59 protein-coding genes, 1 tRNA gene and 1 pseudogene (2 of these 61 only partly in view) are annotated in these 54,551 nt (G+C 67.5%); 31 read left to right on the top strand and 30 right to left on the bottom strand.

The window, feature by feature from the left end; all coding sequences use genetic code 11:
• From cobS to ACLF3G_RS12135, 3 genes are all read left to right on the top strand, one after another.
• On the top strand, positions 1–527 hold the 3' portion of the coding sequence (gene cobS, locus ACLF3G_RS12125) for a cobaltochelatase subunit CobS (protein WP_430669694.1). 484 nt of this gene lie to the left of the window's left edge; only the last 527 of its 1,011 coding nucleotides appear in the window; the start codon falls outside the window, past its left edge; it ends in the stop codon at positions 525–527.
• Positions 528–533: 6 nt separating this feature from the next.
• Positions 534–2,402 (top strand): cobaltochelatase subunit CobT, encoded by a 1,869-nt coding sequence (gene cobT, locus ACLF3G_RS12130; protein WP_430669625.1) that lies wholly within the window; start codon positions 534–536, stop codon positions 2,400–2,402.
• 116 nt (positions 2,403–2,518) lie between these two features.
• Positions 2,519–3,343 carry an esterase-like activity of phytase family protein gene (locus ACLF3G_RS12135; protein WP_430669626.1) on the top strand — a complete coding sequence of 275 codons (825 nt, stop codon included), beginning with the start codon at positions 2,519–2,521 and terminating at the stop codon, positions 3,341–3,343.
• Here ACLF3G_RS12135 and ACLF3G_RS12140 read toward each other — a convergent pair whose 3' ends face one another.
• The 4 genes from ACLF3G_RS12140 to ACLF3G_RS12155 all read right to left on the bottom strand — a co-directional run bounded on the left by ACLF3G_RS12140 (position 3,344) and on the right by ACLF3G_RS12155 (position 6,785).
• On the bottom strand, positions 3,344–4,141 hold the full coding sequence (locus tag ACLF3G_RS12140; RefSeq protein ID WP_430669627.1) for a sensor histidine kinase: 798 nt from the start codon (positions 4,139–4,141) through the stop codon (positions 3,344–3,346).
• Between the two features lie 67 nt (positions 4,142–4,208).
• Positions 4,209–4,505 (bottom strand): 50S ribosomal protein L28, encoded by a 297-nt coding sequence (gene rpmB / locus ACLF3G_RS12145; protein WP_430669628.1) that lies wholly within the window; start codon positions 4,503–4,505, stop codon positions 4,209–4,211.
• Between the two features lie 121 nt (positions 4,506–4,626).
• Positions 4,627–4,896 (bottom strand): hypothetical protein, encoded by a 270-nt coding sequence (locus ACLF3G_RS12150; RefSeq protein WP_430669629.1) that lies wholly within the window; start codon positions 4,894–4,896, stop codon positions 4,627–4,629.
• A gap of 11 nt (positions 4,897–4,907) precedes the next feature.
• The gene (locus tag ACLF3G_RS12155) at positions 4,908–6,785 is read right to left on the bottom strand and encodes an ABCB family ABC transporter ATP-binding protein/permease (protein WP_430669630.1); all 1,878 of its coding nucleotides are present in this window, start codon (positions 6,783–6,785) and stop codon (positions 4,908–4,910) included.
• A 136-nt stretch (positions 6,786–6,921) separates the two neighbouring features.
• Here ACLF3G_RS12155 and ACLF3G_RS12160 point away from each other — a divergent pair, with 136 nt between their 5' ends.
• Complete coding sequence (locus tag ACLF3G_RS12160; RefSeq protein WP_430669631.1) at positions 6,922–7,800, top strand: DUF4743 domain-containing protein; 879 nt, start codon at positions 6,922–6,924, stop codon at positions 7,798–7,800.
• Here the strand turns inward: ACLF3G_RS12160 and ACLF3G_RS12165 are convergent.
• Positions 7,788–8,225, bottom strand: a complete 438-nt coding sequence (locus tag ACLF3G_RS12165) for an Rrf2 family transcriptional regulator (RefSeq protein WP_430669632.1) — start codon at positions 8,223–8,225, stop codon at positions 7,788–7,790. The genes ACLF3G_RS12160 and ACLF3G_RS12165 overlap by 13 nt on opposite strands.
• 86 nt (positions 8,226–8,311) lie before the next feature.
• On the opposite strand from ACLF3G_RS12165, the gene ACLF3G_RS12170 reads away from it, so the two are divergent.
• Complete coding sequence (locus tag ACLF3G_RS12170; RefSeq protein ID WP_430669633.1) at positions 8,312–8,791, top strand: MmcB family DNA repair protein; 480 nt, start codon at positions 8,312–8,314, stop codon at positions 8,789–8,791.
• 104 nt (positions 8,792–8,895) lie between these two features.
• On the opposite strand, the gene rfaE1 is transcribed toward ACLF3G_RS12170, so the two are convergent.
• Together rfaE1 and ACLF3G_RS12180 are read right to left on the bottom strand one after the other, a co-directional pair.
• Positions 8,896–10,386 carry a D-glycero-beta-D-manno-heptose-7-phosphate kinase gene (gene rfaE1 / locus ACLF3G_RS12175; protein ID WP_430669695.1) on the bottom strand — a complete coding sequence of 497 codons (1,491 nt, stop codon included), beginning with the start codon at positions 10,384–10,386 and terminating at the stop codon, positions 8,896–8,898.
• 93 nt (positions 10,387–10,479) lie between these two features.
• Positions 10,480–11,208 carry a metallophosphoesterase gene (locus tag ACLF3G_RS12180; RefSeq protein ID WP_430669634.1) on the bottom strand — a complete coding sequence of 243 codons (729 nt, stop codon included), beginning with the start codon at positions 11,206–11,208 and terminating at the stop codon, positions 10,480–10,482.
• A gap of 122 nt (positions 11,209–11,330) precedes the next feature.
• Between ACLF3G_RS12180 and ACLF3G_RS12185 the strand changes: the two genes are divergently transcribed.
• From ACLF3G_RS12185 to ACLF3G_RS12225, 9 genes are all read left to right on the top strand, one after another.
• Positions 11,331–12,416, top strand: a complete 1,086-nt coding sequence (locus ACLF3G_RS12185) for a hypothetical protein (protein ID WP_430669635.1) — start codon at positions 11,331–11,333, stop codon at positions 12,414–12,416.
• Positions 12,413–13,570 carry a hypothetical protein gene (locus ACLF3G_RS12190; RefSeq protein ID WP_430669636.1) on the top strand — a complete coding sequence of 386 codons (1,158 nt, stop codon included), beginning with the start codon at positions 12,413–12,415 and terminating at the stop codon, positions 13,568–13,570. Before ACLF3G_RS12185 ends, ACLF3G_RS12190 begins: the two co-directional genes overlap by 4 nt.
• Positions 13,571–13,610: 40 nt before the next feature.
• Positions 13,611–14,936, top strand: a complete 1,326-nt coding sequence (locus ACLF3G_RS12195) for a family 1 glycosylhydrolase (protein ID WP_430669637.1) — start codon at positions 13,611–13,613, stop codon at positions 14,934–14,936.
• 9 nt (positions 14,937–14,945) lie between these two features.
• Positions 14,946–15,581, top strand: a complete 636-nt coding sequence (locus ACLF3G_RS12200) for a histidine phosphatase family protein (RefSeq protein WP_430669638.1) — start codon at positions 14,946–14,948, stop codon at positions 15,579–15,581.
• 106 nt (positions 15,582–15,687) lie between these two features.
• Entirely contained in the window at positions 15,688–16,362 is a 675-nt protein-coding gene (locus ACLF3G_RS12205; RefSeq protein ID WP_430669639.1) for a lipid-binding SYLF domain-containing protein, read from the top strand.
• 127 nt (positions 16,363–16,489) lie between these two features.
• Positions 16,490–17,434, top strand: coding sequence for a glycosyltransferase family 2 protein (locus ACLF3G_RS12210; RefSeq protein WP_430669640.1), 945 nt, complete (start codon positions 16,490–16,492; stop codon positions 17,432–17,434).
• Positions 17,435–17,505: 71 nt separating this feature from the next.
• Positions 17,506–17,853, top strand: a complete 348-nt coding sequence (locus ACLF3G_RS12215; RefSeq protein ID WP_430669641.1) for an Hpt domain-containing protein — start codon at positions 17,506–17,508, stop codon at positions 17,851–17,853.
• A 6-nt stretch (positions 17,854–17,859) separates the two neighbouring features.
• Positions 17,860–19,356 carry a sigma-54-dependent transcriptional regulator gene (locus tag ACLF3G_RS12220; protein WP_430669642.1) on the top strand — a complete coding sequence of 499 codons (1,497 nt, stop codon included), beginning with the start codon at positions 17,860–17,862 and terminating at the stop codon, positions 19,354–19,356.
• 104 nt (positions 19,357–19,460) lie between these two features.
• Complete coding sequence (locus ACLF3G_RS12225) at positions 19,461–19,844, top strand: hypothetical protein (RefSeq protein WP_430669643.1); 384 nt, start codon at positions 19,461–19,463, stop codon at positions 19,842–19,844.
• A 9-nt stretch (positions 19,845–19,853) separates the two neighbouring features.
• Here ACLF3G_RS12225 and ACLF3G_RS12230 read toward each other — a convergent pair whose 3' ends face one another.
• From ACLF3G_RS12230 to ACLF3G_RS12240, 3 genes are all read right to left on the bottom strand, one after another.
• Positions 19,854–20,372 carry an N-acetyltransferase family protein gene (locus ACLF3G_RS12230; RefSeq protein WP_430669644.1) on the bottom strand — a complete coding sequence of 173 codons (519 nt, stop codon included), beginning with the start codon at positions 20,370–20,372 and terminating at the stop codon, positions 19,854–19,856.
• 73 nt (positions 20,373–20,445) lie between these two features.
• Entirely contained in the window at positions 20,446–21,642 is a 1,197-nt protein-coding gene (locus ACLF3G_RS12235; protein ID WP_430669645.1) for an amidase, read from the bottom strand.
• 84 nt (positions 21,643–21,726) lie between these two features.
• Positions 21,727–22,422: a GNAT family N-acetyltransferase gene (locus ACLF3G_RS12240; protein ID WP_430669646.1), complete on the bottom strand. Its 696-nt coding sequence runs from the start codon at positions 22,420–22,422 to the stop codon at positions 21,727–21,729.
• Positions 22,423–22,537: 115 nt separating this feature from the next.
• Here ACLF3G_RS12240 and ACLF3G_RS12245 point away from each other — a divergent pair, with 115 nt between their 5' ends.
• The 5 genes from ACLF3G_RS12245 to ACLF3G_RS12265 all read left to right on the top strand — a co-directional run bounded on the left by ACLF3G_RS12245 (position 22,538) and on the right by ACLF3G_RS12265 (position 27,538).
• Complete coding sequence (locus ACLF3G_RS12245; protein ID WP_430669696.1) at positions 22,538–23,350, top strand: ferredoxin--NADP reductase; 813 nt, start codon at positions 22,538–22,540, stop codon at positions 23,348–23,350.
• A 39-nt stretch (positions 23,351–23,389) separates the two neighbouring features.
• On the top strand, positions 23,390–24,598 hold the full coding sequence (locus ACLF3G_RS12250) for a TRAP transporter substrate-binding protein (RefSeq protein ID WP_430669647.1): 1,209 nt from the start codon (positions 23,390–23,392) through the stop codon (positions 24,596–24,598).
• A 104-nt stretch (positions 24,599–24,702) separates the two neighbouring features.
• Positions 24,703–25,380 (top strand): TRAP transporter small permease subunit, encoded by a 678-nt coding sequence (locus ACLF3G_RS12255; protein ID WP_430669648.1) that lies wholly within the window; start codon positions 24,703–24,705, stop codon positions 25,378–25,380.
• A 29-nt stretch (positions 25,381–25,409) separates the two neighbouring features.
• Positions 25,410–26,825 carry a TRAP transporter large permease gene (locus ACLF3G_RS12260; RefSeq protein ID WP_430669649.1) on the top strand — a complete coding sequence of 472 codons (1,416 nt, stop codon included), beginning with the start codon at positions 25,410–25,412 and terminating at the stop codon, positions 26,823–26,825.
• The gene (locus ACLF3G_RS12265; RefSeq protein WP_430669650.1) at positions 26,825–27,538 is read left to right on the top strand and encodes a hypothetical protein; all 714 of its coding nucleotides are present in this window, start codon (positions 26,825–26,827) and stop codon (positions 27,536–27,538) included. Before ACLF3G_RS12260 ends, ACLF3G_RS12265 begins: the two co-directional genes overlap by 1 nt.
• A gap of 3 nt (positions 27,539–27,541) precedes the next feature.
• Here ACLF3G_RS12265 and ACLF3G_RS12270 read toward each other — a convergent pair whose 3' ends face one another.
• Entirely contained in the window at positions 27,542–27,739 is a 198-nt protein-coding gene (locus ACLF3G_RS12270; RefSeq protein ID WP_430669651.1) for a hypothetical protein, read from the bottom strand.
• A gap of 213 nt (positions 27,740–27,952) precedes the next feature.
• On the opposite strand from ACLF3G_RS12270, the gene ACLF3G_RS12275 reads away from it, so the two are divergent.
• From ACLF3G_RS12275 to ACLF3G_RS12295, 5 genes are all read left to right on the top strand, one after another.
• Positions 27,953–28,891: an ArsR/SmtB family transcription factor gene (locus ACLF3G_RS12275; RefSeq protein ID WP_430669652.1), complete on the top strand. Its 939-nt coding sequence runs from the start codon at positions 27,953–27,955 to the stop codon at positions 28,889–28,891.
• Between the two features lie 14 nt (positions 28,892–28,905).
• Positions 28,906–32,406 carry a methionine synthase gene (gene metH / locus ACLF3G_RS12280; protein ID WP_430669653.1) on the top strand — a complete coding sequence of 1,167 codons (3,501 nt, stop codon included), beginning with the start codon at positions 28,906–28,908 and terminating at the stop codon, positions 32,404–32,406.
• A 138-nt stretch (positions 32,407–32,544) separates the two neighbouring features.
• Positions 32,545–33,432: a cation diffusion facilitator family transporter gene (locus tag ACLF3G_RS12285; protein ID WP_430669654.1), complete on the top strand. Its 888-nt coding sequence runs from the start codon at positions 32,545–32,547 to the stop codon at positions 33,430–33,432.
• A gap of 518 nt (positions 33,433–33,950) precedes the next feature.
• On the top strand, positions 33,951–34,256 hold the full coding sequence (locus ACLF3G_RS12290; protein WP_430669655.1) for an energy transducer TonB: 306 nt from the start codon (positions 33,951–33,953) through the stop codon (positions 34,254–34,256).
• A complete protein-coding gene (locus tag ACLF3G_RS12295; protein WP_430669656.1) occupies positions 34,250–34,810 on the top strand; it encodes a cob(I)yrinic acid a,c-diamide adenosyltransferase in 561 nt (186 codons plus the stop codon). The genes ACLF3G_RS12290 and ACLF3G_RS12295 overlap by 7 nt, the downstream gene beginning before the upstream one ends.
• A gap of 7 nt (positions 34,811–34,817) precedes the next feature.
• Here the strand turns inward: ACLF3G_RS12295 and ACLF3G_RS12300 are convergent, their stop codons facing one another.
• Positions 34,818–35,444 (bottom strand): glutathione S-transferase family protein, encoded by a 627-nt coding sequence (locus ACLF3G_RS12300; protein WP_430669657.1) that lies wholly within the window; start codon positions 35,442–35,444, stop codon positions 34,818–34,820.
• A 94-nt stretch (positions 35,445–35,538) separates the two neighbouring features.
• Here ACLF3G_RS12300 and ACLF3G_RS12305 point away from each other — a divergent pair, with 94 nt between their 5' ends.
• Positions 35,539–36,024, top strand: a complete 486-nt coding sequence (locus tag ACLF3G_RS12305) for a disulfide bond formation protein B (RefSeq protein WP_430669658.1) — start codon at positions 35,539–35,541, stop codon at positions 36,022–36,024.
• Positions 36,024–36,581, top strand: coding sequence for a demethoxyubiquinone hydroxylase family protein (locus ACLF3G_RS12310; RefSeq protein ID WP_430669659.1), 558 nt, complete (start codon positions 36,024–36,026; stop codon positions 36,579–36,581). The genes ACLF3G_RS12305 and ACLF3G_RS12310 overlap by 1 nt, the downstream gene beginning before the upstream one ends.
• 7 nt (positions 36,582–36,588) lie before the next feature.
• Here the strand turns inward: ACLF3G_RS12310 and ACLF3G_RS12315 are convergent, their stop codons facing one another.
• Both ACLF3G_RS12315 and ACLF3G_RS12320 read right to left on the bottom strand, forming a co-directional pair.
• Positions 36,589–37,164 (bottom strand): HNH endonuclease, encoded by a 576-nt coding sequence (locus ACLF3G_RS12315; RefSeq protein WP_430669660.1) that lies wholly within the window; start codon positions 37,162–37,164, stop codon positions 36,589–36,591.
• A 151-nt stretch (positions 37,165–37,315) separates the two neighbouring features.
• Complete coding sequence (locus ACLF3G_RS12320; RefSeq protein ID WP_430669661.1) at positions 37,316–37,978, bottom strand: alpha/beta hydrolase; 663 nt, start codon at positions 37,976–37,978, stop codon at positions 37,316–37,318.
• Positions 37,979–38,020: 42 nt separating this feature from the next.
• On the opposite strand from ACLF3G_RS12320, the gene gluQRS reads away from it, so the two are divergent.
• Positions 38,021–38,878, top strand: a complete 858-nt coding sequence (gene gluQRS / locus ACLF3G_RS12325; protein ID WP_430669662.1) for a tRNA glutamyl-Q(34) synthetase GluQRS — start codon at positions 38,021–38,023, stop codon at positions 38,876–38,878.
• 4 nt (positions 38,879–38,882) lie between these two features.
• Here gluQRS and ACLF3G_RS12330 read toward each other — a convergent pair whose 3' ends face one another.
• The 16 genes from ACLF3G_RS12330 to ACLF3G_RS12405 form a co-directional block, all read right to left on the bottom strand.
• Positions 38,883–39,602 carry an ABC transporter ATP-binding protein gene (locus ACLF3G_RS12330; RefSeq protein WP_430669663.1) on the bottom strand — a complete coding sequence of 240 codons (720 nt, stop codon included), beginning with the start codon at positions 39,600–39,602 and terminating at the stop codon, positions 38,883–38,885.
• Entirely contained in the window at positions 39,602–40,444 is an 843-nt protein-coding gene (locus ACLF3G_RS12335) for an ABC transporter ATP-binding protein (protein WP_430669664.1), read from the bottom strand. Before ACLF3G_RS12335 ends, ACLF3G_RS12330 begins: the two co-directional genes overlap by 1 nt.
• Positions 40,441–41,748 carry a high-affinity branched-chain amino acid ABC transporter permease LivM gene (gene livM / locus ACLF3G_RS12340; protein WP_430669665.1) on the bottom strand — a complete coding sequence of 436 codons (1,308 nt, stop codon included), beginning with the start codon at positions 41,746–41,748 and terminating at the stop codon, positions 40,441–40,443. The genes ACLF3G_RS12335 and livM overlap by 4 nt, the downstream gene beginning before the upstream one ends.
• Positions 41,745–42,659, bottom strand: coding sequence for a branched-chain amino acid ABC transporter permease (locus tag ACLF3G_RS12345; RefSeq protein ID WP_430669666.1), 915 nt, complete (start codon positions 42,657–42,659; stop codon positions 41,745–41,747). The genes livM and ACLF3G_RS12345 overlap by 4 nt, the downstream gene beginning before the upstream one ends.
• A 117-nt stretch (positions 42,660–42,776) precedes the next feature.
• Positions 42,777–42,852: transfer RNA gene (locus tag ACLF3G_RS12350), tRNA-Phe, on the bottom strand.
• Between the two features lie 78 nt (positions 42,853–42,930).
• A complete protein-coding gene (locus ACLF3G_RS12355) occupies positions 42,931–43,116 on the bottom strand; it encodes a DNA gyrase inhibitor YacG (protein WP_430669667.1) in 186 nt (61 codons plus the stop codon).
• Positions 43,113–44,279 carry a ribonuclease E/G gene (locus tag ACLF3G_RS12360; protein ID WP_430669668.1) on the bottom strand — a complete coding sequence of 389 codons (1,167 nt, stop codon included), beginning with the start codon at positions 44,277–44,279 and terminating at the stop codon, positions 43,113–43,115. The genes ACLF3G_RS12355 and ACLF3G_RS12360 overlap by 4 nt, the downstream gene beginning before the upstream one ends.
• The gene (locus ACLF3G_RS12365; RefSeq protein ID WP_430669697.1) at positions 44,276–44,854 is read right to left on the bottom strand and encodes a Maf family protein; all 579 of its coding nucleotides are present in this window, start codon (positions 44,852–44,854) and stop codon (positions 44,276–44,278) included. The genes ACLF3G_RS12360 and ACLF3G_RS12365 overlap by 4 nt, the downstream gene beginning before the upstream one ends.
• A 35-nt stretch (positions 44,855–44,889) precedes the next feature.
• Positions 44,890–45,108, bottom strand: a complete 219-nt coding sequence (gene infA / locus ACLF3G_RS12370; RefSeq protein WP_217379027.1) for a translation initiation factor IF-1 — start codon at positions 45,106–45,108, stop codon at positions 44,890–44,892.
• Positions 45,109–45,226: 118 nt separating this feature from the next.
• On the bottom strand, positions 45,227–46,534 hold the full coding sequence (gene hisD, locus ACLF3G_RS12375) for a histidinol dehydrogenase (RefSeq protein WP_430669669.1): 1,308 nt from the start codon (positions 46,532–46,534) through the stop codon (positions 45,227–45,229).
• Complete coding sequence (gene hisG / locus ACLF3G_RS12380; protein WP_430669670.1) at positions 46,531–47,211, bottom strand: ATP phosphoribosyltransferase; 681 nt, start codon at positions 47,209–47,211, stop codon at positions 46,531–46,533. Before hisG ends, hisD begins: the two co-directional genes overlap by 4 nt.
• 165 nt (positions 47,212–47,376) lie before the next feature.
• Complete coding sequence (locus tag ACLF3G_RS12385) at positions 47,377–48,177, bottom strand: NAD kinase (protein WP_430669671.1); 801 nt, start codon at positions 48,175–48,177, stop codon at positions 47,377–47,379.
• A gap of 129 nt (positions 48,178–48,306) precedes the next feature.
• Positions 48,307–48,696, bottom strand: a complete 390-nt coding sequence (locus tag ACLF3G_RS12390) for a hypothetical protein (RefSeq protein ID WP_430669672.1) — start codon at positions 48,694–48,696, stop codon at positions 48,307–48,309.
• A complete protein-coding gene (gene moaA / locus ACLF3G_RS12395) occupies positions 48,696–49,688 on the bottom strand; it encodes a GTP 3',8-cyclase MoaA (protein ID WP_430669673.1) in 993 nt (330 codons plus the stop codon). Before moaA ends, ACLF3G_RS12390 begins: the two co-directional genes overlap by 1 nt.
• 106 nt (positions 49,689–49,794) lie before the next feature.
• The gene (locus tag ACLF3G_RS12400) at positions 49,795–50,529 is read right to left on the bottom strand and encodes a sulfite exporter TauE/SafE family protein (protein WP_430669674.1); all 735 of its coding nucleotides are present in this window, start codon (positions 50,527–50,529) and stop codon (positions 49,795–49,797) included.
• 17 nt (positions 50,530–50,546) lie between these two features.
• Entirely contained in the window at positions 50,547–50,726 is a 180-nt protein-coding gene (locus tag ACLF3G_RS12405) for a DUF3553 domain-containing protein (protein WP_430669675.1), read from the bottom strand.
• 160 nt (positions 50,727–50,886) lie between these two features.
• Here ACLF3G_RS12405 and ACLF3G_RS12410 point away from each other — a divergent pair, with 160 nt between their 5' ends.
• The 4 genes and pseudogenes from ACLF3G_RS12410 to ACLF3G_RS12425 form a co-directional block, all read left to right on the top strand.
• Complete coding sequence (locus ACLF3G_RS12410; protein ID WP_430669676.1) at positions 50,887–51,501, top strand: histidine phosphotransferase family protein; 615 nt, start codon at positions 50,887–50,889, stop codon at positions 51,499–51,501.
• A gap of 90 nt (positions 51,502–51,591) precedes the next feature.
• A pseudogene (locus ACLF3G_RS12415) lies at positions 51,592–53,598 on the top strand (chemotaxis protein CheA); the annotation flags it as partial.
• A gap of 209 nt (positions 53,599–53,807) precedes the next feature.
• Complete coding sequence (locus ACLF3G_RS12420; RefSeq protein WP_430669677.1) at positions 53,808–54,188, top strand: response regulator; 381 nt, start codon at positions 53,808–53,810, stop codon at positions 54,186–54,188.
• A gap of 14 nt (positions 54,189–54,202) precedes the next feature.
• Positions 54,203–54,551: the 5' portion of a chemotaxis protein CheW gene (locus ACLF3G_RS12425; protein ID WP_430669678.1), read on the top strand. The gene runs 116 nt beyond the window's last position; the window shows 349 of its 465 coding nt (coding positions 1–349); the start codon lies at positions 54,203–54,205; its stop codon lies off the right edge, out of view.

Consider the following 54,551-nt stretch of genomic DNA (forward strand, 5'->3'; position numbering starts at 1 on the left):
AGCGGATCCTGGAGGTCGAGGGCAAGCTGACGCTGCTCGACCAGAACAAGGTGATCCGCCCGCACCCGATGTTCCGCCTGTTCGCAACGGCGAACACCGTGGGCCTCGGCGACACGACGGGCCTGTATCACGGCACGCAGCAGATCAACCAGGGCCAGATGGACCGCTGGAACATCGTGGCCACGCTGAACTACCTGCCGCATGCGCAGGAGACGTCGATCGTCATGGCCAAGCTCGGCTGGGACGAGAAGGACGCAAAGATGAAGCGGCAGACGGAGGCGATGGTGGCGCTGGCGGACCTGACCCGTGCCGGCTTCATCGCCGGCGACATCTCCACCGTGATGTCGCCGCGCACCGTCATCACCTGGGCCGAGAATGCGCGCATCTTCGGCGACATCGGCTTCGCCTTCCGCATGACCTTCCTGAATAAGTGCGACGAGGCGGAGCGTGGTACGGTGGCGGAATACTATCAGCGCTGCTTCAACGAGGAGCTGTCCACGGGCAGCCTGCTGCGCAAGGCGGGGTAGAGGCGCGTGTCGAACCCGAAGGACCAGACGCGGCAAGAGGAGTTCAAGCGCGCGACGGCGGGCGCGGTGCGCGCCATCGCGCGCCAGCCGGAAGTGCAGGTGGCCTACCAGCCCGGTCCCTCGGGTCTGGCCGGGAAGCGCGCCCGCCTGCCGCTGCCAACCCGCGCGCTGCCGCCCTCCGAGATGGCGAAGCTGCGCGGCGCCGCGGATGCCATCGCGCTGAAGCTGCGCCACCACGACGAAGGCGTGCACGCCAACCGCATTCCCGCCCGGCGTGAGGCGCGGGAGGTGTTCGACGCGCTGGAGGATGTGCGGGTCGAGGTGGTGGGCAGCCAGCATATGTCCGGAGTCGCGGCCAACCTGCGTGCCCGCCTGTCCGACCAATGCGAGTCCGAGGGCTACGACCGGATGACGCGGAAGGACCAGCTTCCGCTGGCCGCCGCACTCGGCCTGCTGGCGCGCGAAAGACTGTCCGGTGAACCGGCACCGGCGGCGGCGCAGCGCATCCTGGAGATGTGGCGCGACACGATCGGCGAATCGGCCGAGCAGGCGCTGGCCGAGATGGCGGACCGCAGCGCGGACCAGGACGCCTTTGGGCGCGCCGCCCGCAAGCTGCTGGCGGCGCTGGACCTGGCCGAGGCGGAAGTCGAGACCGAAGCCGAGCAGGATGAGGAAGAAGGCGAGGGTGGCGAGACCTCCTCGCAGCAGGACCAGTCCGGTGAGGGCGAATCGCAGGCCCAGGACACCGAAAGCATGCTCGGCGCACAGCCCGAGACCATGCAGGGCGACGCGGCCGAGGACGAGACGCAGGAAGGCGAGGAGGACGGCACTGCGGCCGAGGGCGATGACCGCCCCGGCGGGCCGCAGCAGCGCAAGGAGGTGGCGCCGACCGACGACGCCTCCGTCTACCGCGCCTTCAACCGCAGCTTCGACGAGGTGGTGGAGGCCGACGACCTCTGCGATGCCGATGAGCTGGCGCGATTGCGGCAACAACTGGACCAGCAGCTTTCGCATCTGCAGGGGGTCGTCTCCAAGCTGGCGAATCGCCTGCAGCGGCGCCTGATGGCGCAGCAGCAGCGCGCCTGGGAGTTCGACCTGGAGGAAGGTCTGCTCGACGTGGCGCGGCTGGCGCGCGTGGTGGTCAACCCGATGCAGTCGCTGTCCTACAAGCGGGAGCGCGAGGCGGATTTCCGCGACACCGTGGTGACGTTGCTGATCGACAATTCAGGCTCGATGCGCGGCCGGCCGATCACGGTCGCCGCCATGTGCTGCGACATCCTGGCGCGCACGCTGGAACGCTGCGCGGTGAAGACCGAGATCCTGGGCTTTACCACGCGCGCCTGGAAAGGCGGGCAATCCCGCGAGCGCTGGGTGCAGGAAGGCAAGCCGCGCAATCCGGGGCGGCTGAACGACCTGCGGCATGTCATCTACAAATCAGCCGACGCGCCCTGGCGCCGCGCGCGGAAGAACCTCGGGTTGATGCTGCGCGAGGGGCTGCTGAAGGAGAACATCGACGGCGAGGCGCTGGAGTGGGCGTATAAACGCCTGCTGACGCGGACCGAGCGCCGGCGCATCCTGATGGTGATCTCGGATGGCGCGCCGGTCGATGACAGCACGCTGAGCGTGAACCCCGGCAACTACCTGGAACGCCACCTGCGCAAGGTGATCGGCGAGATCGAGGGGCGCGAGGCGGTGGAGCTTATCGCCATCGGCATCGGCCATGACGTCACCCGCTACTACCGCCGTGCCGTGACCATCGTGGATGCCGAAGAGCTGGGCGGCACCATGATGAAGAAGCTCGCTGAGCTGTTCGACGAGGATGCGGCGATGGCCTGGCAGCGGGCGGCCTCCGAGCGCGCACCGCTGGTCGCCTGATTCACCGCCGTTCGCTGCTGGGTGCGGCGCTCGCCGCACTGCCGGCCTGCGTCGCGGCGGAGTCTCCTGGTCTGGCGCGGGCCCTGGACCTGTCCGCCTTTCCGGCGAACGGGCGGATGCACGCGCTGGGTGGGTTCGTGCTGAACACCGGCGTCCTTGGCTTTGGCGGGTTGTCGGGGCTTCATCTGGCGTCGGACCTGACGCTGACCGCCATCAGCGACCGCACCCGCTTCGCGCAGATGCGCCTGGACTTGGGCGAAAACCTGCGGCCACTGGGGCTTTCGCTGCTGCGCACCGGCTGGCTGGGCGATGGCACGGGCCGGCCGTTGCGGCCTGGATACACTGGGGATGCTGAGGCGCTGGCGAGGCTGCCGGATGGCACCTGGCTGGTGGGGTTCGAGCGGTGGCATCGGATCAGGGCCTATGCCGAACTGGGCGGACCGGGCCGGCATGTGCCGGCGCCACCTGGCATCGACGGATCACCGGCCAACGCGTCCCTGGAATCCCTTGCGGTCCTGGCAGATGGCCGCTGGCTCGTGCTGTCGGAGGGTTTGGCCTATCGCGACGGGCGTGCCGGGTGGATCGGGGGGCCGGAGGGTTGGCTGGATCTGGGCTACCAGCCGGCCCTGGGACATGTGCCGGTGGACGCGGCTGGCCTGCCCGATGGCGGGGCCCTGGTCCTCGAACGGGGCTTCAGCGTCTTTGGCGGATTTGCCTCCCGCGTCGTGCTGCTTTCGGCGGCGGATCTGGCGGAGCCCGCCGCAGGCCAGGTCCTGCAGGGTGAGGAGCTTCTGAGGCTGACTGTACCGCTGCCTGTCGACAACTTCGAGGGCGTTGCCGTGCTTCGCCATGCGGGGCGGCTGCTGGTCGCGCTGGTTTCGGATGACAACGAAAGCCTGTGGCAATCGACCATCCTGCTGCTGTTCGAGCTGCGGACCTGATCAATCCGGTTGCAGCATCCGTGCTCGCGGCAGGGTAAGCCAGGCGCGCGCGCCGATGCCCGGTGCGCTTTCGATGCGGATGTCCCCGCCATGCGCAACGGCCAGGGAGCGCGCCAGTGTCAGGCCTACATCAAGACCGCGGGTGCCATTGGCGGTGCCGATGGGGCGGTCCTCGGCCGGGCTGGCGGCAGCGGTGACGAAATCCTGCGCCGGCAACCCGTCCCCTTCATCCTCCACCACGATGGCCACATTCTCGAGCCCCAGTTCGAGGCGGACCGCAACCACATCGCCGTCCAGGCTGTGCTGCGCGGCGCGCCGCAACAGGGCGGCCAGGGCCCCCTCCAGCGCGCGACTATCGGCGCGGACCCGCATGGGGCGAATGTCGGGGTCGATCTTCCAGTGGCGCAGGCTAGGTCGAAGCTGCACCGCGACCAGGGTCACCGCCGCATCGATCACGGGCCCGAGCAGCATCGGCGCCTCATGCAGGGTCCGCCGGGACGGTTCGCTGGCGAGGTGGGCCATGTCGTCGGAGAGGCGGAGAAGATGCAGCGCCATCTGGCCGAGGGCGTTTTCGCCGGGCCGGTCCGCAGCTGCCGATGCCTGTGCCATCAGCACCAGGGAAGGGCCGCGAAGTTCCTGCGACGCCAGGGAAAGGCTGCGCGCGCGGCTTGCGGCAACCTGCTGGGTGGTCGCCAGAAGGCGACGACACCGGCGAAGTTCGCCACCCGCCCAGGCGGCAACGACCGTGGGCGCGGCGACGATAACGGCGAGGGCGCCAAGGCTGGCTTCGGTCCACATGGGCGCACTGTGACATACCGCCCGTTGCAGGCCGGTTAACGCGGCCCAGGAGGGCCGTGTCGCAGGGTCAGGCCGCGGCCTTCTTGTCCCGCGCGCGCATCAGGCGGCGCTTCAGGACCATCGCTTCCTGCGGCAGGCGCCGATCCGGCGTGCCGAGCAGGAAGGAGTCGAGCCCGCCATTATGCTCGACGGTGCGAATGCCGTTCACCGACAGGCGCATCCGGACCGGTGTGCCGAGGATGTCGGAAAAGAACGACGTCTCCTGCATGTTCGGCAGGAAGCGACGGCGGGTCTTGTTGTTGGCGTGGCTGACGTTGTTACCCGTCAGAACGCCCTTGCCGGTGATACCGCAGCGGCGGGCCATGACTCATCAATCCCGAAAAGCACACGCGCGGGTCCTGGGCCGAATGGTCCAGGCAGCCGCGCGCGGAGGTGGTCCGGAGCAGGCGCGTATCGCGGATCAGGCCGCGTGCGTCAAGCCCGCCTCAGGGGTTTGCGGATTGTTCATCGGCCGCGGCACGCCGCATCTCGTCCAGCTCGCCGGCTTCGACGGATGCCAACGCACTGCGGAGCACACCGGCCACGCCACGGTCGTCCATGCTGCGGGACAACATGCCCAGCGACCCGCCGAGCAGGGCGGAGGCGATGGAGATGGGCTGGATGCCTTGCTCGAGCATGTACTCAATGGCCTTGTCCACCACGGAACCTGCGTGGCTGAGATCTTCCGGGGCCTCGCCCTGGGGGTCGAACTGCATAGGCGGCCTCCTTAATGCTGCGGGAGATAGGCAGTCGGGGCGCCCATGGGAACCCCGTCGGGGGTGTCCGCCGCCAACTCGGCGGCCGCCTGGGCGGCGGCGGCGGCTTCCGCGGCGGCCACCGCCTCGGACTGCCGGCGCCACATGGCGGCGTAGAGGCCGTCCGCGGCGATCAGGCTGGCATGCGGCCCGCGTTCGGCGACATGGCCGTCCTGCAGCACCAGGATCTCGTCCGCATCCACCACGGTGGACAGGCGATGGGCGATGACCAGTGTGGTGCGGCCGCGCGCGGCGTCCCGCAGCGCCGCCTGGATGTCCTGTTCGGTGCGGGTGTCCAGCGCGCTGGTCGCTTCGTCCAGGATGACGATGCGTGGGTTCTTCAGCAGCGTGCGGGCGATGGCGACGCGCTGCTTTTCCCCGCCCGAGAGCTTCAGGCCGCGCTCGCCGACCTTGGTGTCGTAGCCATCCGGCAGGCGCAGGACGAAGTCGTGGACCTGCGCGGCACGGGCCGCGGCCTCCACTTCCTCCTGCGTCGCGCCGGGGCGGCCATAGGCGATGTTGTAGCGGATGGTGTCGTTGAACAGCACGGTGTCCTGCGGCACCACGCCAATGGCGGCGCGCACGCTGTCCTGCTGCACCGCGCGGATGTCCTGGCCGTCGATCATCACGCGGCCGCCGGTCGCGTCGTAGAAGCGGAAAAGCAGGCGGCTGATGGTGGATTTGCCGGCACCGGTCGGGCCGACGATCGCCAATGTACGGCCCGGCGGCACGGTGAAGCTGACACCCTTGAGGATCTCGCGGTCCTGGCGATAGCCGAAGCGGACATCCTCGAAGCGGATCTCGCCCTGGGTCGCGGACAGCGGCTGCGCGCCAGGCTGGTCGGCAACCTCCCGGTCCTCCCGCATCAGGGTGAACATGGCCTCCATGTCCACCAGGCCCTGCTTGATCTCGCGATAGGCAAACCCAAGGAAATTCAGCGGCTGGAACAGCTGGATCATGTAGGTGTTGACCAGCACGAAGTCGCCGACCGTCATGCCGCCGGGCGTGCCGGCGCCCTGCGAGACGCGGCTCGCCGCCATCATCATCACCACCGTCAGGCCGATGGCAATGACGGTCTGCTGGCCGAAATTCAGGCCGTTGAGGCTGACCTCGGACCGGACATAGGCGCGCTCGTAGCGTTCAAGGCTGGCGTCGTAGCGGCGCGCCTCATGCGCCTCGTTGCCGAAATACTTCACGGTCTCGTAGTTCAGGATGCTGTCGACGGCGCGGGTATTGGCTTCCGTGTCGGTGTCGTTCATCGCGCGGCGGAAACGCAGGCGCCATTCCGTGAACATCAGGGTGAAGGCGATGTAGATGCCGACCGTCACCAGCACGACGAAGGTGAAGCTGAAGTCGAACATGCCCCACAGGATCAGCGAGACCAGCAGGATCTCAAAGATCGTCGGCACGATGTTGAACAGCAGGAAGTCCAGCACGAAGGTGATGCCGCGCGAGCCGCGTTCCAGGACCCGGGACAGGCCGCCGGTCTGCCGGTCCAGGTGGAAGCGCAGCGACAGCGCGTGCAGGTGGTTGAAGACCTGCAAGGCCACGCGCCGGGTGGCGCGGCCCTGCACCTTCACGAAGATGGCGTCCCGTGCCTCGTTGAAGGCGCTGCTGGTCAGGCGGAGCAGGCCATAGGCCAGCACCAGCGCGATCGGCACCGCGGCGATAGTGCCGGCCGGCCCGGCCTGCGGTGCCAGCGCATCGACGGCGCGGGCGAAGGCGATGGGCACCAGCACATTGGCCGCCTTGGCGAAGACCAGCAGGACCAAGCTGGCGACGACGCGGAAGCGCAGTCCCGGCTCGCCTTCCGGCCATAGATAGGGGGCGAGGGTCAGCAGCGTTCGCATGTGACTGCGCTCGCCTGGCATCTTGGTCTGCACGGGAAGCTCCGGGATCCTGTTGACGTGAAGGTGGGGCCTGCGGCGGCCGGCGCAAACAGGGGCAGGGCTTTCGTGCCATGCGCCCGGCGCGCTACAGGGCGGCATGAATGCGTTCGACCCCCAGGATCTGAGCCGCTTCGAGCGTCATGTAGCGGCCTGCAACAACATCTCCTCTCCCGGGCACCTGATCGGCTTTCGGATTGGGGAGGAGCAGGTCGGTTGGATCGGCCTGGAGCTGGCGCGGGCCCTGGCCTTCTACCCGCGGGATTTCCATTTCGATGCGCGGGGCGTGGCCATGGCCGGCCGGCTCCGCGCGCCGGGGTCGCGCAGCGAGGCGCTAGCCGTCGCCGTGAAGGGCTTGGCCGGACGGGGGCACCTGACGCTGCGGCAGGAGGCCTTCGATGTCCGTGCCACGCCGGATGGCCCGGTGCTGGCGCAACTGGACCGCGGCGCGATGCCGGCCTTTGGCATCATCTGCCAGGGCGTCCATGTGAACGGCATCGTCCGGCGTCCTGATGGCCTGCACCTGTGGGTGGGCTGGCGGTCGCCGCACAAGGCGGTGTCTCCAGGGCAGTTGGACAATCTGGTCGGCGGCGGCGTCCCGGCGGGCCTGTCGCCCGCCGAGACGCTGGTGAAGGAGGCGGCCGAGGAGGCGTCCATTCCGCCGGAGCTTTCAGGGCAGGCGCGCCCGGTCGGACGGGTGTCCTATGTGATGGCCTCGCCGGAGGGTCTGCGTCGAGATGTGCTGCACTGCTACGACCTGGATCTGCCACCGGATTTCGTGCCGCGCCCAAATGACGACGAGGTGGAACGCTTCGAATTGTGGCCGGCAGCGCGCCTAGTGGAGGAGGTGGCGCTGCGCGACCGGGTCAAGTTCAACGTGAACTTGGTGCTGGTCGACTTCTTCCTGCGGCACGGGCTGCTGGATGCGCGCGGTCCTGAGGTGGAGGCGCTTCGCGCCGGGCTTGATCAGGTGGCCTGAGCCTCGGCCGGCGTGGCCAGCTGTTCCCGCAGGCTGGCGAGCGTGACCTGCGCGAGGTCGGCCTCCATAGCCGCTTCGGCCGAATCAAAGGCCTGGCGCAGCAGGGCAGGGATGGGCCCGGCGGGGCCGGTCTCGTTGCGCGTGGTGCCGCGATGGACGGGCAGCAGCGGCAGGCCCTTGCGGCGCATCGCCTGCCAGATCTGGCCGAGGGTGATATCTTCCGGCGCCTTCGCCAGCTCCGCGCCGCCGGGACCGCGGCGGATGCGAATCAGGCCAGCGCGGGCTAATTGACCTGCGAGCCGGCGGATGACCACCGGGTTGGTGCCGACGCTCTCGGCGAGGCGTCCACTCGTCAATTGCCCACCTGGCGCGGTGGCCAGGAGAAGCAGGATATGCACGGCAACGGCGAAGCGCGTGGCGACCATAAATGCCTACACGCATGGCAACGGCTTTGGTTCCGTGGATAGCAAAGCTGCTTGACCAAGAAGTGAACGCATGGTGAACATGGGGCGTGACCGTACCTGCGCTTCCCTCCGCCGCCGAACGCACCCTCTCTGTCTGCCGCGCCGCGGCGCGGTTCTGCGCGCAGCGCGGCTGGGCGCCGGTGCGGGAGATGCCGCTGCCGAACGGGCGGCGGGCCGATATCCTGGCGCTGCAGCCCGATGGGGCTTTTGCGGTGGTCGAGGTGAAGTCCTGCGCGCGGGACTTTCTCAGCGACGGCAAGTGGCCGGAGTACCGGGACTTCTGCGACCGGCTCTATTTTGCGGTGGACCTGGATTTCCCGGTGGCGCTGCTGCCGGATGAGGTGGGCCTGCTGGTGACGGAGGGGCCGGATGCCAGCCTGGTGCGCGACGCCCCGCCGCACCCGCTCGCCCCGGCCCGTCGGCGTGCCCTCCTGCAACGCTACGCGGTGGTGGCGGCCGGGCGGTTGGCGGCGTTGCAGGACCCGGCGGGCCAGGCGGAGATACGCGCCGCGCTGAGGGTCGAGTGAGTTGGGGTGGTTTCACCTGTGCCATGCACAGGTGAAACGGCTTCAGTTGTTGATTTGGTGCATTTTCCGAGTCGTCAGGCGAATCCGCCTGACTTGAAAATGCCCTAGCTGCGGATGCGCGCGACGGTGGCCGTGGTGCTTTGCCCAGGCAGCAGCGCCGCGAGGCGGACCTGGCCGTTCCATTCGGTGACGAGATCGGCACCAACGACCTTGTCCACCGTGTAGTCTGCGCCCTTCACCAGCACTTCCGGGCGCAGGACACGCAAGAGTTCGAGAGGCGTATCTTCCTCGAACACCGTCACCAGGTCGACGGAGGCGAGCGAGGCGAGCACCGCGGCGCGGGCGGCGTCACCCTGGATCGGCCGCGCCTCGCCCTTCAGGCGCTTGACGCTGGAATCGGCGTTGAGGCCGACCACCAGGCGATCGCACCAGGACCGCGCCTGTTCCAGCAGGTGGACATGGCCCGGATGCAGCAGGTCGAAGCAGCCATTGGTGAAGCCGACCCGCCAGCCACGGCGGCGCCAGCGTTCCACCTGTTCGATCGCCTGGGCGCGCGAGACCACCTTGCGCAGGGCGCCACGCTCCGGGGTCAGGGCCTCGAGCATATCGCTCTCGCGCGCCACGGCGGTGCCGATCTTGCCGACGACGATGCCGGCCGCGATGTTGGACAGGCGCGCGGCAACCGGCGTGGCGAGGCCCGCGGCGATGCCGGCGGCGACCACCGCAACCACCGTATCCCCCGCGCCGGACACATCGTGCACTTCGGGTGCTTCCGCCGGGAAATGCCGGACCTGGTCGGCGTCGACCAAGGTCATCCCGTCCTCGCTGCGGGTCACCAGCACCGCGCCGAAATTGTGGTCGGCCCGCAGGCGCTGCGCAGCGGCGACCAGCGCTGCCTCCGTATCCACCGGCATTCCCGTGGCCAGCTTCAGTTCGGCACGGTTGGGGGTGATGAGATCCGCGCCGGCGTAGCGGGCGTAGTCGAGGCCTTTGGGGTCGACGATCACGCGGCGGCCGGCATTGCGGGCGGAGGTGATCAGGCGTTGCGCAGTATCACCGGAGAGCACGCCCTTGTTGTAGTCGGACAGCACCATCACGGTGGTGGCGGCGACCGCATCGGCGGCAATGCGGACCAGGCGCTCGGCCAGGCGAGGGTGGATAGGTCCGGCCATCTCATGGTCGGCGCGCATCAGCTGCTGCCCGGCGGCGATGAACCTGGTCTTCGTGGTGGTGGCGCGCCCGCCCTGGACCAGAAGCCAGGGTTCGACATTCGGCTGGCCACCGATCAGGCCGGTCAGGTCGCTGCCCGCCTGGTCGTCACCGACGACGGAGACGAAGGCCACCGCAGCGCCCAGCGCGGTCAGGTTGCGCACCACGTTGCCGGCACCGCCTGGCATGGCAACCTCGCGCTCGACGGCGAGGACGGCGACTGGCGCTTCCGGGCTGACACGCTCAACCTGCCCATAGACATAGCGGTCCAGCATCGCGTCACCAACGACGAGGATGCTGGCGCGCTTCAGCAGGCGCACGGCCTCGGTCAGTTCGCCGACCGGGATCTCTGGCGTGGGCAGATCGGCGGGCGCTGGGCCTTGCATCGCCATGGCGTAGCGCAACAGCGGGATCAGGCGCAAGGCACGGGCATGACCGGATGTATCGCGCGGGCAATCACGTGTACGAATTGGCTGGGGTCACCCGAACAGAAATCGAATGCTGGCCTCCTCCAGCACACCGCAGGTCAGCCTTCCGCCGTACACGGCGCCGGTGTCGAGGCCGATGCGATGCCGCAGCACCTCGGGTGCCTCGGCGGGTGTGTGGCCATGCACGACCACGGCTGGAAGCGGCCGCGGCCAGGACAGGAACGGCTCGCGGATCCAGAGCAGGTCCGCCTCCACCTGGTCGGCCAGGGGTCGCCCGGGCCGGATGCCGGCATGGGCGAACAGGTAGCCGCCCGCGAGGAAGCTGGTGCGGCAGTCGCGGAGCCAAGCAAGGTGGGACGAGGAAACCTTCTGCCAGCTGTCCCGGTCGTTCGCGGATGCGCCGTAGCTGTGAAGCGTGTTCGATCCGCCATTGGCAAGCCACAGCGCCACGGCGTCGGCCGGTGCCCCAGGCGCCAGCGCGTCCAGCATCATGCGGTCGTGGTTGCCCATCAGGTTGATGACGGGCAGGCCTTGCAATGGCTGTCGCAGCATGTCGAGCACCGCCGCGCTGTCGGGACCACGGTCGACGTGGTCGCCAAGATGCAGGACCAGGGGCGCGGCAACGGGGTGGGCAGCGAGGTCCTCCAGGATCTGCTCGTGCAGGGCCGCCAGGCGACCGGCGCAGCCATGCGTATCGCCAATCGCATAGATGCGCTGCCCCGGCGGCAGGGAGGCCGGCGCCGTAGCGGGAGCTTGGCTCCTTAACGGTCTGGAAGGCATCACGGGCGGACCTTGGGGAAATGGGTGGCGCCGACGCCATGCCATGTTGATGGTCCCACAGGATGGTTGAAGCCCCTATCGCCCGGCAACCGGCCGACGCGCCGCCTTCGCTGCTATTGATCATGCGGAGCGCGCTTCGCCAGCCGGCGGGACGCGTGGTCCTGCGGGTGCCGGTGACGGCGCCGTACCGCCGGCGCGTTGTCCGCGCTCTTCTGCAGGAGGGGGCGCTGGCGGCCGGTGGCGTGGTGTCGGAGGGGCCGGACGGGGATCTGCTGCTGATCGGTGCGGAGGCGGCGCGGGCGGAGCGGATGCGCGGCCTGCTCGACCGGATGCTTGGAACCGCCACCACCCTGGTGCTGTCACTGGAACGGGATGCGGACGCCCTGCTGGCCTATGCGGGGTTGGCGCCCCGGCTGTTCCAGACCCACGGTGCGGGTTCCGTGCCCGCATTGGCGGGGCTGGATGCGTGGCTGCGGGCGCTGCCCCTGGCCAGCGTCCTACGCAGGCAGATCGGCATGGGCTTCACCCCGGCCGACCGCAGGGCGCGGCCGGCCTTCCTGCGCCTGGTGGTGGATCGCGGCGCGCTGAGCGGCAGGTTGGGCCCGCTTGGGACGGATGCGGATGTACTGGAGCATGGTCGCCGTATCCTCGCGGGGCGCCTGTTGCAGGCGATCGGCGATCCGGCGCAGGGGCGGGCGCTGATCGGACCGAACCTGCCGGGTCCGTTGCATCTTGCGGTGCCGCCGGCGCCCTCGGTCGGACGTGGCGCCTCAGGACCGGGCGGCGGCGGGATGCTGGTGGCGACCCTGGGGCTTGAAGAGGCGGCCCATCCCGAACGGCTGCTGGCGCTGCGGGTAGGCCTGGCCGCACAGGGCTGGTCGCTCGAGATCGAAGGAATCAGCGCCGCGGCGCTACGACTTCTGAAACCGGAATCGCTGCCGGCTGACTGGCTCCGTCTGATGTGGTCTCCTGCCTTGGCGACGCCCTGGGCTATGGACGCCCTGGCGCGGGTCGACCCGGCCCGGCTGATCCTGTCCGGTGTCGAGGACGAGGCGGCCCTGGCCTGGGGCCTTCGCATCGGGTTGCGACTGATGGAGGGTCGCGCGGCCGAGGCGGCTTCGGTACCGCTTCGACCCCCGGCGCCAACGGGACGGGCCGGGGCGGTCGCCCGGCCCGATCCAGCACTGCAGCCGCGGCCGGCCGCGTGAGCCGGGCCGAGGGCGAGCAGGACCGGCGTCACGGCGGCATCCGCGCGGCCGCCGAATTGGCCGGGCTGGTGCGGGAGTGCGTCGCGGCCAATGCGGTGCGGGAGGTTCTGCACCTCCGCCTCTCGAAACTTGGTCCGGACCTTCGGCGACCACACCACCAGAGGCTGCTGCGGGATGCGCTGGATCCGGTGCTGGCGGCAGCCCGGACGCGGGTATTCGACCTGCCGAACGGCGATGTTGTCGCCGTCTCCGCACCCCCCGGCCTGGCCCTTGAGACAGCGCGCCTAGCGCTTCTGCAGACCCTCGACAGCGCCACCGCGGAACTGGTGCAGGCCTTGCGGCTTCCCACCGGCGCGGCGCTGCTGCTGGCGGTGACAGCGGAGAGCCTGGGCATGAGCCCGGCCGACGAACCAGCGCATGAGGCCGCCTGCCACGCGCCACTCGGCAGCTTCGACCTGGACACTGCGGAGCGGGCCTTGGCCCAGGCGGATCTGGAGGCGATGACGCTGGCTCAGGGCGTCTGCCGCTTGGATCCGGCCGGTGAACTCGTGGAGCCGTTGTGGGAGGATCGGCGCATCGTCTGGCCAATGCTGGCGCAGGCGATTCTGCCGGGCACCGACCTGGAGGATGCCGCACCGCTTCAGCGCCGCCTGGCGCGCCTGGTGGAGTTGCGGATGCTGGCAGAGATCGCCAGGCCGGCCGCCGCACTTGGGTGGCGGCCCGTCGGGCTTCCGGTGGTACCGGCCACCCTGGCGAGCCCGGGCTTCCTGCGCTTTGACGAGGCGCTGCCGGCCGGCCGACGCCGCGACATCGTCCTCGCCTTCCGCCCCGCCGATATCCTGGCCGACCCGGCGGGCTTCGGGGAGGCGCGCGATAAGGCGCGGCGGCGCGGCTACCGGCTGGCTCTGGACGATTCGCCGGTGGAGGTTCTGTCGATTCTGCCGGTGGGTCGACTGGAACTGGATTTCGTCAGGCTGCGCTGGGTGGCGGCTTTGGCCGCGGGCGATGCGGAAGGGCTGGCCGAACTGCTCTCTCGGCCGGATCAGGTTATTCTGACAGCTGTCGATCGTCCGGCGGCAATCGCATGGGGGTGGGAGGCGGGAATCCGCTGCTTCCAGGGACCGCTGGTCGAACGTCGGCACCGGATCGGCTGAGGCCCGCGTAACCGGATCGCACCTGCCGCGTTGCCGTCCCATGAACACGGCTCCTGCCTTCCTATTCGCCACGGGGATCGAGAACAGCATCCCACGCATCAAGGGCGGCCGTGTCCGCGTGGATGAAATGGCCCGGTGCGGTCATTACGAACGGTGGCAGGAGGATTTCGGCCTGGTGCAGGAGCTGGGCCTGTCCTTTCTCCGCTACGGCCCCCCGCTGCACACCACGCTGGTCGGTGCCGGACGCCACGACTGGGACTTCGCCGATGCAACATTCGGGGACCTGTACAGGCGCGACATCGTGCCGATCGTCGACCTGTGCCATTTTGGTGTGCCGGACTGGGTCGGCGACTTCCAGAACCCGGATTTCCCGAAGCTGTTCGGTGCCTATGCCGGCGCCTTCGCGCGACGCTACCCGTGGGTGCAGCTCTATACGCCGGTCAACGAGATGTACATCTGCGCCCTGTTCTCGGCGCGCTACGGCTGGTGGAACGAGGAACTGCGGACCGACCAGGGCTTTGTCACGGCGCTCAAGCACATCGTCGCGGCCAATGTCCTGGCGATGCGCGAAATCCTGGCCGTGCGTAGGGATGCGATCTTCATCCAGAGCGAAAGTACTGAATATTTCCACGCCGAGACGCCTGCCGCGATCGGTCCGGCCGAACTGCGCAACCAGGAGCGCTTCCTGTCCCTCGACCTGAACTATGGGCGGCGGGTGGATAGCGGCATGTACGAGTACCTGATGGACAACGGGATGACGCGGCAGGAATACCATTTCTTCCTGTCGCACAGTCCGCTGAAGCGTCACTGCATCATGGGCAACGACTACTACTGGACGAATGAACACCTGGTGCACGCGGATGGCACGACCAGGGCCTCCGGCGAGGTCTTCGGCTATGCGGTCCTGACCCATCAATACCACCAGCGCTATGCCCTGCCGGTGATGCACACCGAGACCAACATCCGCGACGATGGCGACGGTGCGGCGGAACGCTGGCTGTGGAAGCAATGGGCAAATGTGCTGCGGGTCCGCAACGACGGCGTCCCAGTGGTGGGGTTCACCTGGTACTCTCTGACCGACCAAGTCGATTGGGACACCGCGTTGCGCGAGGAGAACGGCCGGGTGGACGCCGTCGGGCTCTATGACCTGGACCGGCGGATCCGCCCGGTCGGGCGTGCCTTCAAGCGGTTGGTCGAGCAGTGGCGGGACGTGTTGCCGGCACAGTCCCTGTGCCTCCAGGTGCCGGTGGTCATGCCGAGCGCCCACAACATCGACGGATTGCCGGAGGCGTATTGGGCGCATCAGGCTGCGCGGCGCCCGCAAGAACACGGCGGCACCCTTCCGGAGACCGGTCGATCCAGCTAGACCGAGCACGTGCAGATCACCCGTTTTTTCCTCGTCCGCCACGCACTGGTCGAGCCTTCGGCCCGAGCCGTCGTCTATGGCAGCATGGATGTCGCGCTATGCGATCTCGCGCTCCGACAGGAGGCGGCCAGCTACCGCTGGCTTGCGGCGCGGCTGCCCGAAGGCGCCCGATGGGTGGTGACCCCCCTTTCGCGGACCCGGGCGACGGCCGCGGCCATCTTCGCCGCGGGCCATGCGGAGGCGCCGCTGGAGGTCGAGGCGGACTTGGCGGAACAGCATCTCGGGGAATGGCAGGGCCTCTCGCATGAGCGCTTCGCCACCATGCTCCGCCATCCTCCGCACCCGTTCTGGCCTCATGCGGCGGAGGAGAAGCCGCCAGGTGGTGAAGCGTTCGCAGAAGTCGTTGCGCGCGTGACAGCTACGCTGGAGAGGCTGGTCGATGAAACACCGGGGCGCGACATCGTCATCGTGGCGCATGGCGGTTCGATCCGTGCCGCCATTGCGCAGGCCATGGACCTCACGCCGCACCAGGCGTTGATCTTCTCGATCAGGAACCTCTCCCTGACCCGCATCGAGCGCCATGGTTCGGATTGGCGGGTGGCAGCCGTCAACGAGGAGCCATTCACCCTTCCGATCGCGGGCTGAGCGCACGTTACCGTAGCGATTGCAGCTTCCACTTGGACACCCGAGTCGCAGGCCTGTAGTGTGTGGCCTGTCATAGGGTTGTGGGGGCCTTTTCATGTTCCGTGCGATGATTCTCGCCGTCCTGCTGCCAGTGTTCGGCCTGCTCGGGGTGCCGGCGGCCCGGGCGCAGCAGGAAGAACAGGCGCTGGTGGACCGTGCGACGCTCGCGGTACAGGAACTGATGTCCACGGGAGAGCGCACCGAAGACGCACTTGGCTTCCTGCGGCGTGCTCGTGCCGTGATGGTCTGCCCGCGCGTTTTCCGGGCCGGCTTCATACTGGGCGGGGAGGGCGGCTCCTGCGTTCTTGTCGGGCGTGATGGGGCCGGGTCCTGGTCCTCACCGGCTTTCTACGGCCTGGGTTCAGGTAGCGTCGGCCTGCAGATCGGCGTGCAGGATGCGATGGTGGCCATGATGATCATGACCGACCGGGGCCTGCAGGCGGTGATGGACAGCCAGTTCAAGATCGGCGCCGACGCCTCCCTCGCGCTGGCGACCATCGGTGGCGGCATCCAGGGCAGCACCACGGCGGCGGCCGGGCCGGACATCGTGGCGATCGCCAAGTCGCGCGGCCTTTTTGCTGGAATTTCGCTCTCGGGTTCGGTGCTCAGCTACCGCCCCGAAGCCGCCGGCAGCTACTACGGCCGCCAGTATTCCGCGCGGCAGATCGTCGTGGCCATGGAGGCGCACAACCCCGGTTCCGATCCGCTGCGTGCGATGCTGCTGCGCTTCGGCGCCCGCTGATCCGGCAGGGGCTAAAGCGATGAGCCGGCGGACTCGCAGAATGCAACGCCTATTGCCGGTACGCGGCATGCAGGGGCAGTCAGCCCGGAATTGACCGGCATGCCCGTTGCAGATCGTGAGGCTATCCGTGTTCGCTCCGCCCCGGCTCAGTGTCGTGATCCCTGCCAGGAATGCCCTGCGGTGGCTGCCGGGCGCCCTTGCCTCCCTCGGGGCGTCGCAGCGCCTCGAGATCCTGGTGATCGATGATGGGTCTGAAGACGGCACGGCGAGCTACCTGCGGGCGATCTCGGCGACCGATGCGCGGGTCCGCCCGCTATCGACGTCGGGTACCGGCCCGGCCGCGGCGCGAAATGCCGGCCTGGCAGCGGCGCAGGCACCCCTGATTGCTTTCCTGGACGCGGATGATCGCTGGCGGCAGGGAAAGGCGGCAGCGCAGATGGAACTTCATCGGCTCCATCCCGAGCTCGGCTTCTCCTTTACTGATTACCGTCGCTTCGCTGAAGACGGAACGGAATTGGCGTCCGGCTTTGGCCGCACGAGCCAGTTCGCCGCCTGGCAGGCGATCCGTCGGGAGGCCTTCGTGATGTATGGTGACGCGCAGGCGGCGATCTATGCCGAGCCGGTGGTAGCGACTTCCACCGTCATGGCCCGCACCGCTTTGCTACGTGCCGTGGGCGGCTTCAACCAGCAACTGCATCGCGCCGAGGACTGGGATCTGTGGCTGCACCTGGCGGCCTGCGCACCAGTGGGCTGTCTTCCCAAGGCGCTGACGGACCGGCTGGTGCGCGCACTGAGCCCGGAGGGGCCGGAGGCCCTGGCGCGCCGGGTCGCGCGGCGGCGGGTGGCGGAGGCCTATGCGCCATCGGTGGCCCGGGTGGACGAGGAAGCCCTGCTGGCCTGCCGGACCAGCCACCTGGCGCTGGAGGCGGACGCGGCCGCCCTGGCCGGCTGCCGGATGCAGGCGGCCTGGCTGCGGCTTTCCGCCTTCGCTCAGCAGCCGAGCCGGGACCTCGCCCGGTCCGCGGCCCAGGATCTGTTCGGGATGCGTGGGCCAACCCAGCGTGAGGGTTGAGGTGGAGTGATCGCATCGCTCAGGATGCCTCCGGCGTTGACCTGCGAGCAGCGCAATGCGAGAGGTGAAACGTGAGCGCAATAGATCCCGAAATCGCTGGACAGCTGGCTTCGGACCTGCCGCGAGACGATTTCGTCCGCATCGTCCGGACTTTCGAGGATGATCTCGGCCGGTTGGCCCGGCACCTGGAGGAGGCGGTCGCCGGTGGCGATGAGGATGGCTACAGGCGCGCCGCGCACAGCCTGGCCGGCGCCTCGGCAGCGGTCGGCGCCAAGCGGCTGGAACAGGTCGCGCGCATCGCGATGGACCATCGCAGCACGGCCGACCCCAGGGCGCTGGCGGTGCAGGTCCGGCATGAGGCGGCAGCGGCGCTGTCCGAGCTTGCAGCCCTGGCAGCGAATCCGCCCGGTCACAGCTAGGCACCCATGGTCACGGCGGTCGCGAGGATCCTGATCGTCGAGGACACGCCGACGCAGGCCGAGGTAGCGCGCAGCCTGTTACGCGACCTGGGATACGACCTGCGGATTGCCGAAACTGGGACGGCAGCACTGGAACATGCGCGGGACTGGCGGCCGGACGTCATCCTCATGGATCTTGAACTGCCGGATTTCTCCGGCTTCGAGGTGATGCGCCGGCTGCGGGCGGAGGGGCTGGAAGCGGCGGTGGTCGTCGTCACGGCGCATGGCAGCGTGAACCACGCGGTGGAGGCGATGCGGGAAGGCGCGGTCGACTTCATCATCAAGCCCTTCGCCAAGACCCGGCTGACGGTGACCCTGCAGAACGCGTTGGAAAAGCGCGCGCTGGCGACGGAACTGCGCGAGGTGAAGGCGCAGCTGAAGCGGGACCGCTTCTTCGGCTTCCTGGGCGGCTCTCCGGCCATGCAGGCTGTCTACCGGACCATCGAGAGCGTCGCGGCCAGCAAGGCCAACGTCTTCATCACCGGCGAAAGCGGCACCGGCAAGGAATTGGCCGCCGAGGCGGTGCACCGGGCCAGCCCGCGCCGGGCCGGCCCGTTCCTGGCGCTGAATTGCGGCGCAATCCCGCGCGACCTACTGGAATCCGAATTGTTCGGGCATGTGAAGGGCGCCTTTACCGGAGCGACCGAGAACCGGATGGGCGCCGCCCGGCTGGCCGATGGCGGGACCCTTTTCCTGGACGAGATCGGCGAGTTGCCGCTCGAGATGCAGGTGAAGCTGCTACGGTTCGTGCAGACGGGGATGCTGCAGCCGGTCGGCGCTTCACGGCCCGAGAAGGTTGATGTGCGCATCGTGTCCGCGACCAACCGCGACCCCTGGGCCGAAGTTGAGGCAGGGCGGTTCCGAGAAGATCTGTACTACAGGCTGTATGTCGTGCCGCTTGAGATGCCGCCGCTGCGGGAGCGGGGTGAGGACGTGTTGCTGTTGGCGCGCCACTTCCTGGCCGCTTTCGCGCGCGAGGAAGGCAAGCGCCTGCGGTTCTTCGCACGGGACGCCGAGCAGGCACTGGCGGGCTATTCTTGGCCGGGAAACGTCCGGCAGTTGCAGAACGTGCTGCGCAACGTGGTGGTCCTGCATGATGGAGAGCAGGTGCAGCAGGCCATGCTGCCGCCCACGCTGCTGCGCGGTCCAAGCGAACGGGCGCCCGCCGCCACGCATCTGATGCCACCGAAGGCTTCCCCTGATCCGGCCCGGCCCGACCTTCCCTCCGAGCCCGATATGATGAGCCCGGCGGCCGCTCCCGTGAACTCTGCACTCGGGCCGGTAGCTGCCATCGCGCCTCCGCTGGAGCTGTTTCAGCCGCTGGCCGAGGTCGAGCGTCGCCACATCCTCGCGGCGCTGGACCATACTGCCCAGGACGTTCCGCGTGCGGCATCGCTGCTCGGCATCAACCCCTCGACCATCTACCGGAAGCTGCAGGCTTGGCGGGCCGAGGAAACTTCCTGAGCCCGGCCGTCTTCCGCCACAGTGGCAGGCCGGCGGCGTCGCTCGGGGAGCCCAGCACCACGGCACGCCTTGAACACCGCGAGACGCGACGACAGGAGCGCTGGATGGAGATGATGCGGAGACTGGCGGATCACTCCATCCGCCGCGCACTCAGCTTTGCGGGGCTGGGCGTTGCGACCCTGATGCTTGCGCTGTCCTACGACCCGGTGCTGTCGTCGCGAACGGGCGGAAACCTGCTCGGCTTGGTCTGCTTGAGCCTGCTGCTCGCGGCCTGGCGCGCGCCGCGGCGCAACATGCGGCGCAGCGAGTTGTGGTCGCTGATGCTCGAACACGCTGCCGCCCTGGCGCAGAGCCTACCGGCCCCCGAGGCTCAGAAAATGATGTCTGCAACACTGCGCGCCCGCCTGGTATGGCACGCAGACGCGGTCGGGATCGCGGCACTGGCGCTGTGGGCCGTTTCGCTGGGTCTTGGGCTGGTCCTGGATTAAGGGCCAGCGTCAGGGCGGCGCCGTGCGGTCGCCGTCGCCGAGCGCGCGCTGCATGAACACCACGTCCACCCAGCGGCCGAACTTCAGGCCCGCCGCCTTCAGCACGCCGGCCTGCCGAAAGCCGAGCGAGACATGCAGGCCGATGGAGCCGACATTTTCGGAATCCCCGATAACCGCCAGCATCTGGCGGAACTCGCAGGCTGTTGCGCGCTCCAGGAGCACCTCGACCAGCGCCTTCCCCACGCCCTGTCCGCGCACGTCGTCGCGGACATAGATCGCGTTCTCGGCGCAGTACCGGTAGGCGGATCGGTCGCGGAACTGGCTGAAATAGGCGTAGCCGAGGACGACCCCCTCCGCCTCCGCCACCAGCCAGGACCAGCCCGCATCTTGGACGCGGGCGATGCGTGCGGCCATCTCGGCCGGTTCTGGTGGCGTTTCCTCGAAGGTGCCGGTCCCGACCCGCACATGATGGGCGTAGATGGCCGTGATGGCGGCAAGATCATCGGCGGTCGCGTCACGGATCAACATCTGGCACCCGATCCCGGCAGCGGCGAAGGCGGAGCGTTAGGCTGCGGCGAGGAAACGGGCAAGCCGGGTGGCCTCAGATCGCAAGTTGTAATTCGCCCGCCACCCTCTCGGCCAGCGCGAGCAGCGCACGGTCGCGGCCTGGTGCCGCTACCAGGGAGAGGCCGACCGGCGCTCCATCCACCCTGGCCGCCGGCAGAGTGACCTCGCAGAGTCCGGCGAGGCCGGCGATGGCGGTGACTCCCATCGTTCGCTCCCGCACCGCCTGCTGCGTTTCCGCGCCGGCATCCAGGAGCGGTGCCGGAACCGGCGAGGTCGGAAATATCAGCACGGCGCCGCCGGCCAGCATGGCCCGTAGCCTGTGCTGGAACATGGTCCGGAATCCACGTGCGGCGGCGGCCAGGACGGGGTCCGTCGCCTTGGCGGCCGCGAAGCGCTCGGCCACGCCGGGGCCGAAGGTGGGGCTGGTCGCCTCCACCCAGGAGCCAAGGCTGGCCCAGGCTTCCTCTGCCTGCGCTGCGCGGAAGTGGTGGAAGATCTGCTCAAGCCCTTCGGGTGCGACCTGCATGGACAGGGCCGGCCCCAGCACGCGTTCCGCCTTGGCGAGCGCCTCGGCCAGCGCCGCGGCCGTCTGCGGTACGGCGTTCACCCAGGCCTCCTGCACCTTGACCAGCGGGCCTAGGGGGCCTTCGCCACCGCCCGGCAGCAGGACATCCCCGACCTGACGCAGCACGGAGGCGCGGGAGGCGAACCAGCCTGCGGTGTCGAAGCTAGGGCCCAATGGGCAGGCGCCCGCCAGGTTCACGGCGCCCCAGGAGGGGCGGATTCCGAAGATGCCGCAGTAGCTGGCGGGAATGCGGACTGAGCCACCGGTATCGCTGCCAAGGGCAAAATTCACCAACCCGGCTGCAACCGCAGCAGCGGAGCCGCAGGAGGATCCTCCGGGGAACCGGTCCGGCGCGGCGGGATTGACCGGCGTGCCATACCAGACATTCTCGCCGGTAAGACCATAGGCAAGCTCGACGGTCTTCGTTTTGCCGCGAAGATGCGCGCCGGCCTGGAGAAGCGAGAGAATGACGGGCGCGGTGGCGGCGGCGGGCGGGTGGGTTCGCCGCCAGTCCGGATTGCCGTAGCCGGTAGTGACGCCGGCCAGGTCGAACAGGTCCTTGACGGCGAAATCGAGGCCGGTGAGGGGGCCCTCTGGCGCTCCGGCCAGTTCCGATCTGGGGCCGGGAATGAAGGCGCCGACCTGGTCGTCGAGATCGCGTGGCATGGGGCAGGACTCCGTCAGCGTTCCGGGATGGCCAACTGGTCTGGCCTCAGCAGGGTTTCCGAGCAGGTTTCGTGCCAGACTGACCTACGGAGCAGGCGCCGCATCGGCCCGGGACAGGGACTTTCGCGGCCGCTGCCCGTGGTCCCAGTTCGCATCATCCAGCCACTCGGCGATCCGCTCCCGCCGCGCGGGCCATTCGTCCTCCAGGATCGCGTAGAAGGCGGTGTCGCGCCGGCGACCCTTGACCACCATGTGCGCCCGCAACTCGCCCTCGAACGTGAAGCCGAGGCGGGCTGCGGCGCGGCGGGAGGGTTCGTTCAGGGCATTGCACTTCCAGACGAGGCGGCGGTAGCCGAGATCGTCCATGGCATGGCGCATCAGCAGGAACATCGCCTCGGTCGCGGCCCGGGTGCGCTGGAGACGGGGGGAGAACCAGATGTGGCCAAGCTCGATCGCGGCGTTGCTCGGCTGGATCTCCATCAGTGTCAGCCATCCGGAGACGAGGCCGCTGGCATGTGGGCGGACCGCCCAGGCCATCGGGTCGTGCTGCGCCGCGAAGCTGGCGACGTGGCGCCGCATTGCCTCCGCGTCGGCGAAGGGGCCGTAGCCGAGATAGGCCCAGCCCGCCGAGTCCCGGTCCGCCTGCGCGGCATCCCAAAGTTCCGCCGCGTGACGCACCGCGAGCGGCTCAAGCGTCACTGCCTGCCCGCGATGCGGCGTGCGGGCCGGCAGCGGACGGGGCGTGGGATCGACGATCGGGCCGAGCGGGGGCTGGCTCATGGATGGCAAGACCTTCAGGTGGCGCAACACCAGCATGGCGCAGCTTCCCGCGGCGGGCGAGGGTTGGGAACTCATTCGGATTGCGGCAGGGGCGGCGATGACGCATAGGGGGCTCATGTCCTCCCCCAGCGCCCCGCCGGCCCTTGCCGCCGCCCCGCCCGGGTTTTTCCTGGAGCGGGTCCTTTCGGTCCATCATTGGACGGACCGTCTGTTTTCCTTCACCTGCACCCGAAGCCCGCAGTTCCGCTTCACGGCGGGCCACTTCGTGATGATCGGGCTGATGGTCGACGGCAAGCCGCTGGTCCGTGCCTATTCCCTGGTGAGCCCGCCTTGGGAGGATCACCTCGAGTTCCTGTCCATCAAGGTGCAGGACGGGCCTCTGACATCTCGCCTGCAGCATGTGGTGCCGGGAGACGGCGTGTTGATTGGCCGCAAGGCGACCGGGACGCTGCTGATCGAGAATCTGGCGCCCGGCGGCACACTGTGGCTCTTCGCGACCGGCACGGGCCTCGCGCCGTTCCTGAGCCTGATCCGCGATCCGGAAACCTATGATCGCTACGAGCGTGTGGTGGTGGCGCACACCGTGCGCCAGGTTGCCGAACTGGCGTATCGGGACCTGATCACCAAGGCACTGCCCGAACATGAGCTGCTTGGCGACCTGGTGCGCGAAAAGCTGCTTTACTACCCGAGCGTGACCCGCGAGCCTTTTCTCAACCAGGGACGGGTCACGACGCTGGTTGATTCCGGCCGGATCTGCACAGACCTTGGGCTGCGGCCGATTGCGCCGGAGCACGACCGCGCCATGCTGTGCGGCAGCGAGGCAATGAACGCAGACATGCGAGGGTTGCTTGAGGCCAGGGGCTTTACCGAGGGTGCCAACAACCGACCCGGGACTTTCGTGGTGGAGAAGGCGTTCGTCAGCAAGTAGCCCGCCGCCGGGCATTGCGTACACCCACGGCGATGCCTAATGAGGCGGTGGAGCAATCTGCCGAATGATCCGCAAAGCGGACAGGCGGCACGTCTGGAGGAAGCAATGACCGAAACCAAGACCTCTGCGGCCGGCCGTCGTGGCCTGCTCAAGGCTGCCGCGATCGGCACAACGGGCACGGCAGTCCTGGCCACGCCAAGCGTCAGCCGCGCACAGACCGTGGTGATGCGCTTCCAGTCGACCTGGCCACAGCGCGACATCTTCCATGAGTTTGCCCAGGACTTTGTCACGCGCGTCAACACCATGGCCGGCGGCCGGCTGCGGCTAGACCTGCTGGCGGCGGGTGCCGTGGTTGGCGCGTTTCAGTTGATGGATGCCGTGCACGCCGGAACCCTGGACGGTGGACATGGCGTCTCGGCCTATTGGTTCGGCAAGAACAAGGCCTTTAGCCTGTTCGGCACGTCCCCACCCTGGTTCGGGGATGCCAATCAGCTACTCGGCTGGTTCTACCACGGCGGCGGCGAGGCGCTGTACAAGGAACTGGTCAACGACATCCTGCGACTGAACGTCGTGGGCTTCCAGTCTGGCCCAATGCCGACCCAGCCGCTTGGCTGGTTTAAGAACCCGGTCACCAGCGTCGAGCAGATTCGCGGGCTGCGCTACCGCACGGTGGGTCTCGCGACGGATCTTTTCAATGAGATGGGCGCCGCCGTGGTCGCTCTGCCGGGCGGCGAGATCGTGCCGGCGCTCGAGCGCGGCGTGATCGACGGCGCGGAGTTCAACAACCCCTCCTCGGATCGGGTCCTCGGCTTCGCGGATGTGGCGAAGAACTACATGATCCAGTCCTTCCATCAGAAGACCGAGTCCTTCGAGATCCTGTTCAACAAGGGGCGCTACGACGCGCTTCCTGCGGAGTTGCAGGCCATCGTCCGGCATGCCTCGGAAGCGGCTTCCGCGGACATGTCGTGGAAGCTTCAGGATCGCTACTCGAAGGACCTCGTGGCGCTGGCGCAGTCCGGCGTGACTGTGCGGCCGACGCCGCGGCCGGTGCTCGACGCGCAGCTACGCGCCTGGGATACGGTGGTGCAGCGGCTGGAGGCGGATGCTTCCTCTCCGGCAAATGGCCCGTACTTCAAGAAGGTTTGCGACAGCCAGCGCGAGTGGTGCAGGCGGGTCGGCGGCTTCTTCCTGCGCTATGAGGCAAGCCCGGTCATCGCCTACAACCACTTCTTTGCCCGCCAAGGCTAAAAGACCTCCGATATCCGCCGGCAGCCCCCAAAGGACGTGCCGGCGGACATCGAGAGTACGGCGCAGCCTGCTGGTTTTGCCGCAACCGCTAAGGGCCAGTTTTCATGCAGCGCGTCCTGATCGGCATCGACCGGCTGTCCACCATCGTCGGCCAGACCTTTGCCTGGTGCGTTGTCATACTGACCGCGGTCATCGTCTATGATGTGACGGCGCGCCGGTTCTTCGCCTCGCCGACCACCTGGGCCTTCGACACGTCCTACATGCTGTACGGGACGCTATTCATGATGGCCGGTGCTTATGCCTTGTCTCGCAACGGGCATGTGCGTGGCGACTTCCTGTACCGGATGTTCAGTCCGGTCCTGCAGGCCAAGTTCGATCTGGTGCTGTATTTTCTATTCTTTTTTCCTGGCATCCTCGCTTTCATGATTTCCGGCTGGCATTTCTCGATCCAGTCCTGGGCCCAGAACGAGCAATCCAGCATCAGCCCGAACGGGCCGATCATCTGGCCATTCAAGTTCCTGATCCCCGTGGTGGGCCTGCTGCTGCTGCTGCAGGGTATCGTGGAAGTGGTGCGCTGCGTGCAGTGCATCCGCACCGGCGTCTGGCCGCAGCGGCTTTCGGATGTGGAGGAGTTGGAGAAGCAGATCCTGGCCGCGGCCGAAGCCAGGGGTGCCGAGGCGTTGGCGGCCGAAATGGCACGGGGCGGCGAGGCGGCGCTGGTGCAGGCCGCGCAAGCCACCAGCCCTTCCCGCGCGTCAACGTCGAGCCATCCGCACACCTGAGTCCCTCCTGAGCCTCGGACCCCATCGACATGAGTGATCCCGCGCTGGGGCTGACGCAGCTCCTGCTGTTCCTGTTCTTCATCATGCTGGGCTTTCCCATCGCCTTCACGTTGATGGCGATGGGTCTGTTCTTCGGCTACCTCGGTATGCAGGATCGTGTCTTCGACCTGCTGGTGCAGCGCACCTATGCCGTGATGAGCAACGACGTGCTGATCTCGGTCCCCCTGTTCGTCTTCATGGGGTACATCATCGAGCGCGCGAACATCCTGGACCGGCTGTTTCGGGCGCTGCAGATGGCCAGTCGAAACGTGCCGGGCAGTCTGGCCGTGGCCACCCTTGCCACATGTGCGTTGTTTGCCACCGCCACCGGCATCGTCGGCGCGGTGGTTACGCTGATGGGGCTGCTCGCCTTCCCGGCGATGCTCCGCGCTGGCTACGACCCAAGATTGGCAGCAGGCGTCACCTGCGCCGGTGGCTGCCTCGGCATCCTGATCCCGCCTTCCATCATGCTGATCCTGTATGGTGCGACGGCGGGGGTTTCGGTTGTGCAGCTTTATGCTGCGGCATTCATCCCGGGTGTGACGCTGGCGATGCTGTATGTCGTCTATGCGGTCGGCGTCGGAATTTTCCAGCCGGAACGCGCGCCGCGCTTGCCGCCAGATGTGGTACCGGTGCCAGCAGTTCAGGTCATATTCTCGCTGCTGACCTCGTTTTTCCCGCTGGCTTTCCTGATCGCGGCGGTGCTCGGGTCTATCCTTCTGGGGCTGGCGACGCCGTCCGAGGCTGCGGCGATGGGTTCGCTGGGCTCGGTGGTGCTGGCCATCGCCTACCGCGCCTTCACCTTCCAGAAGCTGAAGGAAAGCGTGTTTCTTACTGCGCGCACAAGCGCCATGGTCTGTTGGCTGTTCGTCGGCAGCTACATCTTCTCATCTGTCTTCGGCTACCTCGGCGGTCAGACGGTGGTGGAGGAGTTCGTCAAATCCCTTCCTCTGAACAGCTTCACCTTCCTGCTGCTGGCGCAGGTCATCATCTTCATCCTGGGCTGGCCGCTGGAATGGACCGAGATCATCGTGATCTTCGTACCGATCTTCCTGCCGCTGCTGGATGATTTCGGCGTCAGCCCGATCTTCTTTGGCATCCTGATCGCGCTGAACCTGCAAACATCCTTCCTGTCGCCACCGGTTGCCATGGCCGCTTTCTACCTGAAGGGCGTGGCGCCACCGCACGTGCGGTTGGAGGACATCTTCAAGGGATGCATGCCCTTTATCTACATCGTCGTCTTCTGCATGGGGCTGGTCTACGTCTTCCCGGCGCTCGTCACTTGGCTGCCGGAGAACCTTTATGGCAGCGCGGTGCCTGTGCCCGGGGCGCCGAGCATGCTGGATGCCCCACCGGCCGGTGGCTTCACGGAACCGGAGGAAATCAGCCTCCCGCCGCTGAATTAATGGTCGAGAATCAGAGGGTCTGGTCGCCGGATAGCGCTGCACGCTGGCTGGCGGAGGCGGTCGAAACCGGCAATGCCCTAACCGAGCTGCCGGAAGACATCGCGCCCCGCGATGCCACAGAAGGGCTCGAGGTCGCCTTCGCCATTCTGGAACGGTTGGACATCCCGCCTTGTGGGATTCGGCTGCTGTATCGGCCGGGCGCGGAAACGCTGATTGGCCCGATGATCGAGGGGCGCTTGGTGCCGGCTGGCACACCTATCGCCCTGGATGCGCTGCGGAATCCGACGCTGACCGCAGCAGCGATCGGGGTCTTGGCGGCGCCGCTGGATCCTCACTCGGACGAGGCCCCGTGTTTCGCGACGCTGCATGCGGCGCTGGACGTCTCCGCCACCCGCCACGCGGATGCGACCGGAGACACTGCGACACGGACCGCAGATCTGGCGCTGCTTGGCCTGGTCGTTGCGGGCCGTGGGAAGCCGCTGGCACCCATGGTCGTGTCGGCAAGCCTCGGTGCTAGGGGTGGAAAGCGGACCGTCATGTCGCGTGACCTTGGTGCTGCATTCGCGGAAGCGGCAGGCGCCGCGCGGAGCCTGGGCGGCCTACCGGCCGGCGGCCTTCTGGTCGTCGCGGGATTGACGCCGTCAGTGCAGGCCGCCGGAGTCGTCACAGTCTCGCTCGGGCCGCTCGGCCGGCTTGCGTCCGAATTCGCCTGAGACTCAGCCGAGCCTGAAGCGCGCGGAGGTCAGCGGATCGTCCTGCAACGCGGACTCCACTTCCAGGCGCGTGGCGGCATCCGGCACCAGAGCCACGACGCTGCCGAACCAGGGGCAGTGGCCGCGGATGCGGGCCTGGAACAAACGGTCCAGCGCGACTCCGGCAGGCGGGCGCCCGGCACAGCAGGCGCACGCGGCCATGTGTTGGAGGCCGCCGGCTTCGAAGCGCTCGACCGTGGCCGCAGGCTCTGGCCCGACGTCCATTTCCGCCGGGACGAGCAGGGCGAACGGTGCTGATGAGGCTGAAATGGCAGCCGCCAGGTCGCAAGGTGACAGCAGGCGAATCGGAATCCGGGCATCCAGGGACCATGTCATGGACTAGACATAAGGATATCTTTATGTCATTTGCAACCCATGGAAGACCTTCTCGCCCAACTCCGTGCTGCGGCGGAGCCGACTCGGCTTCGGCTGCTGTCGCTCTGCGCGCGCGGGTCGTTCTGTGTGTCTGATCTGTGCGGCATCCTCGGCCAATCACAGCCCCGCCTGTCCCGCCACCTCAAGCTGCTGGTGGAGGCGGGCCTTCTTGAGCGGATGCCGGAGGGCGCCAACGTCTTCTTCCAACTGCCCGCAGATGCGGACCTGATCCGCCAGGTCCTGGCGCGCCTGCCTGAGGAGGATCCGCTGCTTGCGGCCGACCGCCGTGCGGCAGCCCGCCTGGCCGCCGAGCGTGCCCGCGCAGCGTCTGACGCCTTTCGCCGGCACGGTGCGGAATGGGACGAGATGCGCGCGCTGGACCTGCCCGCCGAGGATATCGAGGCCGCACTGCTGGGTGTTCTGCCGCCGCGACTGGAGCGCCTGCTGGATATCGGCAGCGGTACGGGGCGGTTGCTGGAGGTGTTGGCGTCGCGCTGCGGCAGCGCACTCGGTGTCGATGCGAGCCGCGAGATGCTGGCCCTGGCCCGCGCCCGCCTGTCCGAGCGCGGCCTGACGCATTGTGCCGTGCGCCAAGCCGATATGTACCGCCTGCCCCTGGCGGATGGTGGAATGGATGCGGTGACGCTGCAGATGGTGTTGCACTACGCCGAAGATCCGGCCGCGGCGTTGGCCGAGGCGGCGCGGGTGCTGCGTCCAGGTGGCCTGCTGGTGGTCGTCGATTTGGCGCCGCATGCCCGGGCCGAGTTGCTGGGCCGCTACGCGCATCGCTGGCCTGGTTTCGACGACGCGCAGTTGGCCGGCTGGCTCGGTGCAGCCGGCTGCGCCCTGCGCGCCGCCCACACAATCGATGGACCGCTGGCGGTACGGCTGTGGCCGGCGACCCGCCAGCCGGCGTCCCTCCCCGTTTCATCCCGCTGACAGGGAACATCAGAATGTCTCGCCCGCATCTTCTCGACGCGCTCAAGGACCAGGTTCTGCTCTGCGACGGCGGCATGGGCAGCCGCGTCCAGGCGCTGACGCTCGACGTGGACAAGGACTACTGGGGCAAGGAGAACTGCACCGAGGTCCTGAACCTGTCCCGCCCCGACCTCGTCCGCGAAATCCACCGCGGCTACTACGAAGCCGGCGCCGACATGGTGCTGACCAACAGCTTCGGCGGCTCGCCGGTCACGCTTGGCGAGTTTGAGCTGGAGGATCGGGCCTTCGAGATCAACAAGCTGGCCGTCGAACTGGCGCGGGAGGCGGCAGAGACTTTCGTGGACGGCCGGCATCGCTGGGTGATCGGCGACATCGGGCCGGGCACCAAGCTGCCGAGCCTCGGCAACATCGGCTATGATGCGCTGGAGGCGGCGCTGGTGGTGCAGTGCCAGGGCCTGATCGCCGGCGGCGCGGATGCGCTGCTGACCGAGACGAACCAGGACACGCTGTTCATCAAGGCTGCTGTCAACGCCGCGAAGATCGCGCGCAAGCAGGCGAAGTCAAACATCCCGATCTTCGTGCAGGTGACGGTGGAGACGACCGGCACGTTGCTGGTTGGTCCCGACATCGGCGCGGCGACGACGGTGGTGCATTCGCTTGACGTGCCGCTGATGGGGCTGAACTGCGCCACCGGTCCGCAGGAGATGGCGGAGCATGTGCGCTGGCTGTCGCAGAACTGGCCAGGCCTGATCAGCGTGCAGCCGAATGCCGGGTTGCCGGAACTTGTGGATGGCAAGACCCACTACCCGCTTGGTCCGAACGAACTCGCGAGCTGGATGGAGCGCTTCATTGTCGAGGACGGGCTGAACCTTATTGGCGGCTGCTGCGGCACCTCCACGCCGCACATCCAGGCACTGGACCAGTTGCTGCGCAAGCTTGGCAAGGCGGGGCATCGGCCGGCGCCGATTGCGCGCAAGCCGGTCTGGGTGCCCTCTGTCGCCAGCCTGTACTCGGCGACCTCGCTGCGGCAGGAGAACAGCTACTTTTCCATCGGTGAGCGCTGCAATGCCAATGGATCGAAGCTGTGGCGGCAGCGGCAGGAAGCGCATGACTGGGATGGCTGCGTCGCCATCGGCCGCGAACAGGTGGCCGAGGGGTCGAACTCGCTCGACATCTGCACCGCCTTTGTCGGCCGCAACGAGACGCAGGAGATGGACGAGGTGATCCGACGCTTCACCAGCAGCGTGAATAGCCCGCTGGTGATCGACTCGACGGAAACGCCGGTGATCGAGGCTGCGCTGAAGCTGCACGGTGGCAAGCCGATCATCAACTCGATCAACTTCGAGGATGGCGAGGATGCGGCGCATGACCGGCTGAAGCTGGCCAAGAAGTTCGGCGCCGCAGTCATCGCGCTGACCATCGACGAGGTCGGCATGGCAAAGACGGCGGAGGACAAGCTGCGCATCGCGGAACGGCTGGTCGATTTTGCCTGCAATCAGTACGGACTTCCGCAGTCCGACCTGCTGATCGATCCGCTGACCTTCACCATCGCCACCGGGAACGAAGACGACCGCAAGCTCGGCCTGTGGACGCTCGATGGTATTCGCATGATCCGGGAGCGGTTTCCGGACATTCAGATCATCCTCGGCCTGTCCAACATCTCCTTCGGCCTGAACCCGGCGGCGCGGCATGTGCTGAACAGCGTGTTCCTGGACCATGCCGTAAAGGCGGGAATGACTGGCGCCATCGTGCACGTCTCGAAGATCAAGCCGCTGCACCAAATCCCGCCCGAGGAGGTGGAGGTGGTGGAGGACCTGATCTTCGACCGGCGCCGCGAGGGCTATGATCCGCTGCAGAAGGTGCTGGAGATCTTCTCTGGTCGGAAGGCAGCGGACAACGTCAAGAAGGTTCGTGCCGAGACTGTGGAAGGCCGGCTGAAGGACCGCATCGTCGACGGCGACCGCAAGGGGCTGGGCGAGGAATTGCAAGTCGCGCTGGACCAGGGCAGTACGCCGCTGTCGATCATCAACGACGTGCTGCTCGACGGCATGAAGGTGGTGGGCGAGCTGTTCGGCGCTGGTAAGATGCAGCTGCCCTTCGTGCTGCAAAGCGCCGAAACGATGAAGGCCGCCGTCGCCTATCTGGAACCCTTCATGGAGAAGGTGGAGGGCCAGGAGAAGGGCACCATCGTGCTCGGCACAGTGAAGGGCGATGTGCACGACATCGGCAAGAACCTGGTCGACATCATCCTGACCAACAACGGCTACAAGGTGGTGAACCTCGGCATCAAGGTGCCGCTGCTCGACATCGTTGCGGCTGCAAAGGAACATAAGGCACATGCCATCGGAATGTCCGGGCTGCTGGTGAAGTCCACCGTGGTGATGCGCGAGAACCTGGAAGAGATGAGTCGCCAGGGGATTGATATTCCGGTGATGCTGGGCGGCGCGGCATTGACGCGGAACTACGTCGAGGATGACTGCGTGCAGGCCTATGCCTGCGGTCGTGTCGCCTATGCCCGGGATGCCTTCGATGGCCTGCACCTGATGGACAAGGTGATGGGCAACGGCTTCGAGGACTATCTCTCGGCCCTGCAGGCGAAGCGCGCCGGCAAGGCGAAGAACGAGAAGCGCGTGCTCGGCCAGGCGGACCCGCGCGGCTTTGCGCCGGTCGACCTCGGCTATGCCCAGGAACGACGCCGCCGCGTTTCGGCCGAAAGCGCCGTGCCGGTGCCGCCCTTCTGGGGCGCCCGTGTGGTTGAGGCACCGCCCAAGGCGGTGATCCCCTTCATCAACGAGCGCAGCCTGTATCAATTCCAGTGGGGCTTCCGAAAGGCGGGCCGGTCGCTGGAGGACTTCTTGGGTTGGGCGAAGCAGGAACTGCGTCCGGTGCTGAAGCGCATGCTGGCGCTGGCGGAGGAGCAGAAGATCCTGAAGCCACAGGCGGTCTACGGCTACTGGAAATGCGCCGGCCAGGGCAACGACCTGGTGCTGTTCGCCGAGGATGGTGCGACCGAGGTCTGCCGCTTCAACCTTCCGCGCCAGCCGAAGCCGGACGGGGAATGCATCGCCGACTTCGTGCGCGACATTGACGAGGGACCGACGTCCCGCGACGTGATCGGATTGCAGGTGGTTACGGTGGGCCAGAAGGCCTCGGACATCGCGCGCGAGTGGTTCGAGGACAACCGCTACCAGGACTACCTTTACCTGCACGGACTGTCGGTGGAGATGGCCGAGGCGATGGCGGAATACCTGCACAAGCGCATCCGTGCTGAACTCGGCTTTGCCGGAGAGGATGATCGCGACATGGACAAGATGCTGCAGCAATCCTATCGCGGCGGCCGCTATTCCTTCGGCTACCCCGCGTGCCCGCGGCTGGAAGACCAGGAAGGCCTGTTGCGGTTGTTGCAGTCCGACCGCATCGGCGTGTCGCTGTCCGACGAGTGGCAGCTGCATCCGGAACAATCGACCAGCGCCATCGTGCTGCACCATCCACGGGCCAAGTATTTCTCGGTCTGACAGCGGCCCGCCACCCTTCGCCGCGCCGGACTTGCAGCGAGGCGGGGAGGCGGGGCATCAAGCGGCGGTCTTGCGGAGGCGCAGCGTGACCGGGTCTTGCATCATCCGCCGATCCATTCCGCCATCCGGCGGCAGGGCATGAAGCGCGTCGAGACCATTGCGGCGATCAGCGTCGTGGTGGCGCTGGGCGTGCTGTGCCTGAAGGCTGCCGCCTGGTGGATCACGGGCAGCGTCGCGCTGTTCGCCGACGCATTGGAAAGCGTGGTGAACGTGGCGGCTGCGCTGGCGGCGCTGGCGGCCATCCGGGTCTCCGCCCGCCCGCCTGATGCCGATCATCCCTATGGCCACGCCAAGGCCGAATACTTTTCCGCCGTGTTGGAAGGCGTGCTGATCTGCGTCGCGGCCCTGCTGATCCTGAACGAGGCTTGGTCCGCCTGGCAGACTCCGCGTGTCCTGGAAGGTGCCGCCGCAGGGCTGGCGGTCTCTGTGGTGGCGACCAGCATCAATGCTGGCTGGTCGGTGATGCTGTTCCGGCAGGGACGAGCGGCGCGCTCGCCGGCGCTGCTGGCCGATGCGCGGCATCTGCTGGCCGATGTGGTGACTTCGGTCGGCGTGGTGGCGGGGGTCGCCCTGGTCGCGGTGACGGGGCTCGCCTGGATCGACCCGCTGCTGGCGGCGCTGACAGCGCTGAACATCCTGGTCTCAGGCTGGCGCCTGATGCGCGAATCCTTCGGCGGCCTGATGGACGAGGCGGTGCCGGGGGAAGAACTTGCGCGGATCCGCGGACTTGTCGCCGCCAATGCCGAGGGAGCGATCGAGGCGCATGACATCCGAACTCGGCGTTCCGGGCCCACCACCTTCGTCGAATTCCACCTTGTGGTGCCGGGTGACATGACGGTGACGCAGGCGCACGACATCTGCGATCGGATCGAAGCGGCGCTGAAGTCCGATCTGCAGGCGGCGCTCATCACCATCCATGTCGAGCCGGAGGGTAAGGCCAAGCATCGCGGCGTTCTGGTGCTTTGAGAGGAGAAGGGCGCCTCGCCGGCCAGGCCTCGCGTGGGCGCAGCGGCGCTGCCGTCGGATGGCTTGCGGGCTCCGTTCTTGTGCATGCCGGGCTCGGACTTGTCCTGGCGAGGCTTCCGGCCAGCCTGCCGCAGGAAGTTCCGGACAGTCGGGTTGCCCTGATCTGGTCCGAACAGGGCGAAGGAGCGGGGGACGCCGCGGATTCCACCAGCATGGCGGCTGCGGCCGATCCGGTGCCGGCTGCGCAGGCGAGCGGGGACGCACCTGAACCGAAGGCCGCAGACGCCGCGCCGACAGTGCAGCCCGCGGAGCCGGAGCCGGCGGCATCGCCAGAGCCGGCCGACGGCTTGGCGCCTACGGAGGCGGCCCTGCCTCTGCCGCCGCCGCCCGCCCCGCGACCGCCAGCATCGCCTGACTCGCCGCCCCGCCAGGCTACGGCATCTGCCCCCGCACCGACGGCCCCTGCTGGTGCAGCCGAAGCCGTAATCGCCCCGCCTCTGGCGGCAGGAGGCATCGAGGTGCGGGGCGAAGTCCGGCCGCCGCGCCAACTCGGGGCTGGCTTCAACGCGCCGCCGGCCTATCCCAGCGCCAGCCGCATGCGGAATGAGCAGGGCCGCGTGACGCTGATGGTGGAGATCAGCGCGGCGGGCCAGGTGACCGATGCGGCCGTCCAGGTCTCGGCCGGGTATCCTGCGCTGGACCGCGCGGCGCTGGAGGCGGTCCGGACTTGGCGGTTTGAGCCTGCGCTGCGCGACGGGCAGCCAGTGCAATTCGTCACCTCGCTCCATATCTCGTTCCAGCTTGAAGGAGGCCTGCGATGGTAAAGCTCGACGTCATCACGACCCGGGGCGGCGATGCTGGCGAGACCTCGCTGGGTGACGGGACGCGGGTGCGGAAGGACGCGCTGCGAGTCGCGGCCTATGGCACGGTGGATGAGGCCAATGCGGTGCTGGGCCTGCTGCGCCTGCACCTGCAAGGGGATCGGGCCGGGGATGCCATGCTGGCGCGGATCCAGAACGACCTGTTCGACCTGGGCGCCGATCTCTGCGTACCCGGCACCGACGGCGACCGCCTGCGTGTCACGGATGCGCAGTGCCTGCGGCTTGAGGCCGAGTTGGCGGAGATGAACGCGGTGATCCCGCCCCTGCGCAGCTTCGTGCTGCCGGGCGGCAGTGCCGGCGCCGCCTATGCGCATCTGGCGCGCACCGTGGTACGGCGGGCGGAGCGCGAGGTTGTGTCGCTGTCGGCGGAGGATGCGGTGAACCAGTCGGTGATCCGCTACCTAAACCGCTTGTCGGACCACCTGTTCGTGCTGTCGCGCCGGCTGAACGGCAACGGGGCCGAGGATGTGGTTTGGACGCCCGGTGCCGGTCGTTAGGCCGCCTTCAGGTCAGTGGTCCGGCGCAGTGCTTGATGAAGCCAGGGCGCGCCAGCAGGCGGTCATACCAGCCGCGCAGCGCGGGCATCTCGGCGCGCTCGATCGGCAATGCGAACCAGCGATGGACGTAGATGCCGAGCGCGATATCGGCGATGGTCAAGCGGTCGCCCGTGACGAAGGGCTTGCGACCAATGGCCCGGTCCAGCATGGCCCAGAGCGTCTCCGCCTCCGCCCGCGCCTTGTGCGTCGACGTCCAGTCGCGCTCGGGCTCCGGAATTCGGACATAGGTGAAGAACACGGTGGTCATCGGCCGGTTGATGGCAGAGATCTGCCAGTCGAGCCAGCGGTCACAATCTGCTGCGACCCGAAGGTCGGCAGGGTAGATCGGGCTCTGCGGCGCCCGGCTGCGCGTGAGGTAGCGCAGGATGGCATTGCTTTCCCACAGCACGAAGCCGTCCGGCTCCTCAATTGTCGGGACCAGCGCGTTGGGGTTCTTGGCCAGGTAGTCGGGCTCCCGCGTCCGTCCGAAGGCACCGCCCGCATCGATCCGCTCGAAGGGCAGGCCAAGTTCCTCGCACAGCCACAGCACCTTCATGACGTTGGACGAATTCGCCCGGCCCCAGATGCGCAGCATATCGTCGTTTCCCTTCAGGATGGTCCTGCACGGTAGGTCGGCGCCCGGCGAGGGTCCAGTTGCCGCGCGCGACCGGCTGGACGATGAAGGCGGCATGGCATTACCGTTCCTGATCTCAGCGTTGTCCGCCGCGGCGCCACTGCTGGCGATGGGCTTCGAGCGCTGGCCTGGCCTTGCGCCCTGCGCGTTGTGCCTTTGGCAACGCTGGCCGTACTGGGTTGCCGCGGCCCTGGCCCTGGCGGCAGGGCTGCTGCCGGGCGGATGGAGGCGTTGGCTGCTGCGCGGCGCGGCGCTTTCGGTCCTTGCTTCGGGCGGTATTGCGCTGCTGCATGTGGGGGTGGAACAGGGTTGGTGGCCATCGCCGCTGCCCGCCTGCCTGGCGCCCGGCGTGGGCACGGGCACCAGCGTGGACGACCTGCTGCGGGACTTGGCGCCGCGGCCGACCAAGCCGTGCGACGAGCCGGCCTATCTGATTCCGGGCCTGCCCCTTTCCGTCGCGACGATGAACCTGATCTATGCGCTGCTGCTGGCCGGCTGGACGTTCCGCCGCGCCGGCCGCGACACCGGAGGGATGCGCTGATGCCGAACCGCGAGACCGCCGAAGGCCGCCTGCCGGGCGACCCCACCCCGCGTGACTACGTCGCCCGCACGATCCGCGTAGACCACGCCGGCGAATACGGCGCCAAGCGCATCTATGAGGGCCAACTGGCGGTATTGGGCCGCACCAAATACGGCCCTGTCATCGAGCATATGAAGGCGCAGGAGCAGGTCCACCTGGATACCTTCGCCGGCCTGATCGCCAAGCGCCGGGTGCGGCCAACGGCGCTGCTGCCGATCTGGCACGTGGCCGGCTTCGCCCTCGGCGCGGCCACGGCCCTGCTCGGCCATCGCGGCGCCATGGCCTGCACCGTCGCGGTGGAGGAGGCAATCGACGAGCACTACCAGGCCCAGGCCGCGACCCTGGGCGACGACGAGGCACCGCTGCGCGAGAAGATCGAACGCTTTCGGGCGGAGGAGCTCGAGCACCGCGACATCGGCCTGGAGAACGAGGCGGAACTGGCCCCGGCCTACCGGCTGCTGAGTGCCGCCATCAAGGCCGGCTGCAAGGTCGCAATCAAGGTCAGCGAGCGGGTGTGAGCCCGGCTCAGCTCTCCAACTCGCTGTCCCAGTACAGGTAGTCACGCCAGCTTTCATGCAGGTAGTTCGGTGGGAAGGACCTGCCGTTTTCCTGCAATTCCCAGCTGGTCGGCTGGCGCGGCTCCTGGCGGGGAAACATGCGGCACTCCCGCGGCAGCTTGTTGCCCTTACGCAGGTTGCAGGGGCCGCAAGCGGTGATGACGTTGTCCCAGGTGGTGCGCCCGCCGCGGCTGCGTGGGATGACGTGGTCGAAGGTCAGCTCCGGCGTCGGCCGCCCCTGGCCGCAATATTGGCATTCGAAGCTGTCGCGCAGGAACACGTTGAAGCGGGTGAAGGCCGGGCGCCGTGCCGCCGGGATGTAGTCCTTCAGCGCGATGACGCTGGGCAGGCGCATGGTGACGCGCGGCGAGTGCACGACCGTCTCGTATTCCGAAAGCACCGAGACGCGGTCGAGGAACACCGCCTTCACCGCATCCTGCCAGGCCCAGACCGAGAGCGGGAAGTAGGACAACGGACGGAAATCCGCGTTCAGGACGAGCGCGGGGAAGGATTGACCCAGCTGGAAGTGTCCGCCGTCAGGCAAGCGCCACTCCTGTGAATGGCAGCGAACCCAGCCCTGGGGCTCTAAACGTTAGGCAAGCCCCATATGCTGTGGCAGCGCCGCGTTGACCACGTCTACATGCCAGCGCCCGTCCGCGGGCGCAACCGCCGCGACCGGACGTTTCACGTGCCGGTCATGTGGATGCCGCGAGTACGCGCTGCAGCGTCAGGGCGCCGAGGCTGATGCCGACCTCGTCGATGCCGTGTCCCAGGCCGGGGCGGTAGACCGCCTCGACGTCGATTCCGGCTGCTGCCAGCACCTGTTCGGCGCGGCGGCTGGCGGCGGCCGGAACCACCTCGTCGGCCTCGCCATGTACCAGCAGCACGGGCGGCGAGGCCTGCTTTCCGGCGGCCAGCGTCTCCGGCCCGAGAAGCGCACCGGCATACGCCAGTACCGCGGCGCATCCGCCGGGTTGACTTAGCCCCGCATGGAGCGCCGTCATCGCGCCCTGGCTAAAGCCCATCAGCACCACGTCGGCACGGGAGAGGCCGAGGCTTGCCACCGCCTGGTCCAGCCGAGGGCGCAGCCAGTCGGAGGCGGCCTGTACACCCGCCAGCATCTGCACCGGCGAGCGATCCTGCAGGCTGAACCACTGCCGGCCGTAGGGCGCCATGTCGCAGGGCTCCGGCGCGTGCGGCGCGATGAACAGGGCATCCGGCACCGCCCTTCCCCAGCCTGGCGCCAGGTCGATCAGGTCGAAGCCGTCTGCGCCCACACCATGCAGCAGCAGCACCAGGTGGCGCGGCTTGCCGCCGGAGGCCGGCCCCCATTGGGGACCATCGAAGGTGTCGTCCATCTCTTGCTCCGTCGGCCGGGCTTCGGCTACCCGGGTGAGAGGATGACCGCGCCCTGGCCCCTCGTCACCCGTTTCGCCCCGAGTCCGACAGGCTTCCTGCATCTCGGGCACGCGCATTCCGCCCTTGCAGGGTGGCGGGCCGCGCGGCAGGCGGGCGGGCGCTTCCTGCTTCGGATCGAGGATATCGACGCGACCCGGTGCCAGCCGACCTTTGCCGCGGCGATCATGGAGGATCTGGCGTGGCTCGGACTTGACTGGGACGGGCCGGTGCGGGTGCAGTCCCGGCACATGAATGATTACGGACGGACGCTGGATGCGCTGAAGGCGCGCGGCCTGCTGTTCCCCTGTTTCTGCACCCGCAGCGATATCGCGCGTGAGATTGCGGGCAGTGCCGCCGCGCCGCACGGCCCGGACGGGCCGCTCTATCCCGGGACCTGTCGACGGTTGCCGGTGGCGGAGCGGCAGGACCGTATGGCCCAGGCCGTGCCACATGCCTGGCGCCTGGACATGCCCCGGGCGCTGGCGGACCTGCCGGCGCCTCTGTCGTTCGAAGAGGCCGGACGGGGCCGCATTGCCTGCGACCCCGCGCGCTTCGGCGACGTGGTCCTGGCGCGGAAGGAGGTGCCGGCCAGCTACCACCTGTGCGTCACCCATGATGACGCGCGGGACGGCGTTACACTTGTGACGCGGGGTGAGGACCTGCTGCCGGCCACCGACCTGCACCGCCTGCTACAACATCTCATGGGCTGGCCGGAGCCTGCCTATGCGCATCACCAGCTGCTGACGGGGCGGGATGGACGAAGGCTGTCCAAGCGAGACGGCGCGGTGCCGCTGCGGGACCTTCGCGCGCGCGGCGTGCCGCCCGGCGAGGCACGCGCCATGGCCGGCTTTCCCGGCTGACGCTTCAGTGCCCGCCGCCGAGGTAGGCGTCGCGGATCTCCGGCCGTGCCAGCAACTCGCTGCCGGTGCCGCTCATGGTGATGCGGCCGGTCACCAGGACGTAGCCGCGATGCGCCAAGCGCAGCGCCTGATTGGCATTCTGCTCGACCAGCAGCACGGTCAGGCCTTCGCGCTCATTCAGGTCACGGATCGCGGCGAAGATCTGGCGCGAGATCAGGGGCGCCAGTCCGAGGGAAGGTTCATCCAGCAGCAGCAGTCGGGGGCGGGACATCAGGGCGCGGCCGATGGCCAGCATCTGCTGCTCGCCGCCGGATAGCGTCCCGCCCCGCTGCGCCTGGCGTTCCTGCAAGCGCGGGAACAGGGTGAAGACACGGGGCAGTTCGGGGCCCGGGTCACGGCCCACGGCCTGGGCGCCCATCACCAGGTTTTCCAGCACCGACATGCGCGGAAAGATGCGCCGGCCCTCGGGCGACTGCGCGACGCCGCTGCGCATGATCTCGAAGGTTGGCCTGGCGCTGATATCCGTGCCTTCCAGCAGGATCCGGCCGGCGCTGGCGCGCGGGTCGCCGCAGATGCTCATCAGCAGGGTAGATTTGCCGGCGCCGTTGGCACCGATAAGCGTAACGATCTCTCCAGGGTCCACATGTAGCGAAACGCCCTTCAGCGCCTGCACGGAGCCGTAGCTGGCCACAAGCCCGTCCACCTCCAGCATCGGCTTCGTCATCACGCCTCATCCTCGCCGAGATAGGCCGCGATGACATGGCGGTCGTTGCGGATGACCGTCGGCGTACCCTCGGCGATCTTTTTGCCGTGGTCGAGGACAACGACATGGTCGGAGATCCGCATGACGATGCCCATGTCATGCTCTATCAGCAGGACGGAGGTGGGGGCGCTCGTGGTCGCGCTGCCATCGCGGATGGCCACCAGCAGCCGCGCCAAGTCGTCCGATTCGCGCGGGTTGAGGCCGGCCGCGGGTTCATCGAGGCAGAGCAGTGCCGGCATGGTGCACATGGCGCGTGCGATCTCCAGCCGGCGCTGCGCGCCGTAGGGCAGGGCCCCGGCCGGGTCGTCTGCACGGTCCACCAAGCCGATCGCGCGCAGCCAGTCCACCGCGCGATCTACCGCCTCGGCCTCTGCTGTCTTGTAGCCGGAGATGCCGAGCATGGCGCCGATGCCAAATCCGGTGGCTTTCTGCAGCTTCAGGTGCTGCGCGATCAGGAGGTTCTCCAGCACCGTCATCCCGGCGAAAAGCCGGATGTTCTGGAAGGTGCGGGCGACGCCGGCACGTGCGATGCGGTGGTCCTTCAGCGTGTGCAGCGCGGCAAGGCTGCCATCGGCGCGGCGCAGGCTGATCTGGCCGGAGGTCGGGCGGTAGAAGCCAGTGATGCAGTTGAAGACTGTGGTCTTGCCGGCGCCGTTCGGGCCGATCAGCGCGGTGATGCTGCCGCGTTGCACCTGAAAGTCCACGGCATCGACGGCGAGGAGACCGCCGAACCGCATGCTGAGAGCGGTGACGGCCAGGATCTCCGTGCCGGCTTCCGGGCCTGGTGCGAAGGCCGCGCTCATCCGCGGCCCTCGCTGACATGGTGGCCCTCGATGCGGCGGGGTCCGCCGAGCAGGATACTGGGCGCGCGGGTGCCGACGAGGCCACGTGGGCGCATGACCATGATGGCGACCATGGCGGCGCCGAAGACCAGCATCCGGTATTCCTGGAGGTCGCGGAACAACTCAAACCCGCCGATCATGACGATGGCTGCAACCGCGATGCCGATCTGGCTGCCCAGCCCGCCCAGAACCACGATGGCCAGGATGATGGCGCTCTCGATGAAGGTGAAGCTTTCGGGGCTGATGAAGGCCTGCCTCGTGGCGAAGAAGGCGCCGGCGAAGCCGGCGAACATGGCGCCAAGCGCGAAGGCCGTCAGCTTGGTGTTGGTGATGTTGATGCCGAGCGCGCGGCAGGCGACCTCATCCTCCCGCAGCGCTTCCCAGGCACGGCCGATAGGCTGGCGGCGGATGCGGATGGCGACCCAGTTGGTCAGAAGCGCCAGGCACAAGATCAGGTAGTACAAGAAGATGACGCGGTGCGAGGGACTTGGCTCGATTCCGAAGAAGCCTGCGAAGCTGCCGGGCTCCCCCCCCATGCTGAAGGGCAGGCCGAAGAAGGTCGGCCGGGGGATGCCCGAGATGCCGTTCGGGCCGCCAGTCAGCGAGACCCAGTTCAGCAGCACGATGCGGATGATCTCGCCGAAGGCCAGGGTGACGATGGCGAGGTAGTCTCCTCGAAGTCGCAGCACCGGAAAGCCGAGCAGCACGCCCCAGAAAGCCGCCAGGATGCCGGCCAGCGGCAGGCAGAGCCAGAAGGACAGACCGAAATACTGGGCGAGCAGTGCGTAGGAATAGGCGCCGACCGCGTAGAAGGCGACGTAGCCGAGGTCCAGAAGTCCAGCCAGGCCGACGACGATGTTCAATCCCCAGCCCAGCATCACATAGGTCAGCACCAGGATCCCGAGGTCCAGTTCGTAGCGGCCGATGCCGGGAATGAGCGGCAGGATCAGCGCCACCGCGAGCAGCGCCGGGCCGAAGAACATGCCAGCGGTCGACAACGTGCCGGCCAGACGCGCGGCCCCATCGGGTGAGAGTTGGGGGCGCCGCCACAGCCCCATCGCAAGCCGCAGCGCGAAAACCAGGCCGCAGAGCAGAGCCACCTCGGGCCAACGGGTGCGGAGGAACAGGGCGCCAGTCGGCGCCACATCGGTCCGCACCCCAACCATGACCACGAAAAGCCCGAACGCGACCAGCGTGGCCTTTAGCGCATCAATTAGTGCGGGCCGAAGGCGCCCTGCCGGGCGATACGCCTCCTGGCCACTCATACCTTCTCGACCTCCTGCCGCCCGAGCAGGCCGGTCGGCAGGAAGACCAAGGTCAGGATCAGGATCCCGAAGGCGGCGACGTCCTTGTACTGGACGGAGAAATAGGCGGACCAGAAGGTCTCGATCAGGCCGATGAGGAGGCCGCCCAGCACGGCGCCCGGAAGGCTGCCGATGCCGCCCAGGACGGCAGCCGTGAATGCCTTCACACCGACGATGAAGCCCATGAAGAAATCAGCAATGCCGTAGCGAAGCAGATAAAGCGTGCCGGCGACGGCAGCCAAGGCGGCACCAATGACGAAGGCCAGGCTGATGGTCCGGTCGGTGTTAATTCCGAGCAGGGCTGCCATGCGGCGATCCTGCTCACAGGCCCGCATCGCACGGCCCAGCGCCGTTCTCGTGACCAGCCATGTGAACACGGCCAGCACGGCCAGAGTCGAGGTGATGATGAGGATCTGCATATAGGAAAGCTGGACCGCAAAGTTACCATCCCGCATCAACTCAATCCCGCCACGGATCTGCGGCTCCAGCGGCTTGACACGCGCACCCTGGCTGACCTGGACGAAGTTCTGCAGCACGATGGACATACCAATGGCGGAAATCAGCGGCGCCAAGCGAAAGCTGCCGCGAAGGGGACGGTAGGCCACGCGCTCCACCGTCCAGCCATACAGCGCCGTGAACGCCATGGAGATCGCCAAGACCAGGAGTATCGCAGCCGGGCCATCCATCAGGCCGCCCGAGATCAGCATCAGGATGGCGACCAGCGCCACGAAGGCACCGACCATGAAGATGTCGCCATGGGCGAAGTTGATCATGCCGATGATGCCGTAGACCATCGTGTATCCGACGGCGATCAGGCCGTAGATCATCCCCAAGCTGATCCCGTTGATCAACTGCTGCAGCGCGTAGGCCAAGATCCCGTCCCTCGGAGTCGATCAATCGCAGGGACGGTCACGCAACCGCGCAGGTGACGCAAGAGGATTTCAGCGAAGAAGAGCGGTGGCTGCCGGGTTGCGGTCGACAGGAAAGGATGGTGCCCAGGAGTGGAATCGAACCACCGACACTGCGATTTTCAGTCGCATGCTCTACCAACTGAGCTACCTGGGCCCCTTGAGAGGCAGCGCTTGCGCCTCCGGTAGAGGCGCGCGTGATAGCGGAAGGTGTCCAGGCTGTCCACCCATGCCTTCAGCGGCTTTCGTCCGGCGGCAGCGGGTCGCCCTCGACCGGGATCGCGTAGTCTCCGCGGAGCCACCGGCCGAGATCGACCTGGGCGCAGCGCTCGGAACAGAAGCGGGAAGCCGGGTCGGTGACGGCACGTCGGCAGATGGCGCATGTCCGTAGGGATGGCTTTGTGGGTCCGTTTTTGGTCATGGCGAAGGGTCCACAATCTCCTCCTGGCCGGGGCGCAGTCGAGGGTCAGGGTCCAGGATCAGGGGCCTGCCCGCTGCCTCCCGGTAGGCGTCGAGGACACCTGCCTCGAGCCTGAGTGCCGTGATCACCTCGGGTGCCGCCCGCAGTGCGAGGGCCGCGCCCTGGGAGGCGGCGGATTCGCGCAGCGCCTGCCGAAGCGCTGCCAGCCCCCAGGTCAGCGGCGTCGGAGGAAATCCCACAATTTCGTGCAGTGGCGGATGGATGCGGGGGCGCACGATCTCCATCAGGCCAAGACCCGTCAGGCCCAGCAGGCGCGGCTTCAGCGGATCGACCAGCAACGCCGCCGCCATCGGCGCCACGAGCGCCTCACGTTGCCGGACCGAAAGACCAGCGAAATCCACAAGAATGGCGCCGCCCAGGTTCCGTAGCCGGACTTGGCGTGCGATCTCAAGAATGGCCATCGAATTGACGCGCTTGTGTGCCATTGGATCGCGGCTGCCGGCAGCGGGGCCGGTATCCACGTCGATTGCGGTCAGCGCCGAGGTTGGCTGGATGACCAGGCGCGCCCCACCCTTCAACTCGACACCCGGCGAATGCAGATCCTCGATAGCCGCCTCCAACTCCGTATCGAAGGCAGTTCCAAGCACGAGTGAGACACGTCCCTTGCCGATCCGGGCGCCAAGCGCTGCCGCAAGTCGCGCGTTGTCCGTGACGATGGAGGCGTTGGGCCAGTCCCGCGCCAGCCGGGTCGCCGCATCATCACCTCGTCGCACCAGAAGCGGCGCTGCATCGGTGGTGGTGGCGGCGAGCGCCAGTTCGGCTGCGCTCAATCGGGCTGTCGCTCGCGGACCCTTGCCGCCCTGCGCTGCCCGGATGAGTCGCACCGGCAGCGCCTGCCCTTCCTGCAACGCCTGTGCAATCGGCCGGCGGGGCGGCGGCATTTCGCCTTCTGGAAGAAAAGCCGTCGTTCCATCCTGCAGCGTCAGGAATGCGCCGCTCATGGCCGCGGACAGGGCGGACACCCGCGCCAGGTGCAGGTCGCCGACCCCATCGGGACGGCCGGTCCGCTCTACGGCTGCGACCTCCAGCACTCCGCCCCTAAGCCCCGCGACCCGAACCTCGCCCGGCGTGGCGCTGACGCGGATCTCCGCCTGATCATTCATGGCCGCAGCCAGCCAGCTCCCCGAAGCAGCTGCGCTGTTTCGAACAGCGGAAGGCCCACGACGTTGGAGTGGCTGCCGGATAGGAACCGGACGAACATCTCCGCCCGATTCTGGATCTGGTAGCCACCGGCCGCGCCGCGCCATTCGCCGCTGGCCACATGATCCTCGATCTGGGCCTGGGTCAGCCTCTGGAACGCCAGAACGCTGGTAACCAGCCGGGAGGTCTGCGCCCCATCCGGTCGTTGCAGGCAGATCGCGGTCATCACACGATGCCGCCGACCGGACAGCAGGGCCAGGAAATGCATGGCCTCCGCCGCATCGGACGGCTTGCCCATCAGCCGCCGGCCAAGCGCGACCACGGTATCGGCGGCCAGGATCAGGGCATCTGGTTCGGCGAGAGCGCCGGCCGCGGCCTTCGCCGCAGCCAAGCGGATGGCAAGGAGGCGCGGCAGTTCTGCCTTGCGAGGCGCCTCGTCGATGTCAGTCGGCAACACGCGGTCTGGCGTGCATCCGATTCGTGCGAGAAGGTCGAAGCGCCGTGGGCTGGCGGAAGCCAGCACAAGCTTCGGGCGCAGGGCTCCGGATTCGGAGGTACCTGCCGGGCCGCCCGTCACTTGAAGCGGAACGTGATCCGCCCCTTCGTCAGGTCGTACGGTGTCATCTCCACGTTCACGCGGTCGCCGGCCAGGACCCGGATGCGATTTTTGCGCATCTTGCCGCTGGTGTGCGCGAGAACCATGTGCTCGTTGTCGAGCTTGACGCGGAACATCGCGTTCGGAAGCAGTTCCGCCACCGTGCCGCTGAACTCGATCATGTCCTCTTTCGACATGCGCATCCTTCATCGGGACCATCAGCGCGCGCCCGGCCGGTCCAGGGGACACCTCAAGACAGGGACCCCGCACAGTCGCGCAAAGTGGGATCAAGGATGAAGGTGACACGGTTGGCGGTCAAGAATGCCGGGCCGTCGATTTGAGTCGCGCTTCGACGCTGAGGGCATGCGCCTCCAACCCCTCGGCCCGCGCGAGGGTGACGGCAGCCGGCCCGATGGCCGCCAGCGCTGCCGCATCCGCATCCACCCAGGTGGTCCGCTTGAGGAAATCGAAGACGGAGAGGCCGGAGGCGAAGCGCGCGGTGCGTCCGGTCGGCAGGACGTGGTTCGGCCCAGCCACGTAGTCGCCCAATGCCTCCGGGCAGTGTCGGCCGAGGAAGGCTGCGCCGGCATGCCGGATCTGCTGCATCAGGCGGCGTGGCGACTCGACCATGATCTGCAAGTGCTCCGGCGCCAGGCGGTTGGTCAGCGCTACCGCCTCCGCCCAATCGACGACCACGACAATCGCGCCGTGGGCATGCCAGGATGCGCCAGCAATGGACGCGCGCGGAAGCCGCACCAACTCGGCCTCGACGGCCGCTGCCACCCGCTGGCCGAAGGCAGCGTCGTCGGTCACGAGGATGGACTGCGCCACCTCGTCATGTTCGGCCTGGGCGAGCAGGTCGAGCGCGACATGCCGCGGATCGTTGCTGCCATCGGCCAGGATCACCACCTCAGACGGACCTGCGATGCTGTCAATGCCGACGCGTCCGAACACCTGGCGCTTGGCCTCCGCCACATAGGCGTTGCCGGGCCCGACGATGCGGTCGACCGGGGAGAGGGAGGCGGTGCCCCAGGCCATCGCACCCACCGCTTGCGCCCCCCCGATGCGCCAGACCTCGCTGACGCCGGCCAGGCGCGCCGCAGCAAGGACCAGCGGGTTCAGGATTCCGTCCGGCGTCGGCACGCACATGGCGATGCGGCCCACGCCGGCGACCCGCGCCGGCAGCGCATTCATCAGGACCGAGGATGGATAGGCTGCCTTGCCGCCCGGCACATAGAGTCCAACCGCATCCAGCGGTCCCCAGCGCAGCCCTGTGGTGACGCCGGACGTATCTGTCATCTCCAGGTCACGCGGCATCTGCGCGCCGTGGAAGGCTTCAATGCGGCCGGCAGCGAGTTGCAGGGCGGATCGCTGTTCGGTCGTGATGGCTTTCGTTGCGGCCTCGATCTCGGCCATGCTGACCCGAAGTGCCGCGGCATCCCGTGGAACCCAGCGATCGAAGCGGGTGGTCAGTTCGACCAGCGCGTCATCGCCTCGCTGCCGTACCTCGGCGATGACGCTGGCAACGGTCGCATCAACCCGGGCGGTGGTCTCTCGCGCATCGTCGAGAAGAAGGCGGAATGCCAGTTCGAAATCCGGATCGGTGGTCTGAAGCCATTTCATCGCGCATCGACCTCGGCCATCGCGGCACGGAACCGCGCGATCCAGGCGCCGATCGCCTCGGGCTGCGTCTTCAAGGCGGTCCGGTTGACGATGAGGCGGGATGTGACATTGGCGATCACCTCGGTCTCCACCAGACCGTTGGCCCGCAGAGTTGAGCCGGTCTGCACCAGGTCGACGATCAGGCGCGCCAGGCCGAGCGAAGGCGCCAGTTCCATGGCGCCGTTCAGGTGCACAATGTCGGCCTGCATGCCACGCGCCGCGAAATGGCGCTGGGCGATGGCTGGATATTTCGTCGCGACGGTAACCCGCGACCAGGCCGCGATGTCCTCCGGCACGGCGCGCTCCGCCGGTTCGGCGACCGAGACGCGGCACCGGCCGATGCCGAGGTCTAGTGGCGCATAGATCTGGTCGTAGTCGAACTCCATCAGAACGTCTGCGCCGCAGACACCGATCTGCGCGGCACCGTGGGCCACGAAGGTCGCGACATCAAAGGGGCGGACGCGTACCACGTCGAGCGATGGGTGGTTGGTCTCGAACCGCAGGCGCCGGCTGTCCTCGTCGATGTAGTCCGCGGCAGGTGCGATGCCCGCGCGGGCCAGCAGGGGACCGAGTTCGGACAGGATGCGGCCCTTTGGCAGGGCCAGGACCAGGGGGCTGGCCGGGCCCGCCGGGGTCATCGGATCGACGGCAGGGGGGGTCAAAGTTTGCATGTCCGGCCTGATTGCGTGGCGGCGCGCCGCGAAAGGCGGTGCGACCGGAGCCCGGCCCGGGCGAGCGAGCGCGTCGGGCGGATCGCAGAAGGCGCGCCCGGCGTCAACCTCCTGGCGCATCGCAGGCTAGGCTCAGACGGTGAACTGCTCGGCGATGATGCGCTCGGAAAGGCCGTGGTCGGGGTCGAACAGCATCGTCAGCGCCACCTTCCGATCCTCCCAGACCTCCACACGACGGACGTCGCGGACCTCGGTATAATCCGCGACTGCCGCCACAGGGCGCTTATCCGGCTCCAGCACCTCGAAGACCACCCTTGCCTCGGCGGGCAGCAGGGCGCCGCGCCAGCGCCGTGGCCGGAAGGCAGAGATGGGCGTCAGCGGCAGCAGGTTGGCGCCAAGTGGTACGATGGGGCCATGCGCAGAAAGGTTGTAGGCCGTGCTTCCAGCCGGCGTGGACACCAGGATGCCATCGCAGATCAACTCGGAAAGCCGCTGCTTTCCATCCACCAGGATCCGGATCTTGGCGGCCTGCCGGGTCTCCCGCAGTAGGGATACCTCGTTGATCGCCAGGGCCTCGACCGGCTCGCCATGCCCGATGAAAGCGCGCATGCGCAACGGGTGGAGCGTTGCAGCCTGCGCCAGCGAAAGACGCTCGACCAACCCATCGTCGCTGAAGTCGTTCATGAGGAAGCCGACGCTGCCACAATTCATGCCGTAGACCGGCAGGTTCCGGCCGAGCAGCCGGTGCTGCGTCTCCAGCATCAACCCGTCGCCGCCGAGCGCCACGACGACCTGCGCGTCATCCAATGGCGCATTGCCATAGCGCGCCACCAGCGCGGCCATGGCAATGGCGGCCTGGTCGGTCGGTGCAGCGATGATGGCGATGTGGCCCGCCAGCGCAACTGCCGCCGGCAGCGGGGCCAGTCCACTCATCCCCGATGGCCGCAGGATGGGGCGCCGAACTCGCCTGCATCGACCTGATCAGGGTACATCTGCCGTTCCACTCCACCCACCCCTCAAGCCTCGCCCGTTCAGGCACAACAAGACGGGAGGCGCATCGCTTTATCGGGGCGAACGCGGCCAGTCCAATCGAGGCTCGGAGCGTCGCGACCTGCTGTTGTCATCCGGCCAAGCCGCGGGAGGCGGGATCGGCGGGTGCAGGCGCGGCGCCTCGATTGGCGGCCTGGCCGCCTTGGGGGGCTCAGCCCAGTCGTCCTCGACCGGCGCACGACGACGGCCAGGCTCCGGCATCCTGGCGGTCAGGCTGCGGATTTCGGTCTGGATCTCATCGAGCTGTGCCTCGATCGCCTCAAGGCGTCCTTTCAGGCCGAAGACGCTGAACGGCATCAGCAGATAGGCCAGCGCGACCAGGGCCAGGACCACAAGAACGACCAAGCCGACCCAATCGGGCAGACCGGGAATGACCAGAGCACTAGCCAACTGCTGCAGCATCAGCCGCCCGTGACGCTCATGTGGCGTGAAACGGCGGGTCGGTTTCGGACGCGGTCTATGACAAAGTCATGGCCCTTGGGCTTGCGCGATATGGCCTCAAGGATCGCCTGCTGAAGCCCTTCGCGGTCCAGGTCCTGGTTCCGCAGCGGGCCGCGCAGGTCGGCCGAATCGTCCTGTCCGAGGCACATGTACAAGGTGCCGGTGCAAGTCACGCGAACGCGGTTGCAGCTTTCGCAGAAATTATGCGTCAGCGGCGTGATGAACCCAATTCGGCCGCCGGTTTCTGCCACAGTGAAGTAGCGTGCAGGCCCGCCGGTCGTGTAGTCGGTTTCCTGCAGGGTCCACCTTTCCCGCAGCTTCGACCGGACAGTCGAGAGCGGTAGGTATTGATCGTTGCGATCGCCGGTAATCTCCCCGAGCGGCATGGTCTCGATCAGACAGAGGTCGAAGCCATGTTCACCGCACCAGGCTACCATTCTGTCGAACTCGTCTTCGTTCACGCCCTTCATCGCCACCGCATTTATCTTTACGGCGAGGCCCGCAGCCTTGGCGGCGAAGATGCCGTCCAGGGTCGGCTCGATCTTGCCCCATCGGGTGACGGCCGCGAAGGTCGCGGGATCAAGGGTATCAAGGCTCACATTGATGCGACGAACCCCGGCGGCGTGAAGATCCCCGGCCATGCGAACCAGCTGGGTCCCGTTCGTGGTCAGGGTCAATTCATGCAGCCCACCGGCGCCTATGCGCGCCCCCAGGCTGCGGACCAGGCTCAGAACATTCTTGCGCACCAGTGGCTCGCCGCCGGTCAGGCGGATCCGGTCCACGCCAAGCCCGATGAAGGCGCCGCACAAGCGGTCAAGCTCCTCAAGCGTCAGGATTTCCGCCTTCGGCAGGAAGGTCATGTCCTCCGCCATACAATAGACGCAGCGCAGGTCGCACCGGTCCGTGACGGAAACGCGGAGGTAGCTAATCCTGCGTCCAAACGGGTCGATCATCTAAAGGAGGTTCCCGGCTTCGGCGACAAATGGAACGCGCCAGCTCATTTGGTCCACCCCCCCGGCCGGATGCAAGCCCTCGGCCAACACTCTGCAAGGCGCCGGGTCAGGCCAGCAGCGCGGCCAGGCCCGTTGAAACGAGAAACAGCAGGGCTGCACGGCGGTACCAGCGCTGGGGAACGACATGAAACAGCCTTGCGCCGATGGGGACACACAGCATCAGGACTGGCAGCAGCAGAAGCGTCTTCGCCAGCACCGCCCAGCTCATCAGCCCGCCGAGCGCCGGCGGGATGACCGAAATCAGGGATATCGTGCCGAAGAACAGAATGAGGTTGGCCCGGTGCTGCCGGACCGCCTCGGGTCCCGCCAACAGGTAGAGGATGACCGGCGGTCCGCTCATGCCCGTCGCGCCCTTGAGAAGCCCGGCGGCTGTGCCCACGGCGATATTCAGTGGCAGCGGGCGTGACCCCGAATAGCGCCATCCGGACATGAGCAGCAGACCAAAGACCAGTACGAAGCCGCCGATGCAGCGCCGCAGCAGGTCCTGGTCCGCACTGATCAGAATGAAGGCTCCGACCGGGGTGGCCAAGGCTGCCGCTCCGCCAATCGGCAGGATCACCCGCCGATTTGCCTCGGACAGGGCGCGCGGAACCAGTTGCAAGGAGACAACGAGCTCCATCAACAGCATGACCGGAACGCCGATGCGTGGACCCCAGAGAACCGAATAGGCGGGAGCGAGAAGCACCGCCGTGCCGAAGCCGGAATAGCCTCGCATGACGCCGGCGATGGCGGTTGCCAATAACGCGGCGTAGATCGGCCACTCAGCAAGCAGCCCGAGCATCTGTTGCGGAAGGCTGATCAATCGGACTCCGGGGGAAGCAGGATCAAGGTGACCCGGTCGCTTCGGATCAGGACCTTGCCGGCCTCGGCAAAATTAACGGTCACCCGGTCGCCGACCACGGACTGGACCTGCCCGACACCCCAGGCGGGCTGATCTGGGTGGCGTACACGCAGTCCGGGATGGAGTTCGCTCGACACAACATGATCTTAGCGGCTCCAGCGCCGCTCCGGCCAGTCGACCGGCACAGGAAAAGCTGATTTGCCTACCGAAATATGCAATCTGGCAAGATGGTTGCGGTAGAGCCAGATTTGCCCTCGGCCGGCCGCTGTGGCCTGCCGGTGCGCTGCGGAGGATTGAATGCTGCCCGACAAACTCGCCCTGGCCCAGGCCGTGTGCACCAGACTCTGCCATGACCTTGGCGGGGTCGCCGGGGCCTTGGCTGGGGCGCTCGACCTGCTGGGTGGGCCGGGCGACGACGCCATGGACGTCGCGCGCGACGCATCGCGAATCATGGATCGCCGCATCCGCTTCTACCGGGCCGCCGTCGGCGCCGGCTGTGGCGATTGCCGGCTGGAGGAGATCGCGCAGATGATGGAGGGCCTGACGCTGGGGCGGAAGGCGGAGATCGATCTGACGGACCTTGAACCTACGGTGGTCTTTCCCGCCCATCTGACCCAGGCGCTGATGCTGGGTGCGTGGGCCGCGGTGGATGCGCTGCCTCGTGGAGGGATTGTTCGTCTAGGTGGCGACCTCATCGATGGCTTCTCGATCTGGCCAGACGGTGCCGGCGCTGCGTGGCAACCAGCCCTGGCCGCGGGATTGGCAGGTGACGAGGTGCCGATCAACGCCCGCAGCGTTGCGGTTCCCTTGCTACTGGCCGTTTCCGCCAATGCAGGCATAAGGCTCGATCTGCTTCTTGGAGGCGGTGGTGGAGCCTCGCCGCTGTTGTTCACCCTGCAGACCCGGAACTAATCGCGGCGGCTTGGATGACCCGGTGGGCGTTTACGGAATATTCGGCGCGTTGACCCATGCTCCGTGCAAGCCAAGGCGCCGGAGCCCCGAATGGACGACCTGCTCGCAGACTTCCTGACAGAGACGCATGAAGGCCTGGTGGCGCTCGATGTTGCGCTGCTGAGGCTGGAGAAATCGCCTGGGGACAAGCCTACCCTTTCGGAGATCTTCAGGCTCGTCCACACGATCAAGGGGACCTGTGGATTCCTGGGCCTGTCCCGGCTCGAAAGGGTCGCGCATGCCGCAGAGAACATCCTGGGTCTGTACCGTGACGGGGCGATGAACGTGACGCCGGCTGGCGTGACGCTGGTCCTTGGCGCTCTCGACCGTATCAAGGACATCGTTGGTGCCCTGGAGCGTGGTGGCACTGAACCTGCAGGTGACGACGAGGAACTGATCTCGAAGCTGGATGACCTAGCCCACGGGCCACTCGTGGACGCAGCGGATGCGTCGCCGGGGGGATCTGAAGCTGAAGCCAAGCCGAGCGCGGTCGATGTGTCGGTCCTGACCGCCCAAACGGCACCAGCCCCGCCCAAGGCGACACGACTGGAGGCGAGTGTGGAGCCGGTTGCGGAGGAGTTGGTACCCGGCCACGCCGCGCCACAAAGCATTCGAGTTTCGGTCGACGTGCTCGAAGACCTCATGATGCTGGTCAGCGAGCTGGTCTTGACCCGCAACCAGCTCATGCAATTGTCGCGCGCCCGCAGCGACGGCGCCTACAGCGTTCCGCTTCAGCGCCTTTCACACATCACGTCCGACCTTCAGGACGGGGTGATGAAGACTCGGATGCAGCCGATCGGGAACGCCTGGGCAAAGATGCCGCGGCTGGTCCGCGACCTTTCGCTGGAACTAGGCAAGAAGATCGACCTCGAGATGCGGGGTGCGGACACTGAGCTTGATCGACAGGTCCTCGAGCTCATCAAGGACCCGCTGACGCACATGGTGCGCAATAGCGGAGACCATGGGCTTGAAGGTCCGGAGGACCGGCGGCGCGCAGGGAAGTCCGAGACCGGCCGCATCATGCTGAACGCCTTCCACGAGGGTGGACACATCCTTATCGAGATCTCCGACGACGGGCGTGGGCTGAGCACCGAGCGCATCCGCCAGAAGGCCATCTCGCAAGGCCTTGCAAGCGAGGCGGAGGTCGGCGGCATGAGCGATGGCGAGGTTCATCGGTTCATTTTCCGCGCCGGCTTTTCCACGGCCGCCGCGGTCACCGCCGTCTCCGGCCGGGGTGTCGGGATGGATGTGGTGAAGACCAACGTCGAGCGGATCGGTGGTACGATCGATGTGACTTCGACCGAAGGGCGCGGCACCGGCTTTACCATCAAGATCCCACTGACGCTCGCGATCGTCTCGGCGCTGATCGTGGAGGTCGCTGGTGAGCGGTTCGCGATCCCGCAGATCGGCGTTCTGGAACTGGTCCGCGTCGGCGGCGGATCCAGTACACGGGTTGAACGCATCAAGGACGCACCTGTGCTGCGCCTGCGCGATCGGCTGCTGCCATTGGTTTCTCTCGGTCGCGTGCTTGGCCTGGAGGAAGAGAGTGCAGCCCCGATCGCCGAGACAGCTGATATTGGTTTCGTCGTCGTCACGCAGGTCGGCGCGAATGTCTTCGGTATCATCGTCGACCGTTTGTTTGACACGGAGGAGATCGTCGTCAAACCAGTTGCGCCGATCCTTCGGCACATCGGCATGTTCTCGGGCAACACCATTCTTGGTGATGGCAGCGTGATCATGATCCTCGACCCCAATGGCATCGCCCGCGTCACCGGTGTTGTTGCGGATGGTGCGGGCCCGCGCGCCGAGGACAGCAAGGTGACAAGCGGCATGCGGTCCAGTGAGACAACCGCGTTGCTGCTGTTTCGTGCGGGCGATGAGACGCCGAAGGCAGTTCCTCTGGGCCTTATCGCCCGTCTCGACGACATTCCCATGGAGCAGATCGAGAACTCAGGTGGGATGCCGGTGGTGCAGTACCGTGGGCAGTTGATGCCACTGTTGTCGATGTCGGGCGGCTTCGCGCGAGGGGAAGGTGAGCAGACCCGGCAGACAGTGCTGGTCTTCAGCGAGGGTGATCGCAGCCTCGGCATCATGGTGGATGCCATTCTCGATGTGGTGGACGAAGCGCTCAGCGTACAGGCAGGCCAAGGCCGCCTGGCTTTCTCGGGTCCGCCGTCGTGGCCGGTAAGGTTACCGAGGTTATCGACACGGCCTGGTGGCTTCGCCAAGGCGGCGGGGACTGGTTCCGGCCTGCCATCAGCCCCCCAATGGCGCGACGCCTGCTGCTGGTGGACGACAGCGTGTTCTTCCGGGAACTCGTGGTCCCGGCACTCGCCGCCGATGGGTACGAAGTGGTCGCGGTGGAGGGTCCGGCGCAGGCACTGCGGTTGCGTGAGCGGGGAGAGACCTTCGACGCCATCGTTTCTGACATCGAGATGCCGGAAATCGACGGCTACGCCTTCGCCCGCGAGGTCCGCGGCGGCGGCCTCTGGCAGGATCTGCCGATGATCGCACTGACCGGCCGGGTGGAGCCGGCAGCTGTCGCGAAAGGGAGAGCGGCTGGCTTCACTGATTACATCGGCAAGTACGACCGGGAGGCGCTGCTCGCTAGCCTCTCCCAGTGCTTTGCCGTGCCTGTTGCAGCCTGAGGGAGTATCCTGACGTGCGAACGCAAGCAACTCATTCGGCCATAGCCGACGCCGACCTTTTCCTCACGCTCGCTGTCGCTGGACAGGCCTGCGGCGTGCCGGTGCTTGTCGTGCGAGACGTATTGGGGCCGCAGACCATCACTCGTATCCCGTTGGCACCGCCCGAGGTCGCAGGCAGCCTGAACCTCCGCGGGCGTATTGTCACCGCCGTAGATCTGCGGCGCCGGCTGGGATTACCGATCCGGGAGCCGGATAGGCAGCCCATGAGCATCGTCGTGGAGATGGCTGGCGAACTCTACAGCATGCTCGCGGATTCGGTGGGCGAGGTGGTGCCGTTGCGGGAGGAAGATTCGGCCAGCAATC

Origin of the sequence: Falsiroseomonas sp. HC035 (genome assembly GCF_050563525.1) — a bacterium.
Taxonomy (GTDB): Bacteria; Pseudomonadota; Alphaproteobacteria; order Acetobacterales; family Acetobacteraceae; genus Falsiroseomonas.

Bases quoted from the DNA above. Each gene is read 5' to 3' on its own strand.
- rpmB (WP_430669628.1), bottom strand. From the start codon at position 4,505: ATGGCCCGCCGCTGCGGTATCACCGGCAAGGGCGTTCTGACGGGTAAC.
- ACLF3G_RS12400 (WP_430669674.1), bottom strand. From the start codon at position 50,529: ATGCTCGGGCTGCTTGCTGAGTGGCCGATCTACGCCGCGTTATTGGCA.
- ACLF3G_RS12265 (WP_430669650.1), top strand. From the start codon at position 26,825: ATGGTCGAGAATCAGAGGGTCTGGTCGCCGGATAGCGCTGCACGCTGG.
- ACLF3G_RS12260 (WP_430669649.1), top strand. From the start codon at position 25,410: ATGAGTGATCCCGCGCTGGGGCTGACGCAGCTCCTGCTGTTCCTGTTC.
- ACLF3G_RS12285 (WP_430669654.1), top strand. From the start codon at position 32,545: ATGAAGCGCGTCGAGACCATTGCGGCGATCAGCGTCGTGGTGGCGCTG.
- ACLF3G_RS12305 (WP_430669658.1), top strand. From the start codon at position 35,539: ATGGCATTACCGTTCCTGATCTCAGCGTTGTCCGCCGCGGCGCCACTG.
- ACLF3G_RS12205 (WP_430669639.1), top strand. From the start codon at position 15,688: ATGATTCTCGCCGTCCTGCTGCCAGTGTTCGGCCTGCTCGGGGTGCCG.
- ACLF3G_RS12310 (WP_430669659.1), top strand. From the start codon at position 36,024: ATGCCGAACCGCGAGACCGCCGAAGGCCGCCTGCCGGGCGACCCCACC.
- ACLF3G_RS12300 (WP_430669657.1), bottom strand. From the start codon at position 35,444: ATGCTGCGCATCTGGGGCCGGGCGAATTCGTCCAACGTCATGAAGGTG.
- ACLF3G_RS12155 (WP_430669630.1), bottom strand. From the start codon at position 6,785: ATGCGAACGCTGCTGACCCTCGCCCCCTATCTATGGCCGGAAGGCGAG.
- ACLF3G_RS12270 (WP_430669651.1), bottom strand. From the start codon at position 27,739: ATGGCCGCGTGCGCCTGCTGTGCCGGGCGCCCGCCTGCCGGAGTCGCG.
- ACLF3G_RS12195 (WP_430669637.1), top strand. From the start codon at position 13,611: ATGAACACGGCTCCTGCCTTCCTATTCGCCACGGGGATCGAGAACAGC.
- ACLF3G_RS12235 (WP_430669645.1), bottom strand. From the start codon at position 21,642: ATGCCACGCGATCTCGACGACCAGGTCGGCGCCTTCATTCCCGGCCCC.
- ACLF3G_RS12245 (WP_430669696.1), top strand. From the start codon at position 22,538: ATGTCCTCCCCCAGCGCCCCGCCGGCCCTTGCCGCCGCCCCGCCCGGG.
- ACLF3G_RS12330 (WP_430669663.1), bottom strand. From the start codon at position 39,602: ATGACGAAGCCGATGCTGGAGGTGGACGGGCTTGTGGCCAGCTACGGC.
- ACLF3G_RS12420 (WP_430669677.1), top strand. From the start codon at position 53,808: ATGGCGCGACGCCTGCTGCTGGTGGACGACAGCGTGTTCTTCCGGGAA.
- ACLF3G_RS12320 (WP_430669661.1), bottom strand. From the start codon at position 37,978: ATGGACGACACCTTCGATGGTCCCCAATGGGGGCCGGCCTCCGGCGGC.
- metH (WP_430669653.1), top strand. From the start codon at position 28,906: ATGTCTCGCCCGCATCTTCTCGACGCGCTCAAGGACCAGGTTCTGCTC.
- ACLF3G_RS12220 (WP_430669642.1), top strand. From the start codon at position 17,860: ATGGTCACGGCGGTCGCGAGGATCCTGATCGTCGAGGACACGCCGACG.
- ACLF3G_RS12240 (WP_430669646.1), bottom strand. From the start codon at position 22,422: ATGAGCCAGCCCCCGCTCGGCCCGATCGTCGATCCCACGCCCCGTCCG.
- ACLF3G_RS12355 (WP_430669667.1), bottom strand. From the start codon at position 43,116: ATGACCAAAAACGGACCCACAAAGCCATCCCTACGGACATGCGCCATC.
- ACLF3G_RS12140 (WP_430669627.1), bottom strand. From the start codon at position 4,141: ATGTGGACCGAAGCCAGCCTTGGCGCCCTCGCCGTTATCGTCGCCGCG.
- ACLF3G_RS12255 (WP_430669648.1), top strand. From the start codon at position 24,703: ATGCAGCGCGTCCTGATCGGCATCGACCGGCTGTCCACCATCGTCGGC.
- ACLF3G_RS12390 (WP_430669672.1), bottom strand. From the start codon at position 48,696: ATGCTGCAGCAGTTGGCTAGTGCTCTGGTCATTCCCGGTCTGCCCGAT.
- ACLF3G_RS12360 (WP_430669668.1), bottom strand. From the start codon at position 44,279: ATGAATGATCAGGCGGAGATCCGCGTCAGCGCCACGCCGGGCGAGGTT.
- ACLF3G_RS12225 (WP_430669643.1), top strand. From the start codon at position 19,461: ATGGAGATGATGCGGAGACTGGCGGATCACTCCATCCGCCGCGCACTC.
- ACLF3G_RS12410 (WP_430669676.1), top strand. From the start codon at position 50,887: ATGCTGCCCGACAAACTCGCCCTGGCCCAGGCCGTGTGCACCAGACTC.
- livM (WP_430669665.1), bottom strand. From the start codon at position 41,748: ATGAGTGGCCAGGAGGCGTATCGCCCGGCAGGGCGCCTTCGGCCCGCA.
- ACLF3G_RS12135 (WP_430669626.1), top strand. From the start codon at position 2,519: ATGCACGCGCTGGGTGGGTTCGTGCTGAACACCGGCGTCCTTGGCTTT.
- hisD (WP_430669669.1), bottom strand. From the start codon at position 46,534: ATGAAATGGCTTCAGACCACCGATCCGGATTTCGAACTGGCATTCCGC.
- moaA (WP_430669673.1), bottom strand. From the start codon at position 49,688: ATGATCGACCCGTTTGGACGCAGGATTAGCTACCTCCGCGTTTCCGTC.
- rfaE1 (WP_430669695.1), bottom strand. From the start codon at position 10,386: ATGCAAGGCCCAGCGCCCGCCGATCTGCCCACGCCAGAGATCCCGGTC.
- ACLF3G_RS12150 (WP_430669629.1), bottom strand. From the start codon at position 4,896: ATGCAGTTCGACCCCCAGGGCGAGGCCCCGGAAGATCTCAGCCACGCA.
- hisG (WP_430669670.1), bottom strand. From the start codon at position 47,211: ATGACCCCGGCGGGCCCGGCCAGCCCCCTGGTCCTGGCCCTGCCAAAG.
- ACLF3G_RS12250 (WP_430669647.1), top strand. From the start codon at position 23,390: ATGAGGCGGTGGAGCAATCTGCCGAATGATCCGCAAAGCGGACAGGCG.
- infA (WP_217379027.1), bottom strand. From the start codon at position 45,108: ATGTCGAAAGAGGACATGATCGAGTTCAGCGGCACGGTGGCGGAACTG.
- ACLF3G_RS12295 (WP_430669656.1), top strand. From the start codon at position 34,250: ATGGTAAAGCTCGACGTCATCACGACCCGGGGCGGCGATGCTGGCGAG.
- ACLF3G_RS12335 (WP_430669664.1), bottom strand. From the start codon at position 40,444: ATGAGCGCGGCCTTCGCACCAGGCCCGGAAGCCGGCACGGAGATCCTG.
- ACLF3G_RS12230 (WP_430669644.1), bottom strand. From the start codon at position 20,372: ATGTTGATCCGTGACGCGACCGCCGATGATCTTGCCGCCATCACGGCC.
- ACLF3G_RS12185 (WP_430669635.1), top strand. From the start codon at position 11,331: ATGCGGAGCGCGCTTCGCCAGCCGGCGGGACGCGTGGTCCTGCGGGTG.
- ACLF3G_RS12275 (WP_430669652.1), top strand. From the start codon at position 27,953: ATGGAAGACCTTCTCGCCCAACTCCGTGCTGCGGCGGAGCCGACTCGG.
- ACLF3G_RS12385 (WP_430669671.1), bottom strand. From the start codon at position 48,177: ATGAGTGGACTGGCCCCGCTGCCGGCGGCAGTTGCGCTGGCGGGCCAC.
- ACLF3G_RS12180 (WP_430669634.1), bottom strand. From the start codon at position 11,208: ATGCCTTCCAGACCGTTAAGGAGCCAAGCTCCCGCTACGGCGCCGGCC.
- ACLF3G_RS12160 (WP_430669631.1), top strand. From the start codon at position 6,922: ATGAATGCGTTCGACCCCCAGGATCTGAGCCGCTTCGAGCGTCATGTA.
- ACLF3G_RS12165 (WP_430669632.1), bottom strand. From the start codon at position 8,225: ATGGTCGCCACGCGCTTCGCCGTTGCCGTGCATATCCTGCTTCTCCTG.
- gluQRS (WP_430669662.1), top strand. From the start codon at position 38,021: ATGACCGCGCCCTGGCCCCTCGTCACCCGTTTCGCCCCGAGTCCGACA.